Source organism: Allobosea sp. CS1GBMeth4 (assembly GCF_900185715.1).
Classification (GTDB): Bacteria; Pseudomonadota; Alphaproteobacteria; order Rhizobiales; family Beijerinckiaceae; genus Allobosea.
Map to the genome: position 1 here is coordinate 1 of NZ_FYAS01000003.1, position 56827 is coordinate 56827.

49 protein-coding genes (1 of these 49 cut by a window edge) are annotated in these 56827 nt (G+C 70.6%); 29 read left to right on the top strand and 20 right to left on the bottom strand.

The window, feature by feature from the left end:
* The 14 genes from CS1GBM4_RS01375 to CS1GBM4_RS01440 all read left to right on the top strand — a co-directional run.
* The coding region (locus CS1GBM4_RS01375; RefSeq protein ID WP_186416890.1) for a CopD family protein at positions 1 to 987 on the top strand (987 nt) is incomplete at its 5' end.
* Between the two features lie 35 nt (positions 988 to 1022).
* Positions 1023 to 1502, top strand: coding sequence for a copper chaperone PCu(A)C (locus CS1GBM4_RS01380; protein WP_186416891.1), 480 nt, complete (start codon positions 1023 to 1025; stop codon positions 1500 to 1502).
* A 197-nt stretch (positions 1503 to 1699) separates the two neighbouring features.
* Positions 1700 to 2614: a dihydrodipicolinate synthase family protein gene (locus CS1GBM4_RS01385; RefSeq protein ID WP_186417034.1), complete on the top strand. Its 915-nt coding sequence runs from the start codon at positions 1700 to 1702 to the stop codon at positions 2612 to 2614.
* Positions 2614 to 3783 (top strand): mandelate racemase/muconate lactonizing enzyme family protein, encoded by a 1170-nt coding sequence (locus CS1GBM4_RS01390; protein ID WP_186416892.1) that lies wholly within the window; start codon positions 2614 to 2616, stop codon positions 3781 to 3783. Before CS1GBM4_RS01385 ends, CS1GBM4_RS01390 begins: the two co-directional genes overlap by 1 nt.
* Before the next feature lie 27 nt (positions 3784 to 3810).
* Complete coding sequence (locus CS1GBM4_RS01395) at positions 3811 to 5082, top strand: sugar ABC transporter substrate-binding protein (protein ID WP_186416893.1); 1272 nt, start codon at positions 3811 to 3813, stop codon at positions 5080 to 5082.
* Positions 5083 to 5267: 185 nt separating this feature from the next.
* Positions 5268 to 6173, top strand: a complete 906-nt coding sequence (locus tag CS1GBM4_RS01400; protein WP_186416894.1) for a sugar ABC transporter permease — start codon at positions 5268 to 5270, stop codon at positions 6171 to 6173.
* Positions 6174 to 6183: 10 nt separating this feature from the next.
* Positions 6184 to 7014 (top strand): carbohydrate ABC transporter permease, encoded by an 831-nt coding sequence (locus CS1GBM4_RS01405; RefSeq protein ID WP_186416895.1) that lies wholly within the window; start codon positions 6184 to 6186, stop codon positions 7012 to 7014.
* A gap of 9 nt (positions 7015 to 7023) precedes the next feature.
* Complete coding sequence (gene ugpC / locus CS1GBM4_RS01410) at positions 7024 to 8145, top strand: sn-glycerol-3-phosphate ABC transporter ATP-binding protein UgpC (RefSeq protein WP_186416896.1); 1122 nt, start codon at positions 7024 to 7026, stop codon at positions 8143 to 8145.
* Positions 8142 to 9125 (top strand): NAD(P)-dependent oxidoreductase, encoded by a 984-nt coding sequence (locus CS1GBM4_RS01415; RefSeq protein ID WP_186416897.1) that lies wholly within the window; start codon positions 8142 to 8144, stop codon positions 9123 to 9125. Before ugpC ends, CS1GBM4_RS01415 begins: the two co-directional genes overlap by 4 nt.
* Positions 9065 to 10813: an SMP-30/gluconolactonase/LRE family protein gene (locus CS1GBM4_RS01420; RefSeq protein ID WP_186416898.1), complete on the top strand. Its 1749-nt coding sequence runs from the start codon at positions 9065 to 9067 to the stop codon at positions 10811 to 10813. Before CS1GBM4_RS01415 ends, CS1GBM4_RS01420 begins: the two co-directional genes overlap by 61 nt.
* Entirely contained in the window at positions 10810 to 11574 is a 765-nt protein-coding gene (locus CS1GBM4_RS01425; protein ID WP_348522307.1) for an SDR family oxidoreductase, read from the top strand. Before CS1GBM4_RS01420 ends, CS1GBM4_RS01425 begins: the two co-directional genes overlap by 4 nt.
* Before the next feature lie 170 nt (positions 11575 to 11744).
* Entirely contained in the window at positions 11745 to 12785 is a 1041-nt protein-coding gene (exbB, locus tag CS1GBM4_RS01430) for a tonB-system energizer ExbB (protein ID WP_186416899.1), read from the top strand.
* Between the two features lie 3 nt (positions 12786 to 12788).
* Complete coding sequence (exbD, locus tag CS1GBM4_RS01435; RefSeq protein WP_186416900.1) at positions 12789 to 13241, top strand: TonB system transport protein ExbD; 453 nt, start codon at positions 12789 to 12791, stop codon at positions 13239 to 13241.
* A complete protein-coding gene (locus CS1GBM4_RS01440; protein ID WP_186416901.1) occupies positions 13238 to 14092 on the top strand; it encodes a TonB family protein in 855 nt (284 codons plus the stop codon). Before exbD ends, CS1GBM4_RS01440 begins: the two co-directional genes overlap by 4 nt.
* Before the next feature lie 9 nt (positions 14093 to 14101).
* Here CS1GBM4_RS01440 and CS1GBM4_RS01445 read toward each other — a convergent pair whose 3' ends face one another.
* The 3 genes from CS1GBM4_RS01445 to CS1GBM4_RS01455 form a co-directional block, all read right to left on the bottom strand.
* The gene (locus tag CS1GBM4_RS01445; protein WP_244606998.1) at positions 14102 to 15400 is read right to left on the bottom strand and encodes an alpha/beta hydrolase; all 1299 of its coding nucleotides are present in this window, start codon (positions 15398 to 15400) and stop codon (positions 14102 to 14104) included.
* A gap of 82 nt (positions 15401 to 15482) precedes the next feature.
* Positions 15483 to 16250 (bottom strand): SDR family oxidoreductase, encoded by a 768-nt coding sequence (locus tag CS1GBM4_RS01450; RefSeq protein ID WP_186416902.1) that lies wholly within the window; start codon positions 16248 to 16250, stop codon positions 15483 to 15485.
* Between the two features lie 104 nt (positions 16251 to 16354).
* Entirely contained in the window at positions 16355 to 16645 is a 291-nt protein-coding gene (locus tag CS1GBM4_RS01455) for a metal-sensing transcriptional repressor (protein ID WP_186416903.1), read from the bottom strand.
* A gap of 202 nt (positions 16646 to 16847) precedes the next feature.
* Here CS1GBM4_RS01455 and CS1GBM4_RS01460 point away from each other — a divergent pair, with 202 nt between their 5' ends.
* Positions 16848 to 17765: a nickel/cobalt efflux transporter gene (locus CS1GBM4_RS01460; protein ID WP_186416904.1), complete on the top strand. Its 918-nt coding sequence runs from the start codon at positions 16848 to 16850 to the stop codon at positions 17763 to 17765.
* Here CS1GBM4_RS01460 and CS1GBM4_RS01465 read toward each other — a convergent pair.
* The 12 genes from CS1GBM4_RS01465 to CS1GBM4_RS01520 all read right to left on the bottom strand — a co-directional run bounded on the left by CS1GBM4_RS01465 (position 17746) and on the right by CS1GBM4_RS01520 (position 28976).
* Positions 17746 to 18594, bottom strand: coding sequence for a GNAT family N-acetyltransferase (locus CS1GBM4_RS01465; protein ID WP_186416905.1), 849 nt, complete (start codon positions 18592 to 18594; stop codon positions 17746 to 17748). The two genes, CS1GBM4_RS01460 and CS1GBM4_RS01465, sit on opposite strands and share 20 nt — an antisense overlap.
* Positions 18595 to 18604: 10 nt before the next feature.
* The gene (locus CS1GBM4_RS01470) at positions 18605 to 19126 is read right to left on the bottom strand and encodes a hypothetical protein (protein ID WP_186416906.1); all 522 of its coding nucleotides are present in this window, start codon (positions 19124 to 19126) and stop codon (positions 18605 to 18607) included.
* Between the two features lie 69 nt (positions 19127 to 19195).
* Positions 19196 to 20125: a nucleoside hydrolase gene (locus CS1GBM4_RS01475; protein ID WP_186416907.1), complete on the bottom strand. Its 930-nt coding sequence runs from the start codon at positions 20123 to 20125 to the stop codon at positions 19196 to 19198.
* Between the two features lies 1 nt (position 20126).
* Positions 20127 to 20888, bottom strand: coding sequence for an ATP-binding cassette domain-containing protein (locus tag CS1GBM4_RS01480; protein WP_186416908.1), 762 nt, complete (start codon positions 20886 to 20888; stop codon positions 20127 to 20129).
* Between the two features lie 139 nt (positions 20889 to 21027).
* Positions 21028 to 21969 (bottom strand): sugar ABC transporter substrate-binding protein, encoded by a 942-nt coding sequence (locus CS1GBM4_RS01485; RefSeq protein ID WP_186416909.1) that lies wholly within the window; start codon positions 21967 to 21969, stop codon positions 21028 to 21030.
* A gap of 33 nt (positions 21970 to 22002) precedes the next feature.
* Positions 22003 to 22944: an ABC transporter permease gene (locus CS1GBM4_RS01490; RefSeq protein WP_186416910.1), complete on the bottom strand. Its 942-nt coding sequence runs from the start codon at positions 22942 to 22944 to the stop codon at positions 22003 to 22005.
* Between the two features lie 2 nt (positions 22945 to 22946).
* Complete coding sequence (locus CS1GBM4_RS01495) at positions 22947 to 23726, bottom strand: SDR family NAD(P)-dependent oxidoreductase (protein ID WP_186416911.1); 780 nt, start codon at positions 23724 to 23726, stop codon at positions 22947 to 22949.
* Between the two features lie 121 nt (positions 23727 to 23847).
* A complete protein-coding gene (locus CS1GBM4_RS01500) occupies positions 23848 to 25392 on the bottom strand; it encodes an FGGY-family carbohydrate kinase (RefSeq protein WP_186416912.1) in 1545 nt (514 codons plus the stop codon).
* A gap of 31 nt (positions 25393 to 25423) precedes the next feature.
* Positions 25424 to 26725 carry an FAD-binding oxidoreductase gene (locus CS1GBM4_RS01505; protein ID WP_186416913.1) on the bottom strand — a complete coding sequence of 434 codons (1302 nt, stop codon included), beginning with the start codon at positions 26723 to 26725 and terminating at the stop codon, positions 25424 to 25426.
* Between the two features lie 11 nt (positions 26726 to 26736).
* Positions 26737 to 27468: an amino acid ABC transporter ATP-binding protein gene (locus CS1GBM4_RS01510; protein WP_186416914.1), complete on the bottom strand. Its 732-nt coding sequence runs from the start codon at positions 27466 to 27468 to the stop codon at positions 26737 to 26739.
* Complete coding sequence (locus tag CS1GBM4_RS01515) at positions 27465 to 28127, bottom strand: amino acid ABC transporter permease (protein ID WP_186416915.1); 663 nt, start codon at positions 28125 to 28127, stop codon at positions 27465 to 27467. The genes CS1GBM4_RS01510 and CS1GBM4_RS01515 overlap by 4 nt, the downstream gene beginning before the upstream one ends.
* Before the next feature lie 93 nt (positions 28128 to 28220).
* Positions 28221 to 28976, bottom strand: coding sequence for an ABC transporter substrate-binding protein (locus tag CS1GBM4_RS01520; protein WP_186416916.1), 756 nt, complete (start codon positions 28974 to 28976; stop codon positions 28221 to 28223).
* Between the two features lie 137 nt (positions 28977 to 29113).
* On the opposite strand from CS1GBM4_RS01520, the gene CS1GBM4_RS01525 reads away from it, so the two are divergent.
* The 4 genes from CS1GBM4_RS01525 (at position 29114) to CS1GBM4_RS01540 (ending at position 32111) form a co-directional block, all read left to right on the top strand.
* Positions 29114 to 29701, top strand: coding sequence for a cupin domain-containing protein (locus CS1GBM4_RS01525; protein WP_186416917.1), 588 nt, complete (start codon positions 29114 to 29116; stop codon positions 29699 to 29701).
* Positions 29702 to 30135: 434 nt separating this feature from the next.
* Positions 30136 to 31008 (top strand): alpha/beta fold hydrolase, encoded by an 873-nt coding sequence (locus CS1GBM4_RS01530; RefSeq protein WP_186416918.1) that lies wholly within the window; start codon positions 30136 to 30138, stop codon positions 31006 to 31008.
* An 84-nt stretch (positions 31009 to 31092) separates the two neighbouring features.
* Positions 31093 to 31482 (top strand): cytochrome c family protein, encoded by a 390-nt coding sequence (locus CS1GBM4_RS01535; RefSeq protein WP_186416919.1) that lies wholly within the window; start codon positions 31093 to 31095, stop codon positions 31480 to 31482.
* A 167-nt stretch (positions 31483 to 31649) separates the two neighbouring features.
* Positions 31650 to 32111 (top strand): NUDIX hydrolase, encoded by a 462-nt coding sequence (locus tag CS1GBM4_RS01540; protein WP_186416920.1) that lies wholly within the window; start codon positions 31650 to 31652, stop codon positions 32109 to 32111.
* Between the two features lie 10 nt (positions 32112 to 32121).
* On the opposite strand, the gene CS1GBM4_RS01545 is transcribed toward CS1GBM4_RS01540, so the two are convergent.
* The gene (locus tag CS1GBM4_RS01545; RefSeq protein ID WP_186416921.1) at positions 32122 to 32862 is read right to left on the bottom strand and encodes a 2OG-Fe(II) oxygenase; all 741 of its coding nucleotides are present in this window, start codon (positions 32860 to 32862) and stop codon (positions 32122 to 32124) included.
* 179 nt (positions 32863 to 33041) lie between these two features.
* Between CS1GBM4_RS01545 and CS1GBM4_RS01550 the strand changes: the two genes are divergently transcribed.
* Positions 33042 to 35570, top strand: coding sequence for a heavy metal translocating P-type ATPase (locus CS1GBM4_RS01550; protein WP_210201511.1), 2529 nt, complete (start codon positions 33042 to 33044; stop codon positions 35568 to 35570).
* Between the two features lie 11 nt (positions 35571 to 35581).
* Positions 35582 to 35974 carry a Cu(I)-responsive transcriptional regulator gene (cueR, locus tag CS1GBM4_RS01555; RefSeq protein ID WP_186416922.1) on the top strand — a complete coding sequence of 131 codons (393 nt, stop codon included), beginning with the start codon at positions 35582 to 35584 and terminating at the stop codon, positions 35972 to 35974.
* 100 nt (positions 35975 to 36074) lie between these two features.
* Here cueR and CS1GBM4_RS01560 read toward each other — a convergent pair whose 3' ends face one another.
* Positions 36075 to 36356, bottom strand: coding sequence for a hypothetical protein (locus tag CS1GBM4_RS01560; RefSeq protein WP_186416923.1), 282 nt, complete (start codon positions 36354 to 36356; stop codon positions 36075 to 36077).
* 204 nt (positions 36357 to 36560) lie between these two features.
* Between CS1GBM4_RS01560 and CS1GBM4_RS01565 the strand changes: the two genes are divergently transcribed.
* The 3 genes from CS1GBM4_RS01565 to CS1GBM4_RS01575 all read left to right on the top strand — a co-directional run bounded on the left by CS1GBM4_RS01565 (position 36561) and on the right by CS1GBM4_RS01575 (position 40704).
* Entirely contained in the window at positions 36561 to 37976 is a 1416-nt protein-coding gene (locus tag CS1GBM4_RS01565) for a cytochrome P450 (protein WP_186416924.1), read from the top strand.
* A 366-nt stretch (positions 37977 to 38342) separates the two neighbouring features.
* Complete coding sequence (locus tag CS1GBM4_RS01570) at positions 38343 to 38798, top strand: glycine zipper domain-containing protein (protein ID WP_210201512.1); 456 nt, start codon at positions 38343 to 38345, stop codon at positions 38796 to 38798.
* Positions 38799 to 38961: 163 nt separating this feature from the next.
* Positions 38962 to 40704: a hypothetical protein gene (locus CS1GBM4_RS01575; RefSeq protein ID WP_186416925.1), complete on the top strand. Its 1743-nt coding sequence runs from the start codon at positions 38962 to 38964 to the stop codon at positions 40702 to 40704.
* Between the two features lie 17 nt (positions 40705 to 40721).
* On the opposite strand, the gene CS1GBM4_RS01580 is transcribed toward CS1GBM4_RS01575, so the two are convergent.
* Complete coding sequence (locus CS1GBM4_RS01580; RefSeq protein ID WP_186416926.1) at positions 40722 to 41369, bottom strand: hypothetical protein; 648 nt, start codon at positions 41367 to 41369, stop codon at positions 40722 to 40724.
* Between the two features lie 116 nt (positions 41370 to 41485).
* Between CS1GBM4_RS01580 and CS1GBM4_RS01585 the strand changes: the two genes are divergently transcribed.
* From CS1GBM4_RS01585 to CS1GBM4_RS01605, 5 genes are all read left to right on the top strand, one after another.
* On the top strand, positions 41486 to 43855 hold the full coding sequence (locus tag CS1GBM4_RS01585) for a hypothetical protein (RefSeq protein WP_186416927.1): 2370 nt from the start codon (positions 41486 to 41488) through the stop codon (positions 43853 to 43855).
* On the top strand, positions 43852 to 47391 hold the full coding sequence (locus CS1GBM4_RS01590) for a hypothetical protein (protein ID WP_186416928.1): 3540 nt from the start codon (positions 43852 to 43854) through the stop codon (positions 47389 to 47391). Before CS1GBM4_RS01585 ends, CS1GBM4_RS01590 begins: the two co-directional genes overlap by 4 nt.
* Before the next feature lie 122 nt (positions 47392 to 47513).
* Positions 47514 to 49004, top strand: a complete 1491-nt coding sequence (locus CS1GBM4_RS01595) for a hypothetical protein (protein ID WP_186416929.1) — start codon at positions 47514 to 47516, stop codon at positions 49002 to 49004.
* Positions 49001 to 51658, top strand: a complete 2658-nt coding sequence (locus CS1GBM4_RS01600) for a penicillin-binding transpeptidase domain-containing protein (protein WP_186416930.1) — start codon at positions 49001 to 49003, stop codon at positions 51656 to 51658. The genes CS1GBM4_RS01595 and CS1GBM4_RS01600 overlap by 4 nt, the downstream gene beginning before the upstream one ends.
* Positions 51655 to 54690: a hypothetical protein gene (locus tag CS1GBM4_RS01605; protein ID WP_186416931.1), complete on the top strand. Its 3036-nt coding sequence runs from the start codon at positions 51655 to 51657 to the stop codon at positions 54688 to 54690. The genes CS1GBM4_RS01600 and CS1GBM4_RS01605 overlap by 4 nt, the downstream gene beginning before the upstream one ends.
* A gap of 168 nt (positions 54691 to 54858) precedes the next feature.
* Here CS1GBM4_RS01605 and CS1GBM4_RS01610 read toward each other — a convergent pair whose 3' ends face one another.
* Together CS1GBM4_RS01610 and CS1GBM4_RS01615 are read right to left on the bottom strand one after the other, a co-directional pair.
* Entirely contained in the window at positions 54859 to 56313 is a 1455-nt protein-coding gene (locus CS1GBM4_RS01610) for a hypothetical protein (protein ID WP_186416932.1), read from the bottom strand.
* A gap of 68 nt (positions 56314 to 56381) precedes the next feature.
* Positions 56382 to 56827, bottom strand: the 3' portion of a protein-coding gene (locus tag CS1GBM4_RS01615; RefSeq protein ID WP_186416933.1) for a hypothetical protein. It continues 112 nt past the right edge of the window; only the last 446 of its 558 coding nucleotides appear in the window; its start codon lies off the right edge, out of view — the gene reads right to left on this strand; the stop codon is at positions 56382 to 56384.

Sequence of the window (56827 nt, forward strand, 5' to 3'; positions counted from 1 at the left end):
CCGCTCTCCGGCGCGACCCAGGCCGCGGCCTGGCAAGCGGCGGCCGCGAGCAGCTTCGGCCGCACGGCCCTGATCGCCGCGCTCGCCCTGCTGGCGGCCTCGCTGGCGCTGGCCCTGCCGCGCCGGATCGGCCGCCTGCTCGCAATCCTCGCCTGGCTCGGGTCGGGCGCCGCGCTGGCGGCGAGCGGCCATGCCAGCACAGCCGCGCCTCAGGTGCTGGCCCGCCCGGCCCTGTTCCTCCATGCGATCGCCATAGCCGGCTGGGCCGGCGCCTTGCTGCCCCTCGGCTTCGCCCTGCGCCAACCCGACGGGGCGCAGGCGCTGCAGCGCTTCTCGAGCCGGATCCCGACGCTGCTGGTGGTCGTCCTGCTCAGCGGCGCCGCCCTCGCCGTCATCCAGGTCGAGCGTCCGCAGGCCCTGCTCACGACCCCCTACGGCCTCGTGCTCGCCGGCAAGCTCGCGCTGGTCGCAGTGCTGATCGGGGTCGGCGCCTTCAACCGCTACCGGCTGACGCCCGCCATCCTCTCCGGAACGGCGGGGGTCCGGGGGCTGCTCGCCCGGACCGTCGCGGCCGAGGTCGCGATCGTCGTCGCCATCCTCGCCACCGTCTCGCTCTGGCGTTTCACGCCGCCGCCACGCGCCCTCGCTGCGGCAGCGGCGCAGCCGGCCAGCGTGCATATCCACACCGACAAGGCGATGGCCGAGCTCAGCGTGACGCCGGGCCGCGCCGGCCCTGTGACGATCACCGTCGCGCTGCTCGACGGCGCATTCGGCCCGCTCGTGCCGAAAGAGATGCGGCTTGGCCTGTCGAAGCCGGACGCCGGGATCGAGCCGATCGAACGGCAGGCCACGAGGCAGGCCGGCGGCGACTGGCAGGTCCGCGGACTGACGCTTCCGGTCGCCGGCCGCTGGACCGTCGAGCTCGAGATCCTGATTTCGGATTTCGAGATGATCCGGCTCGAGGACACGCTCGACATACGCCCGTGAACACGATCCAACTTTCGCAACCGAAGGAGCCTACGATGATCTCCCGCCTCGCTTTCACGGCCATCGCCGCCCTGGCGCTCGCCGGCACGGTCCGCGCGCATGACTATACCGCCGGCACGCTCAAGATCGACCATCCCTGGACGCGCGCGACTCCGGCCGGCGCCAAGGTCGCCGGCGGTTATCTCGCTGTGACCAATACCGGCGCCAGCGCCGACCGCCTGCTCGGCGGCAGCAGCGAGATCGCCGGCAAGGTCGAGATCCACGAGATGGCGATGAGCAACGGCGTGATGACGATGCGGGGCCTGCCCGACGGGCTGGAGCTCAAGCCCGGCGCGAAGACCGAGCTGAAGCCGGGCAGCTACCACATCATGTTCATGGACCTGAAGCGCCAGCTCAAGGAAGGCGAGACGATCAAGGGCACGCTGACCTTCGAGAAGGCGGGACAGGTTCCCGTCGAGTTCAACGTGGAGTCGGTCGGCGCCCGCGCCCCGGCCGGAGGGCATCACAAGCACTGACCGCGCGGGCCGTCACCCGCGCGACAGAGGCCCTCCTGAAAAGGAGGGTCGGGTTCCAGGAACCCGAAAGCCGCCGGGTCCTCCCGGCGGCTTTTTCGTGCGCGCTTGACGGTCCAGGACAACGGAAGTACGGTCCATATTAGAAAACAGATGATCCACTATATGGATCGACTGGGAGGAGCGCAGTGCTGCAGGGCATGCTGCCGGTGTTGCCGACGCCGTTCACGGAGACCGGGGCGATCGATCCCGAGGCGATGGTGCGGATCGTCGATTTCGCCCTCGCCTGCGGCGTGGACGGCGTGGTGTTCCCGGGCTTCGCCAGCGAGGTGGACGCGCTTTCGGCCGCGGAGCGGTCGGCCCTGCTGAAGGTGGTCGCGACGAGGATCGGCGGCCGGCGGACGATCGTCGCCGGCGCGAGCGCCTCGAGCGCGGCGGAAGCCGTCGCGCATTGCCGCGAGGCCATCGCCAACGGCATCGGACATGTGATGATCCAGGCGCCGAAGAGCGTCGGCACGACAACGGAGGCCGTCTCCGCCTTCTATGGCGAGATCGCCGCGGCCGTGCCCGGCCTCGAGATCGTGCTGCAGAACGCGCCGGCACCGCGCGGCTCCGACCTCAAGCCCGACGCCATTCTCGCGATCGTCCGTGACAACCCGGCGATCACCCATGTCAAGGAGGAAACGCTGCCGTCGGGCCTCGCCATCTCGGCGATCACGGCCGGCAAGCCGGCGCATCTGAAGGGCGTGCTCGGTGGCGGCGGCGCGCGCTATCTGATCGACGAATACAATCGCGGCGCCTGCGGCGCGATGCCGGCCGTCGAGTTCGCCGACATCCACGTCGCCCTGGATCGGGCTTATCGCGCCGGCGAGATCGAGCGTGCCCGCGAGCTCTATATGCGCACGCTGCCGCTGCTGGCGATCCAGCTGAATTTCCGCATGGCCTTCACCAAGCATGTGCTGACGCGGCGCGGCGTGCTGACCAATCAGGTCGTGCGGGCGACGGTGCCGGCGATGGATGCGCTCGACGTCGCCGAGATCGACGCGTGGCTCGACCTCTGCGCCGAGCTGATGACGGTCGACGCTCGCGAGCCGACGTCCGCCGGAGGCGCGTGATGGCCGAGCGCGTCGCCCGCGTCGAGGTGTTCTCGATCACCATCCCGCGCGAGACGCCCTATCTCGGCGCCCTGCGCGCGGGCGAGCGCGTCAACGACCACGGCTATATCGTGCGCAAGGGCAACCGGACCGTCTATCCGACGGTCGACCGCACCGTGGTGGTCCGGATCGAGACGGCGGGCGGCGCGGTCGGCTGGGGCGAGACCTACGGCATCGTCGCCCCCGGCGCGGCGATGGCGATCGTCGACGACCTGCTCGGCCCCTTCGTCGTCGGGCGCGACCCGCGCGACGTCAGCGTCATCCATGACGATCTCTACGATCTGATGCGGGTGCGCGGCTATACCGGCGGCTTCTATCTCGACGCGCTCGCCGCGATCGACATCGCGCTCTGGGACCTCTGCGGCAAGCTTTCGAGCCTGCCGCTGGTCAAGCTGCTCGGCGGGCAGAAGCATGAGCGACTGCCGGCGTATCTTTCCGGCCTGCCGAAGCCGACGCTGGCAGAGCGGGCCGCGTTCGCGGCGGAGTGGCAGGCGAAAGGCTTCGACAGCTTCAAGTTCGCGGCTCCCGTCGCCGATGACGGCAATGTCGCGGAGATCAGGACGCTGCGCGAGCGGCTCGGCCCCGGTGCGCGCATCGCCTGCGACATGCACTGGGTCCATACGGGCGAGGAGGCCGTCGCGGCGATCCGGGCGATGGAGCCGCATGGGCTCTGGTTCGCCGAGGCGCCGGTGAAGCCGGAGGATCTCGACGGACTCGCCCATGTAGCCGCGAAGGTCTCGACGCCGGTCGCGGCCGGCGAGGAATGGCGCACGGTCCATGATCTCGTGCCGCGGGTGGCCCGGCGGGCTTGCGCGATCGTGCAGCCGGAGATGGGCCATAAGGGCGTGACCGAGTTCATGCGCATCGGCCTGTATGCCCAGGCGCATCATCTTCGGGTGATCCCGCACGCCACGATCGGCATCGGCCTGTTCCTGGCGGCGAGCCTGCATGCGTCCTCGGCGCTCGCGGCGGTCGAGTGCCATGAATTCCAGCACTCGATCTTCGAGCCGAACCGGCGGCTGCTGCTCGGCGACATGGATTGCAGCGCCGGCTTCTACCGTCTGCCGAGCGGACCCGGCCTCGGGGTCGAGCCGTCAAAGGAAGCGCTCAGGCTGCTGAAACGGCTTTAGCGACAAGAACCAAGGGAGGAGGAGACCATGACGAGGACAAGGCTTGCATTCTCCGCGGCTGCGCTCGCGCTCGCCGCCGGCGCTCTCCCCGGCATCGCGCTGGCGCAGGGCAAGGTGCTGAAATTCGTCTCCTGGCAGAAGGACGAGCGCGGCGTCGGCGACTGGTGGGGCTCGGTGATCAAGGAATTCGAGGCGACCCATCCCGGCGTCAAGATCGAATGGACCAAGGTCGAGCGCGGCGCCTATGCCGACACGATGACGACGCTGTTCGCCGGCGGCAAGCCGCCGGATATCGTCCATCTCGCCTCCTTCGAATTCCAGAAGTTCGCCGATAATGGCTGGCTGGAGCCGCTCGATCCCTACATCAAGGACGCCAAGCTCGACCTCAAGGGCTGGGCCGGGCAGGACACCTGCAGCTGGAACAAGCAGACCGTCTGCACGATGATGCTCTATTTCGGCTACATCTTCGCCTACAACGACGAGCTCTTGAGGAAGGAAGGTCTTGCCGTCCCGAAGACCTATGCCGAGTTCCTCGCCGCGGCGCAGAAGCTGACCAAGGACGTCAATGGCGACGGCATCGTCGACCAGTTCGGCACCGGGCACGAGACCAAGGGCGGCGGCGGCCAGTACATGAGCGAGATGATGAACTACACGCTCGACGCCGGCGGGCGCTGGACCAACGATGCCGGCAAGGTGACGATCAATACGCCCGAGATGATCGAAGGCCTGTCGCGCTGGAAGACCATCGTCAAGACCAGCCTGACCCCGCGCGACCTGCCGGCCGGCGAGGTCCGCCAGATGTTCGCCGACGGCAAGATCGCGATGAAGATGGACGGGCCGTGGCTCTGGCCGATCATCCAGAAGGGCAAGGCCAAGGACCAGATCAAGCTCGGCATGGTGCCGTTCAGCCCGCCGGTCGGCGGCTCCTCCAACGTGCTCGGCATCGCAGCCGACGCGCCCAGGGAGAACAAGAAGCTGGTCTGGGATTTCATCGCGCTCGCGACATCCGACGAGTTCCAGTCGAGCTATGCGACGCTCGGCGCCTCGCCGCCGCCCAGCCCACGCGCCGACACCTCGGCCGCGACCAAGGACACGCCGCATTTCGACCTCCTGGTGCAGGCGACCAAGGCGGCGGCCGACGCCAAGGTCGACCGCATCCCGAAGGGGCTTGAGCTGCAGTTCAACGAGTTCGCCAAGATGGTCATGGAGGAGTCGCAGCGCATGATCATCCAGGACCTCGACCCGAAGGCGGTGGCGGCGACGATGCAAGCCAAGGCCGAGGCGCTGCAGAAGCAGTAGCGCCACGCGAATCCCTCTCCCGGATGGGAGAGGGCAGGGGTGAGGGACCGCCGGTTCAGAATGAAGCCGCAGCGGCGCCGTTCCACCTTCTCCGGGTAGGGCAGGCCCTCATCCCTGCCCTTCTCCCACACGGGAGAAGGGTTCCCCGCGCCCTTCCACGACGAGAAACGGGAGACGGACCCGCCATGCCCCGATCAGCCTTCCTCGACCTCGCCCGCCCGAGCCGGCGGCACTGGCTCGGCTATCTCCTGCTGGCGCCGGCGGTGCTGCTGATCGCGCTGATCATCGTCTATCCGCTCTTCGTCTCGGTCGACCTGTCCTTCCAGAACGTCAACATCGCCCGGCTCGACCAGCCGCGCCGTCCCTTCACCACAGCGAATTACGAGCGGCTCTTCGCCTCCGAGGAGTTCTGGAACGCCTGCTGGGTGACGTTCAAGCTCGTCACCATCGTCTCCTTCTTCTGCTTCCTGCTCGGCCTCGGCACGGCGCTGCTGGTCAACAACCGCTTCAAGGGCCAGACGCTGGCGCGGCTGCTGGTCGCCCTGCCCTGGGCGATCCCGGAAGTGATCGCGGTGGTGATCTTCGCCTGGCTGTTCGATTCCTCCTTCGGCCTGATGAACTGGCTCTTCATCAGGCTCGGCCTGGTCGACCAGACGACCAACTGGTTCTCCTCGCCCGAGGCCGCCTTCGCCGTCGTCTGCACGGTGATGGTCTGGAAGGGCTATCCCTTCGTCTCGATCATGATGCTGGCCGGGCTGCAGTCGATCCCGGAGGATTTCTACAACGCCGCCAAGGTCGACGGCGCCCGCGCCTGGCAGCGCCTTCTCCACATCACCATCCCCTCGCTGATGCCGGTGATCGGGGTGACGCTGGTGCTGGTGATGCTGTGGGTCTTCCGCGACTTCTCGATCATCTACGTGCTGACCGGCGGCGGACCGCTGAAGGCGACGCAGTCGCTCTCGATCATGACCTACGAGCAGGCCTTCGGCTTCTTCAAGATGGGCTACGCCTCGGCCATCGGCGTCATCACCCTGATCGTCTGCGTGATCGCGAGCCGGCTGATGATCGCCCGCGCGCCGGACAATATCTGAGGAGGCGGCGATGAAACGCAAAGCCACGCGGAACGCCCTGCTCTATGCCGGCGTGGTCCTGACCTGCGCCATCCTGGTCTTCCCGATCTACTGGCTCATAGTCACCGCGCTCTCCGAGCCGAGCCAGCTCAGGCAGTTGCCGCCGAGCTTCTGGCCAGCCGAGCCGCGCTGGGGCGTGTTCGGCCAGATCATCGCCGAGCGGCCGATCCTGCTCTGGCTCGGCAATTCGGCACTCGCCGCCATCGGCGCGGTTGCGATCTCCATGGTGGTCTCGGTGCTCGCCGGCTACAGCCTGTCGCGCTTCAAGCTGCGCGGCGGCCAATCGCTCGGACTGTTCATCCTGACGGCCAAGATGCTGCCGGCGACGCTCTTGGTGATCCCGCTCTTCGGCATCTTCCGCAGCCTCGAGCTGATCGGCAGCCTGTGGTCGATCATCCTCGCCCACGCCACGCTGATCATCCCGTTCACCACCTGGATGCTGAAGGGCTATTTCGACACGATCCCGCGCGAACTCGAGCAGGCGGCGATGGTCGACGGCTGCTCGCCGCTCGGCGCGATGGTCCGGGTGATCCTGCCGATCTCGGCGCCGGGGCTCGCGGCGACGGCGCTCTACGGCTTCGTGCTGTCCTGGTCGGACTACGCCTATGCCCGCACCTTCCTGACCAACGCCCAGGGCAACTGGACCGCCAATCTCGGCATCACCACGATGAAGGGCGAGTACATCTCGAACTGGAGCGACATCTCAGCCGCCTCCATCCTCGTCGCCCTGCCGATCCTCGCGATCTACCTTGTCCTCGAACGCTATCTCGTCGGCGGCCTGACGGCCGGAGCCGAGAAGTAGAGACGTCCCATGGCCGGAATCCGCATCGACAGCATCACCAAATCCTATGGCGGGCTCACCGTCCTGAAGGGCTTCTCGCTCGACATCGCCGATGGCGAGTTCGTCGTCCTGGTCGGCCCTTCGGGCTGCGGCAAGTCGACCATGCTGAAGATCCTCGCCGGGCTCGAGGAAGCCTCCTCCGGCACGATCAGCATCGGTGACCGCAATGTCACCGACCTCGCGCCGGGTGACCGCGACATCGCGATGGTCTTCCAGAACTACGCGCTCTACCCGCATCTCAGCGTGCGCAGGAACATGGGCTTCGGCCTGAAGATGCGCGGCACCGACGCCGGCGAGATCGACCGGCGCGTCGCCGACGCCGCGAAGATCCTCGGCATCGACCATCTGCTCGACCGGCGGCCGCGCGCCCTCTCCGGCGGCCAGCGCCAGCGCGTCGCGCTCGGCCGGGCGATCGTGCGCGAGCCGCAAGCCTTCCTGATGGACGAGCCGCTCTCCAACCTCGACGCCAAATTGCGCGTCCACACCCGCGCCGAGATCAGCGCCCTGCACAAGAGGCTGCGCGTCACCACGATCTACGTCACCCACGACCAGACCGAGGCGATGACAATGGCGGACCGCATCGTCATCATGAAGGACGGCGTGATCCAGCAGATCGCTTCGCCCGAGGTGATGTTCCGCAAGCCGGCCAATCTCTTCGTCGCCGGCTTCATCGGCTCGCCCGGCATGAATTTCTTGAAGGCGAAGGCGCAGGCCTCGGGCGGCGGCGCCACCGCGAAACTGTTCGGCCACGATGTGGTGTTGCCGGTGGCGAACGCCGACGCGCTCGCCGGCAAGGAGATCGTCGTCGGCCTCAGGCCCGAGCATATCGCCGCCGGTCCCGGGCAGATCTCCTTCACGGTGACCCCGAGGCTGATCGAGAGCCTCGGCAGCGAGCAATATGTCTATGTCGACCTGCCCGAGGAGCATCGGCGCGAGACCGTTTCGGCCGGCGAGGACGAGGCACGTCGCAGCGCGCTGATCGCCCGCCTGATCAATCCGGAGCCGGGCCCGCCGGGGGAGACGCTGACACTGTCCTTCGATCCGGCGCGGCTGCATGTCTTCGACGCCGCCAGCGGCGAGGCGATCCGATGAGGACGATCCTGGTCACCGGCAGCGCCGGGCGCGTCGGCTCGCGCGTCGTGCGCCGACTGCTCGAAGCGGGCCAGCGCGTCACCGGCCTTGACCTGCGCGCCAGCGGTATCGGTCATCCCGCTTATCGCGAGGTGCTCGGCGGCTTCGACGACCGCGCCGCCGCAAGCGAGGCGGTTCGGGGCGCTGACGCGATCCTGCATCTCGGCGCCTTCATGTCCTGGCTGCCGGCCGATCGCGACCGGCTGTTCACCGCCAATGTCGAGGGCACGCGCCTGCTGCTGCAGGAGGCCACGGCAGTGAAGCCGAAGCGCCTCGTCTTCGCTTCCTCGGGCGAGGTCTATCCGGAGACCATGCCGGAGTATCAGCCGATCGACGAGGAGCATCCGCTGAAGCCGCGCTCGCCCTATGGGTTGAGCAAGCTGCTGGGCGAGGAGATCGTGCGCTTCTTCGAGAGGACCAGCGGCATTCCGGCGACGATCCTGCGCTTCTCGCATACGCAGGATGCGAGCGAATTGCTCGATCCCGGCAGCTTCTTCTCCGGACCGCGCTTCTTCCTGCAGCCGAAGATCAGGCAGCAGGAAGCCTTCGGCAACGCTGCCGCCGTCGCGGCCCTGCGCACCATAGACGACGGGCGCGAGGCCTTGGTGCTGTCGCGCAACGAGGCCGGCCGGCCCTTCCGCATGCACATCACCGACACCCGCGACATGGTCGCCGGCATCCTGCTGGCGCTGTCGGATGAGCGCGCCGCCGGCCGCACCTATAATCTCGGCGCGACCGAGCCGGTCGACTTCGCCGTGGCCCTGCCGATGATGGCGGAGTTGACGGGGCTGCCGCTGAGGACCATCGACCTGCCGGGCGCCGGCGTCTGCTACGAGACGTCGAACGCCAGGATCCGGACCGAATTGGGGTTTGAGCCGCAATGGACCTTCGAGCGCATGATCGGCGAAGCGGCGCAGGCGCGGGCGAAGCGCGCGTCCTGACGCCGGACGAGCGCGACGTCCCGACCGGCGCGGCCGCCCTCGCCAAGGGGCTCTACCTGCTCGACGTGATCGGCGAGGCGCCGGCGCCGCCGCGCTTCCGCGACCTGCAGGCCGCCACCGGCCTGCCCAAGGGTACGCTGGCGCGCATGCTCAACACGCTGCTGACCTTCCGCCTGATCCGGCACGAGGAGAGCGACAACACCTATCGGCTCGGTCACCGCCTGTTCGAGCTCGCCCATCGCGTCTGGGAATCCTTCGACCTGCGCGGCGCCGGCGCGCCGGCGCTCGATCGGCTGGCCGAGGAGACGCGCGAGACCGCCGCGCTCTGCGCCATCGACAATGGCGAGGTGCTCTACATCGACCAGCGCAGCCGCGGCGGCCCCTATGGCTTCCGCATCGAGATCGGCCGGCGCGCCCCGCTGCACTGCACCGCCGGCGGCAAGGCCCTGCTCGCCTTCGTCCAGCCGCATGAGCAGCGCGCCCTGATCGACCGGCTGAAGCTCGAACGGTTCACCGAGACGACGATCACCGAGGAGGAGGCGCTCGCCGCCGACCTCGCTTTGACCCGGGCGCGCGGCTACGCCGTCTCGCAGGAGGAGCATGTCGCCGGCGTCGCCTCGGTCGCGGCGCCGATCTTCGACCATACCGGCCGGGCCGTCGCGGCGATCGGCGTGTTCGGCCCGTCCTCGCGGCTGACCCGCGAGCGACTGCACACCACCGGCCGCGACCTGATGGCGGCAGCGCGCCAGATCTCCGGAAACGTCGGCGCGACGCAGATGAACATTTCGCCGGCGCCGCGCTCGACGCGGCCGGTCAATCCGGATGTGCAATGCGTCCTGCCCTGGGGCGCCCATCTCGCCGAGGGGCCGTACTGGTCCGCCGGCGAGCAGCGGCTCTATTGGGTCGACATCCTCGCGCCGTCCGTGAACCGCTTCGACCCGGCGACCGGCGGCAACGAGGAGGTCGCGCTGCCGCGCCTGGTCAGCGCCGTGCTCGGCCGCCGCGGCGGCGGACTGGTGGCGCTGACCCAGGACGGGCTGGAGGCGTTCGACTTCGCGAGCGGCCGGCTGACGCCGCTCGTCGATCCCGAGGCGGACATTCCCGACAACCGCTTCAACGACGGGAAATGCGACCGGCAGGGCCGGCTCTGGGCCGGGACGATGCGGCTCGACGCCAGCCGCGCCTCCGGCTCGCTCTACGCGATCGCGCCCGACCTCTCCTGGCAGCGGCGCGAGAGCGGCCTCACCGTCGCCAATGGGCTGGACTGGAGTCCGGACGGGCGACGCTTCTATTTCGTCGATTCCGCCCCCGGCCGCATCTACGCCTACGATTTCGACGCCGAGGCCGGCACGCTCGCCAATCGCCGCGTCTTCGCCGAGATCGACAAGGCGGTCGGGCGTCCGGACGGGCTCGCGGTCGACAACGAGGGCTGCGTCTGGTGCGCGATCTGGGACGGCTGGTGCCTGCACCGCTACGCGCCGGACGGCAGGCTCGATCGCGAGGTCTGGCTGCCGGTGCCGCGCCCGACCAGCCTCGCCTTCGGCGGGCCGGACCTCAGGACGCTGTTCATCACCACGGCACGCATCCGCCTGCCCTCGCGCGTGCTGGCCGAGGCACCGTTCTCCGGCGGGCTCTTCACCTTGCCGGTCGACGTGCCAGGCCTGGCCGCGGCGGAGTTCGGCGGGTGAGGATCGAAGCGAGCTATCCCGATCTCGCCGGCAAGGCGGCCGTGATCACCGGCGGAGCCGACGGCATCGGCCGCGCCATCGTCGAGGCCCTGGCGCGCCAGGGCGCCAGGGTCGCCTTCCTCGACCGCGATGCCGAACGCGGCGACAAGCTCGCAGCCGAGCTCTCGGCCGCCGGCGGCGCCGTCTCGTTCCATCGCGTCGACCTGCGCGACATTCCGGCGACGCAGGCTGCGATCGCGGCGGCGCGCCTCCTGCACGGTCCGTTCGCGATCGGCGTCAACAATGCAGGACATGACGAGCGGCACGACTTCGATGCGGTCACCCAAGCCTATTGGGACGATCGCTTCGCCGTGAACCTCCGGCCGATGATGTTCGTGGCGCAGGCGCTGGCGCCGGACATGCGCGGCCTCGGCGGCGGCGCGCTCGTCAATCTGTCCTCGACCTCGTGGATGAAGGGCTCGCCGCACATGATCGCCTACACCACGGCGAAGTCGGCGGTGATCGGCTTCACGCGCTCGCTGGCGCGGGCGCTCGGCCCGGACGGGATCAGGGTCAACTGCGTCACGCCGGGCTGGGTGATGACCGAGCGCCAGCGCACGCATTGGTGGACGCCGGAGAAGGGCGCCGCCAACCAGGCGGCGCAGGCGCTCAAGGGCGAGATCCTGCCGGAGGACATCGCGCAGATGGTGCTGTTCCTCTGCTCCGACGTCTCCCGCATGTGCGCCGGCCAGAACTTCATCGTCGATGCCGGCACGGTCTGAGCCACGGCCGGCCGATTTACTTTAGAATACCTATAAATTATTGTATTTGCTAATCAATTCGCTCTGGTTTAACTGCTGGCGACGATCGCCGGGGGCGCTTCCGCGAAGCCGGCTCCGCTCCGAACGCGTTCCCGCGATGAGGAACGCCGCCAGATCATGGACCAGATTCGATGCAGCGCTTGATCGGCACAGTCCTGTTCGCGGCGGGGATCGCCGCAGCCCCGCTGGCGGGGTCGATCGGCCTGGCCCAGACCGCTCCGGCAGAGACCGCCCCCGCATCCCAGGCGAGCCCGTCCGGCGCGCATGGCGGAGCCGCACCTGCGCCCGGCGCCGCCGCACCGGCCGATCCGACTGTCATGGGTCAGCCCGCTCCCGCCGGTCCGGCAGCGGCGGCCGCCACCCCCTCGCCGCCGCCCGGCCGGACTCCGGTCGCGGTGGCTGCGCCGGCGAGCCTGCCGCACGATCTGTCGCCCTGGGGCATGTTCATGGCCGCCGACATCGTCGTGAAGGCGGTGATGCTCGGCCTCGCCTTCGCCTCGCTGGCGACCTGGACGATCTGGCTCGCCAAGGCGCTCGAGCTCGCCGCCGCCAAGACACGGGCACAGCGGGCCGTGCGCCGGCTGGAGGCCGCGGCAAGCCTCGACGAGGCGGCGCAGGCCATCGCCGGCCGCAGGGGACAGGCGCGCGGCGCCGTCGCCGAACTGGTCGGCGCCGCCCAGAGCGAGCGCGACCGCTCCGCCGATCTCGGCGAGGACGGCATCAAGGACCGCGCCGCGATCGCGCTGTCGCGGATCGAGGCCAGGGCCGGCCGCGGCATGGCGCGCGGCACCGGCCTCCTCGCCACCATCGGCTCGACGGCCCCGTTCGTCGGCCTGTTCGGCACGGTCTGGGGCATCATGAACTCATTCATCGGCATCAGCCAGGCGAAGACGACCAACCTCGCGGTGGTCGCGCCCGGCATCGCCGAGGCGCTGCTGGCGACGGCGATCGGCCTCGTCGCGGCGATCCCGGCGGTGATCATCTACAACGTGTTCGCGCGCGCCATCGCCGGCTATCGCGCCACGCTCTCCGATGCCTCCGGCGAGGTGCTGCGCCATCTCTCGCGCGATCTCGAACGGGCACGGCGCCAGGCGGCGCAACCGGCCCGCGGCAGCAGCCTGCACGCGCTGCCGGCACAGGCCGCCGCACTGCCGCGCGTCCCGGCGGAGTGAGCAATGGCGGTTTCACTCAAGGAGCCGCAGGACGGCGATCTCGGCGAGGTCAGCGAGATCAACGTCACGCCGTTCATCGACGTGATCCTGGTGCTGCTGATCATCTTCATGGTCGCGGCGCCGCTTTCGACCGTCGATGTCGCAGTCGACCTGCCGGTCTCGAACGCGCAGCCGCAGCCGCGGCCCGACAAGCCGATCTTCCTGACGGTGAAGCAGGATCTTTCCCTGGCGCTCGGCGACGACACCGTGCCGCGCGAGCGGCTCCAGGACGTGCTCGACCGCCAGAGCAACCACGACCGGGAGCAGCGCGTCTTCCTGCGCGCCGACGGCGCGGTGGCCTATCGCGAGCTGATGGAGGTCATGAACAGGCTGCGCGAGGCCGGCTATCTCAGGATCGCCCTGGTCGGGCTCGAGGATACCGGCCAGGGCGCCGCACAGGGAGCGGCCAAGCCATGATCGCCCCCGCCCCGGAGCGCCGCTGGCTCGCCGCGCTGCGCTGGGGCGCGGCGGCGCTCACCGTCGCCGCCGTCCATGGCGGGCTCGCCTGGGTCGGCGTGAACTGGCGCCCGATGGAAGCCGCCGCCGGCGCGCCCGAGCCGGCGGTGATGATCGAGCTTGCAGCGCTCTCCGTCGCGCCCGAGGCACCGCCGGAAGAGCTGCCGGTCGCGCCCGAGCGGGCCGAGCCGGAGAGGCCGCCCGAGCCGGTGAAGGAGACGCCGCCGCCGGAGCCGGAGCCCGAACCGGCTCCCGAGCCGACGCCGGTCGAGCCCCCGGAGATCCGGCTGCCGGACCTGCCGCAGGTGCCGAAGCTCGATGCCGTTCTGCTGCCTCCGCCCGAGCCGAAGCCGGCCGAAAAGAAGCCGCCGCCGAAGCCGAAGATCGTCGAGAGGAAGGACAAGCCTAAGCCCAGGATCGTCGAACGCAAGCCGGCCGAGCGGCGGGCGCGCGAGGCCGTCGCGCCGAAGCCGTCGGAGCAGCGCGCCTCGGCCCCGAGCAGCGCTGCGCAGGGCACGGCCAGCCAGCCGATGGTCTCGACCGCCTCCTGGCGCGGCTCGCTGATCGCCCATCTCAACCGCTACAAGCGCTTCCCGGCAGGGGCGAGCCCGGGCACGGTCCAGGTCGCCTTCGCGATCGACCGCAGCGGCAACGTGCTGTCGTCGCGTGTCGTCGGCTCCTCGGGCGATTCCGCGCTGGATGGCGAAGCGGCGGCGATGATCCGCCGCGCCAGCCCGGTCCCGGCGCCGCCCGCGGGCGTCGGCGGAGGCGGGACGGTTTCACTCTCCGTGCCGGTGCGCTTCAGCCGGTAAGGCAGCCGCTCAGGGCTGCTTTCCGGAACTCTGGAACGGCGCGGTCACGGTGTCGCCGACCGCGGAGCCGGTGTCCTGGATATTGTTGCCGAGATGCTCGACCCGGTCGCCGAGATGGCGACGGGCATGCGGATCGACCACTGCGATCGGGGCCGAGACGACGATTCCGGCGGCGGTCCCGACCGCGGCCGCGGCGTTGCCGGTGACCTCGATCAGCCGGTCGCCGAGGCCGACGCGCGAATCGGTGATCGGCTGGCCCTCGACGAGGCGCGTGCCGATCAGCTTCACCACCTCGGGGCTCTCGGCGAACTTCCCGTGGTTGAGCTTGTCGCCGGTGCGCAGCTTGGTCAGGTTCAGGACCGTGATCTTCAGCTGCTCGAACTCGCTCTTGTAGGGCTCGACATCGGGGTCGACGGCGCCGAGGCGGTCCTTGTTGCCCCAGACCCGGCGCGAGAGCGCGAGGGCGCGGTCGTCCTGGGAGACGAAGAGCGTGAATTTCGGGCGCCGTCCGGTCATCTCCGCGATCTGGGTGCGGAAGACGTCGGCGTCGACGTCGGGCGAGGCGAGCATGACGCTGGCGATCTTCGGCGGGATGCCGCGATTGCGCACCGCCATCTGCGTCAGCGCCTCGAGCGCGACCCAGTTGCCCATCGAGTGGGCGAGCAGCGAGACCTCGCCGACGGCAGGATCGCGCGCCAGCCCCTGCAGGAGCTCCTCGAGCGCGTTGCGCGAGTAGGTCGCGCTCTCCCGGTCGTAGCCATAGGCGAAGAGCGAGCCGCGCGAGGGCCAGGTGAACAGCACCGGCACGACGTCCGCGCCGGAATCGTGGACGATCTGGGCGAAGCGGTAGACCGCATCCTCGAAGCGGTTGTTGAAGCCATGGACGAAGACCATGACGCGGCGCTTCGGCACCCTGGAGACCCGCTCATGCAGGCGCGCGAGGCCGGTGCGGAGATCGAGCTTGTCGACCTTGAGCGTGACGAAGTCCGTCTCGGGATTGCCGGGCAGCCGGCTCGGCCACTGCACCTCGCCGATGGTGCGGCGTGCATCGGGGGGCAGCGAGATCGTCATCTCGGCGAAGGCCGGCCTGCCCCGTTCGCCATTGAACAGAATGCCGGCATCGGCGTCGGCGGCCCGCGTCGTCGCGACCAGCATGGTGACCCTGCTGGTCCCCGGCGCCGAGGCCGCGACCGGCGCCAGCACGCCCCTCACATCGCCGGCGCAGCCGGCGACCAGGATCGCCGCGGCGGCTGTCGCGAAGAGCCGCCGGGCGGCCGGCGGCATCGGGTCTTTGCGGCTGGTCGACATCACGGGCTACCCAGGCGACGGAGCGTCAGACCATGCTGGCGCGCGCCCTGCCCCGTCAAGAACAGCGAAGTCACACTGAACGTCAGACCATGTACTGGCCGCCGTTCACCTCGATGGTCTGGCCGGTGATGTAGCCGCTCATCGCAGGGCTGGCGAGGAAGAGGAAGACGCCGACATTGTCCTGAGGCGTGCCGACCCGCTCCATCGGCACGGTCCTGCGCATCGCCTCGATCTGCTCCGGCGTCGAATAGCGTTCGTGGAAGGGCGTCATGATCACGCCGGGCGAAACACCGTTGACGCGGATGCCGAAGGGCACGAACTCCTTGGCCATGCCGCGGGTCAGGTTGAGCACGAAGGCCTTCGAGCTGGCATAGAGCGAGGAGCCCGGCCCGCCGCCATTGCGCGCGGCGATCGAGCTCAGATTGATCACGCTCGCCCTGCTGCCGGCCTTCTTCAGATGGGGCAGCGCCGCCTTCGAGGCCATCACGACCGAGCGGACGTTGAGGTCGACGACGCTGTCGAAGAAGGCGTCGTCGACCTCGGCGATGGGCGTGCGCCTCACCAGCGCGCCGGCATTGTTGACGAGAATGTCGAGCCCGCCGAGCTTGTCGGCCGCCCTGTCGACAAGGTCCACCGCCTGCGCGCTTTCGGCGACATCGGCCTGGAGCACATGAGCCTCGCCGCCGGCAGCCGCGATCTCGGCGGCGACGGCCTTCGCCTCGGCCTCGCTCGACTTGTAGTGCACCACGACGCGCATGCCATGCGCCGCATAGGCCTTGGCGACCGCGGCACCGATGCCGGTGCTGGAGCCGGTGACGAGGGCGCGCATCCCCTTGAGATCGTCGAGCATCATTCCTCCCGGATGGCAGTTTAAATCGTTTCAGGGCGATCTTGCGCGAGCCGGAGCGCAACCGCCAGCGCCGGTTCGGCAACCCGGCCATTCGCGGATGTCGGTCAAAGGAATCGGGTCATCGCCTTGAACTCCGCCAGCAGGCCGCGCGACTCGGCCGGGAGGCTGCCGGCCGCCTCTTCCAAGCAATGGCCGATATGCTCCTGGATCAGGATCTTGCGGGCGTTCGCGATCGCGCCTTCCACCGCCTGCAGCTGCTGGGCGATCTCGAGGCAGGAGCGGACATCGGCGACCATCTCGATGGTCGCGCGCAGATGTCCCTCGGCGCGCTTCAGCCGCGTGATGATCTCCGGATGCCGGTGATGGTGGATCCGGGCGTGAATGTCGTCCTGCATCTTGATCCTATCCTCCCCGGGAGGTTATAGACCGCCCCATCCGCTGCACAAGCGGACCCCGATCGGGCAAGCGCCGGCGCGAGACCGGGCGCATCCCCGCAGATCGGGCGGGCGAGGACGAGACGGGCGCCCCCGACCAGCGCCGGCAGGGCCGGACGGCACGGCAGCACCCGATCCGTTCCGGATCCGGAGCGCTGTTTTCGTGCCGACCTTCACCGATCTGCTGGCCCAGAGCGCCAGCCATGCCTGGCTGTTCATTCCGAGCGCGATCATGCTCGGCGCGCTGCACGGGCTCGAGCCCGGGCATTCCAAGACGATGATGGCGGCCTTCATCGTCGCCATCCGTGGCTCGGTGCTGCAGGCGATGCTGCTCGGGCTTGCCGCGACGCTCTCGCACACCCTCGTCGTCTGGGGCGTGGTCCTCGCCGGCCTCTACCTGACGCGGGACTTCAATGCCGAGGCGACCGAACCCTGGTTCCAGCTCGTTTCCGGCGCGATCATCATCGCGATCGCGCTCTGGATGCTGTGGCGGACCTGGCAGGAGCAGCGCGCGCTCGGGCGGGCCCTGCACAGCCACGGCCACGGCCATGGCCATGGGCATGGGCATGGGCACGCCCATTCGCACGGGCACTCGCACTCGCATTCGCATGGACACGGCCATCGCCCCGATCACGGCGAACGGGCTGGCGAGGACACGATGGACGCGCATCAGCGGGCCCACGCCGAGGACATCCGGCGGCGCTTCTCCGACCGGCCGGTGACGACCTGGCAGATCGTGCTGTTCGGGTTGACCGGCGGGCTGATCCCCTGCCCGGCGGCGATCACCGTGCTGCTGATCTGCATGCAGCTGCGCGAGATCGCGCTCGGCGCCGTGCTGGTGCTCTGCTTCTCGATCGGGCTGGCGTTCACGCTGGTCTCGGTCGGCGTCGCCGCCTCCCTCAGCCTGCGCGCGGCCGAGAAGCGCTCCGCCTGGCTGTCGACCATCGCGGTGCGAGCCCCCTATTTCTCCAGCGCGCTGATCATCCTGGTGGGCCTCTATACGGCCTGGCACGGCTGGAACGGACTGCAGGCGCAAGCATGGCGCGCCGCGGCCATGCTGGTCAGCCGATCGCCTGGCTGACCAGGGCGAAGCGATGCGCCGGCCCGGGCACGACGGGCGCGGCGCCGCGCGCCATCTCCACCGCGGAGGCGACCAGCGGCAGGCCGCGCTCGCCCAACCAGGCGCCGAGACCGGAGCGGGCCGGCACGTCGATGCGGACGAAATCGCCGCGGCGGCCGGCGAGCAGCGCCGCGATCAGATTGCAGGCCGCGGCATCGTCGACGGCCGCCACCGGGCCGATCAGCCAGCCACGGCCATGCCGGCGCAGGAAACCGAAGCCGCTGGGCGCGCCGTCTCGCTCGAGCAGGACCGCATGGCCGCGAGACAGCAGGCCCTCCAGGACGGGCGCGCGCGGCAGCCCCGTCGCCTCGCGATCGAGCCCGGCCAGGACCGGCAGGTCGGCGGCGGCAGCCGGCCGCATGCTCTCGTTCGGGCCGATGACCGGCGCCGGGAGCTCGGGCCAGTCGCCCTGGTGCTGGCGCACCTCGTCGATGGCGACGAAGCCGTATCTGGCATAGAGCGCCTCGCCCTGCGGCGTGGCGACGAGGCCGAGCGTCCTGCCGTCCGTCGCCGCGATCAACCGGTCCACCAGCAGCTTGCCGACGCCCCGGCCCTGCCAGCCCGGCGCGACGATGATGCTACCGAGGCTGGCGTGGGTCGCGCCGAAGCCCCACCAGAGCCCGACCCCGACCATCTCCGTGGCGCTGCCCACGACGAAGCCCCGGCCGAGCGAGAGCGCGAACTCCCAGTCCTCGCGCCGATGCGGCCAGCCGACCGCGGCCGAGAGCGTGCGGCAGGCGTCGGCATCCGAGAGGGCGGCCGGGCGGAGCGTCAGCTGCGACAGCGGCATCGCCCGGACCTCAGCGGCAGAACCCGGCGCAGCCGGACTGCCAGAACGGCGCCTCGACATCAAGGGGCGGCACCGAGGGGCGCGGCTTGGCGCCCGGAAGATCGGCCGGTACCGGCACGATCAGCTCCCACCAGCGATGGGCGCATTGCGAGCGGAACGCCATCTGGTCGCTGATCGAGGTGTTCTCGCGGGCGAGCACGGCATCGAGCGCATCGCAGGCCCGGCGCAGCGCGGCATCGCTCTCATCGCCGGGAGCGTTGGCGTAGTCGTGAAAGGCGGCAGTGAAGACTTCCATCTCACGGGCGATGTGCGGCCAGTCCTGCCGGCCGAGATTCCAGGCGTCCATCCACTCACGCACGACCGTCTCGACCGCCTCGGCCTTGGGCCGGCCGGCGACCTTGCGCGCCGTGGTCAGCATATGGCGCATCAGCTCGGCGCGGGCGTGAAGCTGGCGTGCGGCGAGCGCGGCCGTCTGCATGGCGAGAATCGCGCGCTCGGCCTCGGCCTGCAGCTCCTCGACGAAATGGGCCATCGCTTCCTCCGCGGTCTCGTTCGGGGATGCGGGAACCCTGCGAAAACCGGTTCCCGTCGTTCGCCCCGCTCAGGGCAATGTCGCGAGCCGGTCGAAGAGGCGCTGGAACAACGCGTCCGCCTCGACGCTCGCGACGACATGAGCATTGGCCGGCCGCCCGAGCCGGCCGTTCCAGTCGATGGTGGTGCGGCCCCGCAAGGAACTGTCGCCAGTCTCGACCTCGACGAAACAATCGCGCCCGGCGAACAGTTCCGGCCAGAGCAGGAAGGCGATCACGCAAGGATCGTGCATCGGGTGGCCGGCGGTGCCGAGCCCGCCGGGACGCGGGCGCGTGAGCATGCCATGAACCGCCTTGCCCGTCGCATTGCCGAAGGTGAGGAGGCGAGCGACCTCGGCGTGCGAGGCGACCGCCTGATGGGTGACGCCGAGGCCGAACATCACGATGGGCCGGCCACACCCGAAGACGATCGCGGCGGCGTGCGGATCGACATGGATGTTGAACTCGGCCGCAGGCGTGATGTTGCCGAGCGCGAGCGCCCCGCCCATCAGCACGATGCGGCTCACCTTCCCCAGCACGTCCGGAGCCAGCCGGAAGGCCAAAGCGAGATTGGTCAGCGGCCCGAGCGGGCAGAGGGTGACGCTCTCGTCCGGTGCGGCGCGCAGGATCGCGATCAGCGCCTCGACGGCGTGGCCGGGAGCGGCCTCGCCGCGTGCCGGCGGCAGATCGGCGCCGGCGAGTCCGTCCGGACCGCAGACGAATTCGGCGGTCGAGAGCGGGAAGATCAGCGGCCGGTCGGCCCCGGCATGGACCGGCACCTCCTCGCGGCCGGCGAGCTCGCGGATGCGCAGCGCGTTCGCGGTGGTCAGCGCCAGAGGGACATTGCCGGCGACGGTGGTGACCGCCTTGAGCTCGAGCTCCGGGCTGGCGAAGGCGAGCAGCAGGGCGACGGCATCGTCCTGGCCCGGATCGGTGTCGATGACGATCGTCTCGCGCGTCATGTCAGGCCGCCCTGGCGTTGCCGGCCATGATCATGTGGCTGAGATCGTCGGCGGTGAGGTCGCCGAGCGGGCGGTCGACATATTTGCGGCCGGCGCCCATGATCACGACGCGGTCGGCGAGCGCGACCACGTCGCGCATATTGTGGCTGATCAGCAGCACCGTCCGGCCATCCGCCTTGAGCCGGCGGATCAGATCGAGGACGAGCGCCGTCTCCTTGACGCCGAGCGCCGCCGTCGGCTCGTCCATGATGATGATCTCGGCCTTCCAGCGCAGCGCCCGCGAGATCGCGACCGCCTGGCGCTGACCGCCCGAGAGCCGCTCGACCGGCCGCTCCATGTCCTCGACCGTGACCGAGAGCTGCTTCAGGAAACCGCGCGCCTCCTGCGCCATCCTCTTCTTGTCGAGCACGCGCAGAAAGGGCAGCAGCACGGGCCTGGTCAGTTCCGAGCCCATGAAGACGTTCTGGGCGATCGAAAGGCGCGGAGCGAGCGCGAGATCCTGGTAGATCGTCGCGACGCCATGGCTCAGCGCATCGTGGGGCGAGGCGAAGACGACAGTCTTCCCACGCATGCTCAAAGTCCCGGACGTCGCCTCTTCGGCGCCCGAGATCACCTTGATCAGGCTCGACTTGCCGGCGCCGTTGTCGCCGCAGATGGCGACGACCTCGCCGGGAAAGATGTCGAGGTCGACATCGCGCACCGCCACGACCGGGCCGTAGCTCTTGCCGATGCCGCGGAGCGAGAGAAGCGGGGTGGCGGTCATCGCAGCTGGCTCCGGAAGCACTGCCCGTCATGCTCGCCCTTGTGGCGAGCATCCATGTCTTGAACACGGACTTCGACCAGCAAGGACGTGGATGGTCGGGACAAGCCCGACCATGACGGCAAGCTGCGGAGCCCGATCTTCACTTCAGGAACTGCTGGACGTTGGTCTTGTCGACCAGCACGGCATCGGTGAAGAGATAGGGGCCGGAGGTGATCGTCTCCTTCGGCTTCTTGTCGACGACGATCGCCTGGATGGCGTCGACCGCCTGCTTGCCCATCTCCTCGAACGGAATCGAGACGGTCGCGGTGAAGGTCGAGGCCGGGTCGGCGATGCGGGCATAGGTCTCCTTCCCGCCATCGACCGAGACCAGCGGAATCTGACCCTTCTTCACGCCCTGCGCCTGCAGGAGGTCGTCGATGATGTAGGCTTGGCCGTCGAAGGAGGCCCAGATGCCGTTGATCTTGCCCTGGTTCTGCAGCAGCAGCGCCTGCATGCCGGCGCGGACGTCGTCGCGCCAGCTCTGGGTGCGGGCCATCGAGAACTTGCCGAGTTCCTTCACCGCCTGGTTCTCGGAGAGCACCGCGTCGAGCAGCTTGCCGCGGATGCGCGAGGCGACGTTGAGGTCGAAGCGGGCGGTGACGATGTTGCCCTGGTAGCCGAGCTGGCCGAGCAGATAGAGCGCCGCCTCGGCGCCGACCTTGTATTCGTTGGTCTGGATGTCGAAGAGCGCGTGCGGGCTCGAACCCGACTGCACGGTGATCACCGGGATCCTGGCGTCCTTGGCCGCCTTGAACTGGGCGTCGGCCTCGACCGGCTTGCCCATGGCGACGATGATCGCGTCGACCTTCCTCGCGATCAGCGCGTCGAACTGCTCGGCGTGCTTGGGCAGTGCGCCTTCCGAGTTCAGCAGCGTGACGTTCCAGCCCTTGGCCTTCGCTGCGGCCGCCGCGGCATTGGCGACGCGGGCATGCGTCTCCGACGAGAACTGGAAGCCGATGACGCCGAGCTCGAAGGCGTGCGCCCCCGGAGCCAGACCGACGACAGCGGCGGCCGCCAGCACAATCTTCCTCAAACCGACCATGACGACCTCTCCCCTCGTTGTCGTTGTGAAGACTCAGACCTTGAACGCCGCCTTCTTCATGGCGCTGGCCGAAAAGGCGACCGAGCCAATGATGATGACGCCGAGAACGATGTCCTGAACGTAGTAGGGCGCGCCGAGCAGCACCAAGCCGTTGCCGAGAACCTTGAGCACCAGCGCGGCGAACACCGTGCCCGGCACGTTCGGCTTGCCCGGCTCGAACATGGTCATGCCGAGCAGCACGGCGGCGATGGCGTAGAGCAGGTAGTCGCCCGCCATGTTCGGCGCGGCCGAGGACAGGTTGGCGGCGAGCAGCATGGCGGTGATCGCGGCGAGCAGGCCGGAGAGCAGCAGGCCGATGCGCTTCATCCTGGCGGTGGCGATGCCGGAGAGCCGCGCCGCCTCGTCGGCCTCGCCGGTCGCGACCATATGGGCGCCGGTGCGGGTCCACTTGACGAGGCCCCAGGCGAAGAGGGTGACGCCGGCGAGCCAGAGCACGAGATTGGGGATGCCGAAGCTGTACCCGCGCGCCAGCCCGGTGAAGCCGACCGGCCAGCGCCCGACGAAGGCGACGCCCTGGGTGATCATGAAGGCGAAGCCCTTGGCGATCGCAGCCGTCCCCAGCGTCATGATCAGCGAGGGAATGCGCAGCACGGTGACGCCGTAGCCGTTGAGCGACCCGAGCAGCGCGCCGACCGAGAGGGCCGCCAGGACCGCGACCAGCGGCGGGTACTGAAGCTGCACCAGCCAGCCGCAGACCACGGCGGCGAGGCTCGCCATCTCGGCGATCGAGAGATCGAGTTCGGCCACGGTGAAGGCAAGCGCGAAGCCGAGCGCCAGGATGGCGAGGAAGCTCGTATCCTTCAGCACGTTGACGATGTTCATCGTCGTCGCGAAGTTCGGCGCAAAGGCGACGAAGAAGACGATCAGGACGAGCCCGGCGAACGCGGTGCCGTAACGGCCGATGAGCTCGCGCATCGTCAGGCGTTCCCCCTGGCGATCGCCGAGATCGGCGAGAGGATCTCGATGCCGCCGGTGACCGGGATCAGCGCGCCGGTGACGAAGGCGGCGGCCGGCGAGAGCAGGAAGGCGATGACGCCGGCGACGTCCTCCGGCCGGCCGAGGCGGCCGAGCGGCGTGCGCTGCGAGGCGCCCTCGACCAGCGCATCGAACTCTTTGGCGAAGCCGCCGCGCACCATCGGAGTGTCGATGATGCCCGGCGCGACCGCGTTGACGCGGATGGCGTGGCGGCCGAGCTGCTGGGCCATGCCGTAGGTCAGCGTCGCGACGCCGCCCTTGGCCGAGCCATAGGCGAGGTTGGCGCCGCCATTGCTGTGCGCGATCGAGGAGATGTGGACGATGGCGCCGCCTTCGCCCTGGGCGATCATCCGCCGGGCGGCAGCCTTCGAGACGCGGAAGACCGCCGACAGGTTGATGTCGACGAGCCGGTCCCACTCCTCGTCCGCCATCTCGACCAGCGGCACCGGCCGCGAGGCGCCGGCTCCGGTGACGAGATTGTCGAGCCGGCCGAAGCGCTCGAGCGCGAGCTCGACCAGGGCTCCGGCAAGATCGCGATCGCGGACATCGCCGGTCATGGCGGCGACTTCGGCCCCCTCCGCCTGCAGACGGTCGGCGAGCTCGACCAGGGCACCGGCCTCCAGCCCGGAGAGGACGAGCCGGTGCGCGGGCGCCAGCGTCGTCGCGAGCGCGCCGCCGATGCCGCCGGATGCTCCGGTGATCAGGGTGACCGGCCGGCCCATCAGCCGGCCTTGCCGACTCTGGCGGGGACGAAAAGCGCGGCGACGCGGCAGGAAGGCGGCATGGACCTCTCTCTGGAGATTGGTTCCATCTGGGTAAGGTCAGAGCGCCTCGGCCGCAACGTCAATCGGCGTGCAGGTCCGCGGCCGCAGACGCATGGCGCGCGAGGGCGGCAAGAGCCTGCCCCTCCCGCGCAGCGGCGACGAGATCGCGCGAGACCGGGGCCAAGGCCGCTTCCGCCCGGCGGAACAGGGCGAACAGCGCGTCATAGGCGGGTTTGCGCGCCGGATCGGGCTCGAACCGGCGCGCGACCGTGACGAGCGCCTCCTGCGCTCCAGCGAGCGAGGCGAAGCGGCCGAGCCCGGTGAAGGCGACGATCGCCGCCCCGGTCAGGCCCGGCTCCTTCGATGTCGCGACCACGACGGGCCGGCCGCAGAGATCCGCCTTGATCCGGCTCCACACCGGGTTGGTGGCCGCGCCGCCGCCGAAGCGAATCTCGGTCGCTTCCCCGCCGAGCGCCGCTTCGGCCCGCTCCAGCACGGTCCGGTTGAGGCAGGCGACGCCTTCCAGCACGGCGAATGCCAGATCGGTCTGGCCATGCCGCCGGTTCAGCCCGACGAGCGCGCCGCGCAGGGACGGATCCCAATAGGGCACGCGCTCGCCCTGGAGATAGGGCAGGAAGAGCAAGGGCTGCGGCTGGCGCCGGCCGCGAAGCAGCGCAGCGATCTCCTGGCCGACCGAAGCGGTATCGCGCCCGAGCAGCGCCAGCAGCCAGGAGACGGTGTCGGCGCCGGTCTGGCTGGGACCACCGAGCTGGAACAGGCCGCGCCAGTCGACGGTCAGCAGCCCTTCCGCCCGCGCCGGCTCGCGGCCGACGAGGCCGAGCACCTCGGTGGTGCCGGAGATGTTGTAGGCGAAGCCCTCGCGCATGGCGCCGAGGCCGACGACCGCCGCCCAGGTGTCGTTCGAGGCGCAGAAGACCGGCCTGCCGGCAAGGCGGTCGAGCGGGACGGGCAAACCACGCTTGACCGGGCCGACCTGTTCCCAAGGCTCCAGCATCTCGGGCAGAATCGCCCCGGAGACGCCGACAGCCGCCAGCTGGTCCCTGCCTTCATGCGGGGCCGCCGCAGCCAGCAGCCGCGCCATCGAGACCGGATCGCTCGCGAGCCGGCCGGTCAGGCGGAAATTCAGATAGTCCTTCGGCTCGAGCAGGCAGGCCAGTGCCGCGAAGGCCTCCGGCTCCCGCTCGCGCAGCCAGGCCAGGCGCGCGAGCGGATGGAAGGCGTTGATCGCGGCGCTCTCGGGATGGACCGGGTCGAGCGCCGCGCGCAGACGCTCCGCGCATGCATCGGCGCGCGTGTCCTTCCAGGTCATCGCCGGGCGCAGGGAACGCCCGTCCCTGTCGAGAAAGATCTGCGTGCGGGTGACGCCGCAGATCGCGACAGCCTCGACCGCATCGAACAGCGCCGGCGCCTCCGCCGCCAGCCCGGCGCAGGCCTCGACCAGCAAGGACCACCAGGCCTCCGGCTCGATCTCCGAAGCGCCCGAGCGATCGTCGCGGCTCGGCGGCCCGGCAATGGCGCATTGGACGCGGATGGCGCCGGTGTCATCGACGAGGGCGGCGCGGAAGGAGCTGCCGCCGAGATCGCAGGCGAGGACGATGCTCATCGTCCCGCCCTGCGTCAGGAACGGGCGAGCGTCAAGCGGCGCGGTCCTTCATCCCGCCGTCGGTCAGGCGGTACCAGGCGATGATCGCCGAAACATAGAGCTCGTTGAGGGCGTGCAGCGGCAGCGGCGCGATCGACGTCACCGGGAAGGGCAGGCGCGCCTTGTCGCCGGTCGCGAGGTACTGCGCCATCGCCCGGCCCATCGCCGTCTGCAGGCCGACGCCGCGGCCCATGCAGCCGATGTCGACGAGCAGCCCCGGCTCCGGCTCGTGCAGATGCGGCAGGAAATCGCGGGTCAGCGCGACGCGGCCGCACCAGCGATGATCGAAGCGCAGGCCCCTGGCCTGCGGGTACATTTTGGCGACGACGCGCTCGAGATGAGCCCAGTCGGCGGCGTCGCGCGGCTCGCGGAAGGGGCCGCGGCCGCCCATCAGCAGGCGATTGGTGTGATCCTTGCGGAAGTAGAGCAGGAGCTGGCGGGTATCGGAGGTGACCTGCCCCTCGGGCAGGATCGTGCCGGCGAGGTTGTCGGAGAGCGGCTCGGTCGCGACGATGAAGGAGTTCGGCCGGATCACCGTCTGGCGCAGCTTCGGGATCAGCTCGCCGGTATAGCCATTGGTCGCGATGACCACGCGCGGGGCGGTGACGCTCGCCCCCTGCCCGGTCCACACCACCCAGTTGCGGCCGTCGCGGCGCAGGCTGGTCGCCGGGCTCCTGCCGTGGATCGTCGCGCCGGCCTTCTGCGCCGCGCGGGCGAGGCCGCGCGCATAGGCGAGCGGCTGGACGCCGCCGCCGCGCGGGTCGAGCCAGCCGCCGAGATAGCGATCCGTTCCGAGCAGGCGGCCCGCCGCATCGGCATCGAGGAAGCGGGCGGCGACGCCGCGCATGCCCCATTCGTCGGCCCGGCGCTTCACCGTCTCGAGCATGGCCGGCGTATGCGCGCCCTGGATCCAGCCGGCGCGGCGACGCGGCACGTCCATGCCGTGCCTGTCGATCAGCTCGAAGACGAGATCGGCGGTGGAACCGACGAAGGAGACCAGCGCCTCGCCCGCCTCGGGCCCGAATTTCGCGACGATCTCGGACGGATCGAACTTGATCCCGGGAATCACCTGGCCGCCATTGCGGCCGGAGGCGCCCCAGCCCGGTTCGTGCGCCTCGAGCACGACGACGGAGACGCCGGCCTCGGCGAGATGCAGCGCCGTCGAGAGGCCAGCATAGCCGGCGCCGACGATGCAGACATCGGCCCGGACGTCGCCGGCGAGCGGGGGCGTGTCCGGCGCCGCCGGGGCGGTCGCATGCCAAAGCGAAGGCTGCAGCGGGAACGGCTCTGCCATGTCGACCTCCTTCAGATCGGCTTGAGCACGCGACGCAGGAAATCCTGCGTGCGCGGATTGCGCGGCGCGCTCAAGACCTCGCGGGCGGCGCCCTCCTCGACGATGACGCCACCGTCGAGGAAGAGCACGCGGTCGGCGACCTCGCGGGCGAAGCCCATCTCATGGGTGACGACCAGCATCGTCATGCCCTCCTCGGCCAGGCTCTTCATGACGCCGAGCACCTCGCCGACCAGCTCCGGATCGAGCGCCGAGGTCGGCTCGTCGAACAGGATCGCCTTGGGCTGCATGGCGAGCGCGCGGGCGATGGCGACCCGCTGCATCTGGCCGCCGGAGAGCTGCGCCGGATAGGCTCCGAACTTGTCGGCGAGACCGACCCGGGCGAGCAGATCTCGCCCGCGCGCCAGCGCCTGCGCCGCCGGCTCCTTCTTCACATGGATCGGCCCCTCGACGACGTTTTCCAGCGCTGTCCGGTGCGGGAACAGATTGAAGCGCTGGAACACCATGGCCATGGCGGTACGGATGCCGACGATCGAGCGGTCGGCGCGGTCGACCCTGACGCCGTCGATCGTGATCGCGCCGCCATCATAGGATTCCAGTCCGTTGATGCAGCGCAGGATGGTCGACTTGCCGGAGCCGGAGGGGCCGATCAGGCAGACGACCTCGCCGCGCTGGACGCTCGCCGTGATCCCCTTCAGCACCTGGTGGGCGCCGAAGCTCTTGGTGACGCCGGAGAGGTCGATCATCGCCTGGCTCCCTTGCCGAAGCGGCGTTCGAGCCAGCCGACGAAGGCGATCAGCGGCAGGCTCATCGAGAGATAGAGCAGCGCGACCAGGGTGTAGACGGTCATGTTCTTGAAGGTCGAGGAGGCGAGCAGCGAGCCCTGCAGCGTCAGCTCGGCCACGGTGATGGTCGAGGCCTGCGAGGAATCCTTCAGCATCATGATCATGATGTTGCCGTAAGGCGGCAGGACGACCTTGACCGCCTGGGGCAGGATCACCCGGCGCATCATCAGGAACCAGCCCATGCCGATCGATTGGGCCGCCTCGACCTGGCCATGGTCGATCGCCTCGATGCCGGCGCGGAAATTCTCGGCCTGATAGGCGGAATAGGCGATGCCGAGGCCGAGGATCGCGGCCTGCAGCGCGCTCAGCGCGAGGCCGAACTCGGGGAAGACGAAATAGATGTAGAAGAGCTGCACCAGGATCGGAATGCCGCGCAGCGTGTTGACGACGAGCTTGGCGACCAGCATCAGCGACGCCACGCCCGAGACGCGCATCAAGGCCCAGACCAGGCCGAGCACGGTGGAGAGCGCCAGCGAGCCGAGCGTCACGAGAATAGTGAACTTCAGCCCCTGCAGCAGCAGCGGCAGGAACTGGGCGGCATCACGCAGGAAGGATTGCATCGGAGGTCAGCATGGGTCGGGGAATCGCGGAGACGCGCCGGCTTCGCCCCGCCGGTCGGGCGACGGGGCGGCGATCGGGCGTCGCGGTGACGCCTATTCCAGCCCCCATTTCGCCAGGATCTTGTCGAGCGTGCCGTCCGCCCTGACCTTGGCGAGGCCGGCATTGACCTTCTTCAGCAATTCGCCATCGCTCTTGCGCACGCCGATGCCGACCGAGCCGGTGATGGTCGGCTTGTAGGATTTGACCAGGCGCACGTTCGGGAACTGCCCCTGCTTGAGCGTATACGCCATGATCGGCGCATCGGCGAAAGCGGCCTGGATGCGCCCGGCATTGACGTCGGCGAGGATGTCCGGCGAGGTCTTGTAGAGCTTCACCTCCGAGAACAGCCCGGTCTTCTGCAGCGCGTCGACATAGGCGGTGCCGATCTGCGCACCGACGGCGTACCCCTTCATGTCGGCGAAGGAGACATAATCCTTCTTGTCGGAGGCCGGGACCAGAAGACCCTCGCCATAGGTGTAGATCGGGTCGGAGAAATCGATCACCTCCTTGCGGGCGGGGGTGATGTACATCGCCGCAGAGATGAGATCGATCTTGTTGCTGGTCAGCGAGGCGACCAGCGTGGAGAACTGCATGCCCTCGACCTCGACCTTGAAGTCAGAGGCTGCGGCGATCGCCTTGATCAGGTCGACCATCACGCCTTCGATCGTGTTGGTCTTGGTGTCGAGGAAGGTGAACGGCATGCCGGTCGGGGTCGAGCCGACCTTGAGGACGGACTGGGCGGCGGCCGGCGATATGGCCGCAGCAGCGGCGCCTCCGGCCAGCAAGGTCAGAAAGGTCCGGCGTTCCATGGCAATGTCCCCTCATTTTTCCGTGCGCCCGGTGAGGGCGTCGGCCCATATTTTCATGAGTATGAAGATACGAGCATAGGACGATCTTGCCGGCAAGTGATTTTCATGCACATGAAATTAGGAGAAAAGGAATTGCGATGAGCCTGCCTGCCGCCGACCTGCCGCATCTGCATGTCGACCGCGAGATCGGGGCGCGGCTGCGCCAACTCCGGCGCGCGCGCCGGCTGTCGCTGGAGGAGCTGGCGAGCCGCACCGGCCTCTCGATCGGCTTCCTCAGCCAGATCGAGCGCGGCCTGTCCTCGCCGACGCTGCGGGTGCTCGCGGCCATTGCGGATGCGCTCGCCGTCGCAATCTCCGAGCTCTTCCCGGCCGACGCCCGGCGCAGCGACCCGACCGCGACCATCGTCCGGCAGGCCGATCGCGGCGAGCTGCAGCTCTGGCGCTCCGGCATCCGCAAGCAGTTGCTGACGCCGCAGGCCGAAGGCGCCAAGCTCAATCTGTTCCTGGTCGAAATGGAGCCCGGCGCCAGCACGGGCGACGAGCACTACAGCCATAGCGGCGAGGAGGCGGGCCTCGTGCTCAGCGGCACCATGCTGCTCAATGTCGAGGCCGAGAGCTGGGTGATGCGCGAGGGCGACAGTTTCCGCTTCCTGTCCTCACGCCCCCATCGCTTCGCCAATGGCGGCGAGGGCATCACCCGCGTGCTCTGGGTCAACTGCCTTTAGAGCGGGATCCGATCAGATCGACTCAATCTGATCGGTGAATCCGTCTCTCACTTTTAGCTTGGAGACCGCTTTACCGATCAGCTTGCGGTGCAAGCTGATCGGCACGGGCTCTAACCGTCAGCGCCATGCAAACGGCGCATAGCTGAAGCCTCTTCCGCCCCTTCGATCTGCGCGCAACCCAATGCCGCCATGAGGAAAGGCGGCTGGACAATACCGCTGCCCCGGCACGATCGTTCATGCAGGGAAACGCAAGGGAGGTTCGGCATGGCAGGACGCGCCGCCAGCAGGACCGCCCCGTTTGGCCCCTCGCAGGGGCTGCGGCGGCATGGCGGCCGGCCGCTCCGGATCGGGGCGGCAACCCAATGCCGGCCGGACGATCCCATCCTCCCTTCCAGGCAGAGAGCAGGCCTTACCGCGCAAGAGGATACGCAGCCATGACACAGGCGCGACGGCAGCAGCACGGTGCTCCAGAGGGGAACGGCGCAGAGGCGGGCCCCCCGGCCGAGGCCGGTGGCGAGTTCAGGGCCAGGCTGCCCGACGGGGCCGTGCTGCGCGCCCTGTCCCAGGGCCAGGGCCGGCCGCTGCTGCTGGTGAGCGGGCTCGGGGGGAATGCCGCCTTCTGGGACGACAATGCCGCGACGCTCGCGCGCTCCTTCCGCGTGCTGCGCCTCGACCAGCGCGGCATCGGCGCCAGCAGCCGCGGCACGGCTCGCTGCACGATCGACCAGCTGGCCCAGGACTGCCTCGCCGTCCTCGACGCGGCCGGTATCGAGCGCGCCACCATCCTCGGCCATTCGACCGGCGGCTGCATCGGGCTTTCGCTGGCGCGCCAGGCGCCGGAACGGCTCGACGGGCTGATCCTGAGCGGCAGCTGGCTGAGGCAGAACCGCTACATGTCCGCGCTGTTCGAAACCCGTCTCGCCATCCTCGACCAGCACCCGCGCGCCTATGCCGCAACCGCGGCGCTGATGGCTTATCCACCCGTCTGGCTCGAGGCGCATTGGAACGTCTACGAGAGAGCGGTCGCCGGCGCGCCGGACACGCCCGAGGCGAAGCAGGTGGTGCGCGAGCGCATCGATGCGCTGCGGTCCTTCGACGGCTCGGGCTGGGCCGGAGAGATCGACCGGCCGGCGCTGATCCTCGGCGCGCGCGACGACATGATCGTGCCGGCCTTCCTGCAGGACGAGCTCGCGGCCGCGATGCCCGGCGCCCGCAAGACGCTGCTCGATTCCGGCGGCCATTTCTTTCCGATCTCGCGTCCGGACGCGTTCACCGCCAATGTGGCGGAGTGGATCGGCGGCCTGTGACGGCGGCCGCGACGAACTGCCCCGTGTCCAACGGAGCGGGCTGCGCTATCTCAGAACGCCTCCAAATCGAAGAAGGACGACCCGATGAGACCAATCGCCAGCGCCGCCCTGTTTGTCCTCGCCGTGACGGCGGCCCATCCCGCCGCGGCGCAGGACGTCGCCGCCGGGGAGCGTTCGTGGAACAAGTGCCGCGCCTGCCACCAGATCGGCGAAGGCGCCAAGAACCTGGTCGGCCCGCACCTCAACGGCCTGTTCGGCCGGCATACCGGCGAGGTCGAGGGCTACAGCTATTCGGCCGCGAACAAGGGCGCCAACCTGACCTGGGACGAGGCGACCTTCGCCGAGTACATCAAGGACCCGAAGGCCAAGATCCCCGGCACCAAGATGGTCTTCGCCGGCATCAAGAACGAGCAGGAGATCAAGGACCTCACCGCCTTCCTCAAGCAGTTCGGCAAGGACGGCAAGAAGATGTGAGCAGGGCCGAAGCGGCCCGCGGATCGACCGCCCCCGGCAGCTCGGCAACGCTCCCCCGATCGACGACACGCAGGCCGGGGCCGGCCTGCGGTGAAATCATATTGCCGGCTACAAAATTCCCTGGCGAGCCGCGGCCCGAATCACCGTATGCTGCCGCCGGAGGGAGCATGGGGAAATCGGCAAGGACCGCGAAGGCGGCCAGCAAGCGCGCGGCGGAGCCCAAGGTCCAGATCGGTGCCATACCGTACCGTCACCGACCCGACGGCACCGCCGAGATCATGCTGGTGACGACGCGCGAGACGCAGCGCTGGATCGTGCCGAAGGGCTGGCCGATCCGCGGGCTGAAGGGCCATGAGGCGGCCGCCCGCGAAGCGATGGAGGAAGCCGGCCTCCTCGGCGAGGTCGGCAAGAAGCCGATCGGACGCTACACCTACTGGAAAAGGCGCACGCGCGATTTCGTGCTGTGCAAGGTCAGGCTCTACCTTCTGGCGGTGAAGGAACAGCTGCCGACCTGGCCGGAGAAGGAGCAGCGTCGCTGCCAATGGTTCGCCCAGGCCGACGCCGCCGACCTCGTCGACGAACCGGCGCTCGGTGCGATCCTGCGCAGCCTGAAGCTCGACCAGCCCTGACACCGCTTTCTCAACGCGCGTCGTGGAAGATCAGCCCGGTGGTATAGCGCTCGCCCGAGCGCACGCGGCTGACGCCATGGCGCAGATTGACGCGATAGGTGCCACGCGCGCCGCGCACGGGCCGGTGCTGCACGGCGAAGATCGCCGCTTCGCCCAGCCGCAGCGGCACGACCTCCGGCCGGGACTGCATGCGCGGCCGCTGCTCGACCAGGGTGAACTCGCCGCCGGTGAAATCGCGGCCAGGCTCGGAGAGCAGGATCACCATCTGGAACGGGAAGAACAGGTCGCCGTAAAGGTCCTGGTGCAGGCAGTTGTAGTCCCCCGGGCCGTATTTCAGCAGCAGCGGCGTCGGCCGCTCCTGCCCCTGCGCGCGACATGAAGCCAGGAAGTCCTCGAGCCGGTCCGGATAGCGCGTGGCGATGCCGAGCGCCGTATTCCAGCGATTGGCGATCGGGGCCAGCCGGGCATAGATCAGCGGGCGCAGCGCCGCGATGGCTTCTGGCAGGGGATAGGCGAAATACTGGTATTCGCCGCGCCCGAAGCCATGGTGCGCCATGACGATGCGGCTGCGGAAATGCCGGGGCTCGCCATAGAGCGCCCGCAGCGCCGCGCAGCTGCCGGCGTCGAGCAGCGGCCCGGTGAGGCCGACGCCGTATTCGTCCAGCTCCGCCGAGATCCGCCCCCAGTCGAGCGCAGGCACGCGCTCGCCGATCGTCCGCGCCTCCGCCGCAAGCGATGCCGCCGTCGCCATGGCCTTGTCCTCCGCCGTTCCTGCCGGCGGGATGAAGCGCGGCGACACCGGCTCGCGACACCCGGTTTCTGCCTCGTCCGGGGCCGGCGCAAGCGGCGCGCCGAGGCGAAAACGACCGCTTGACCTTCCTATCATGGGAAGGTGTAGCCATCTTCCGACATGAGAAGGAAGGTACGCGCATGACGATGCATGCGAAGCACGACGCGCTTGCAGCCGGAATCGGGGTGATCGACATCCCGGTCGGCGGGATGAGCTGCGCCTCCTGCGTCGGACGGGTCGAGAAGGCCATCGCCGCGGTCACGGGCGTGCGCAGAGCCGAAGTCAACCTCGCGACCGGCAAGGCGCGCGTGACGCTGGCCGGGGCGCGGAGCGAAGCGATCGCCGAAGCGATCCGCACCGCCGGCTACGAGCCCGCCGCGACGGAGATCACGCTGGCGATCTCCGACATGACCTGCGCCTCCTGCGTCGGCCGCGTCGAGAAGGCGCTGCGCGCCGTTCCCGGCGTCGTGGACGCCCAGGTCAATCTCGCGACCGAGCGGGCGAGCGTCCGGGCCTTCGGCGGTGACATCACGCCGGCGCTCATCGCGGCCGTCGCCGTCGCGGGCTACAAGGCCAGCCCTTTCAGCCAGCGCCAGGGCGGCGGAGACGATGCCGCGGCGACGCGCCGCCGGGCGGAGCAGAGCGCGCTCGGTCGCGCCGTGGTGGTGGCGGCGCTGGCGACCCTCCCGCTGATGGCGCTCGAAATGGGGCCGCATCTCAGCGAGGCCTTCCACCACTGGCTGCACGGCCGCGCCGACGCCTTCACGCTGAAGCTCGCGGCCTTCGCGCTCGCGACCATCGTGCTGTTCGGGCCCGGCCTGCGCTTCTTCGCGAAGGGCTGGCCGGCGCTGCTGCGCGGCGCACCGGACATGAACGCGCTGGTCATGCTCGGGGCCGGCGCCGCCTATGCCTATTCGGTGGTCGCGACCTTCGCGCCCGACCTGCTGCCGGAGGGCACCCTCTATACCTATTTCGAGACGGGCGCCGTGATCGTCACGCTGATCCTGCTCGGGCGCTGGTTCGAAGCCCGCGCCAGGGGCAGGACCAGCGAGGCGATCAGACGGCTGGTCCAGCTTCAGGCGCGCTTCGCCCGCGTGCTGCGCGACGGCGTCGAGCACGAGATCGCGATCGAGCACGTCCGCGTCGGCGATCTCGTGCTGGTCCGGCCGGGCGAGAAGATCCCGGTCGACGGCGCGGTCGTCGAGGGCTCCTCCTATGTCGACGAGGCGATGGTGACGGGCGAGCCGGCCCCGGCCCACAAGGGCGTGGGCTCGGCCGTGATCGGCGGCACGATCAACCGCAACGGCGCGCTGCGCTTCCGGGCCGAGAAGGTCGGCGCCGATACCTTGCTCGCCCAGATCCTGCGCATGGTCGAGCAGGCCCAGGGCGCCAAGCTACCGATCCAGGCCCTGGTCGACCGCGTCACCAACCGGTTCGTGCCGGCGGTGATCGCCGCGGCGGCGCTGACCTTCGCCGCCTGGCTCGCCATTGGCCCCTCGCCCGCACTGACCTATGCGCTGGTCAATGCCGTCGCGGTGCTGATCGTCGCCTGCCCCTGCGCCATGGGGCTGGCGACGCCCACCTCGATCATGGTCGGCACCGGGCGCGCCGCCGAGCTCGGCATCCTCTTCCGGCAGGGCGCTGCGCTGCAGGGGCTGAGCGAGATCACGACCGTCGCCTTCGACAAGACCGGCACGCTGACCAGGGGCCGGCCCGAGGTGACGCACCTCGTCGCGGCGGACGGCATCGCGGAAGAGGAGGCCCTGCGCCTCGCCGCCTCGGCCGAGAGCGCCTCAGAGCACCCTTCCGCCGAAGCGATCGTGGCGGAAGCCAGGCGGCGCGGCCTCGCTTTGGCGCCCGCCGCCGACTTCACCGCCGAGCCGGGGCTCGGCATCACGGCGCGCGTCGACGGGCACATCGTTGCGGTCGGCTCGGGCCGCCTGATGGCGGAGCGGGCGGTTCCGGTCGGCACCCTGGCCGAGACGGCCGCCGCCTTCGCCCGCGCCGGCGGCAGCCCGCTCTATATAGCGGTCGACGGCAGGCTGGCCGGCCTCGTCGTCGTGGCCGACCAGATCAAGTCGGGCACGCCGGCGGCGCTCGACGCGCTCAGGGCGCTCGGCCTGCGCATCGTCATGGTGACGGGCGACAACCGCGCCACGGCCGAGGCGATCGCCGCCCGCCTCGGCATCGAAGCGGTCGAGGCCGAGGTGCTGCCGACCGACAAGGCCGCGATCGTGAAGCGCCTGCAGCAGGGTGGCGGCGGCGTCGCCTTCGTCGGCGACGGCATCAACGACGCGCCTGCCCTGGCCCAGGCCGATATCGGCATCGCCATGGGCGCCGGCACCGACATAGCGATCGAGAGCGCCGACATCGTCCTGATCTCGGGCGATCTGCGCCATGTGCCGGAGGCGATCGGCCTGTCCAGGGCGACGATGGCGAACATCCGCCAGAATCTCGGCTGGGCCTTCGGCTACAACGTGCTGCTGATCCCGGTCGCGGCCGGGCTCGCCTATCCGCTCTGGGGCGTGCTGATGTCGCCGGTCTTCGCCAGCTTCGCCATGGCCTTCTCCAGCGTCAGCGTGCTCGCGAACGCGCTCCGGCTGCGTCGCTTCGCGGCGGAGCGCGGCGCGGCGCCGCCCGCGCCGGACGCAGCCCCGGCAACCGCCTGAAGGAGGACGGAATGAACATCGGACAAGCCGCCGAGGCCTCGGGCGTCAGCGCCAAGATGATCCGCTATTACGAGCAGATCGGGCTGATCGAGCCGCCGGCCCGCTCGCAATCGGGCTACCGCGTCTATGCCGAGCAGAACGTGCATACGCTGCGCTTCGTGCGCCGGGCCCGCAGCCTCGGTTTCTCGGTCGAGGAGACGGGGGCGCTGCTGGCGCTATGGCGGGACCGCAGCCGCGCGAGCGCCGATGTCAAGGCGCTCGCGCTGAAGCATGTGGCGGAGCTGGAGGAGAAGGCCGCGGCGCTGCAGGCGATGGCGACGACGCTGCGCCATCTCGCCAGCCATTGCCATGGCGACAGGCGGCCGGACTGCCCGATCCTCGATGAGATCGGCGCGGGGAGCTGAGCGCTTCCGCTCCGGCGCCTCCGTGCCGTGCGCGAAGCAAAGCGCCGGCAGCCCCTGCGGGCTCCCGGCGCTCCAGCGAATCAGGACGTGGCAGCGCCGGTCAGCGCCGCATCGCCTCCGCAAGGCGGGGCGAGAAGGTCCGGCTCGGCCGGCGGACCACGACGACGGACCGGTTCGGCGTCGTCACGGTGGTGCGGTGCGCCGCCTTGCGGATCAGCGGCACGACCTCGGCGACCGGCACGCCCATCAGCTGGGCGGCGAGCTCCGCCTGATGCTCGGGCGAATCGCTCATGCACTGCGCCGCGGTCACCGCCTCTTCCAGGGTCGGCAGCTCGACGCGGGGGCGCAGGATGCGCGGGGGAGGATTCTTGTAGTCGGGCATCTCGATGGCTCCTTGGGATGCCTAAGGTAGCATCTATTGTGCACTGCACAAGATTGCATTGGATTGTTTTCTGCAATGCAACAATCGCAGGACGACATGGCACGCGGCTTGCGCCTTCGGAATGCCCAAAACCAGCGGGAGATTGTCGCCGTCAGAGGCGGTTCCGACCGGGCGGTCCGGCCGCCTGCGCGAGGGAGGGCCCGCATGATCGCAGCGGATGGAGCCGTGTCGGCCGCGCAGGCCCGCCGGCTGCGCCCACCGGCCCCCGTGCCGGAGGAGCGCGAATTCGGCCGTCTCGAGCTGCTCCTGCGGCTGCGTCGCAACCCGCTGACGATCTGGCGGACACGCCATTTCCGCGAGCCGATCGTCGCCGGCGAGGGGCTGTTCGGCTACGGCGTCGTCATCTCGGACCCCGACGCGGTCCGGCACGTCCTGGTCGACAACGCCGCGAATTATCGCAAGGACGACCTGCAGCGCACCATCCTGGCGCCCGGCCTGGGCGAGGGCCTGCTGACGGCGGAGGGCGAGGCCTGGAAACGGGCGCGGCGGACGCTGGCGCCGCTGTTCACGCCGCGCGCCGTCGCGGCGCTGGCCGAGCGCATGACCGGGCCGGCGGAGCGGACCGTCGAGCGCATGTCGCGACGGCGCGACGGCCGCATCGTCGACATCGCCGCCGACATGACGCGGGTGACCTACGACATCCTGGCCGAGACGATGTTCTCGAACGCGATCGCCGGCGGCGCCGAGGCGTTCGGCAAGGCGCTGACGCGCTATTTCGAGACGCAGGGCCGGATCGATCCGCTCGACGTGCTCGGCGCGCCGTCCTGGCTGCCGCGCATCGGCCGCTGGATGGCGCGCCCGGCGATCTCGTTCTTCGAGGCGCAGGTCAAGACGATCATCGCGGAGCGGCTGGCGCTGCATGCCGGTGGACACCGGCCCGGGCCCAAGCCGGATCTGCTCGATTCCCTGCTCGCGGCTCGCGATCCCGAGACCGGAGCCGGGCTGAGCGAGGCCGAGATCGGCGCCAACATCGTCACCTTCATCGGTGCGGGCCACGAGACGACGGCGAACGCCCTGACTTGGGCGCTGTACCTGATCGCGCTCACGCCCGATGTGCGCGAGCGGCTGGAGGCCGAGATCGATGCCACCGGCGACGACCTCGCCGCCGCGGCCCTGTCCGGCGAGCGCCTGGCCTTCACCCGCGCCGTGATCGAGGAAGCGATGCGCCTCTACCCGCCGGTCCCGTCCCTGTCGCGCACCGCATTGGCCGACGACCTGGCGGCCGGCCGCTGCCTCATCCCGAAGGGCGCGCTGGTGGTCGTCTCGCCCTACCTCCTGCACCGGCACGAGACCCTGTGGCGAGCCCCCGACCGCTTCCGGCCCGAGCGCTTCCTGCCCGGCGCGCGCGAGGGCATACCGCGCTATGCCTATCTGCCGTTCGGTGCCGGTCCGCGGGTCTGCATCGGCCAGCAGTTCGCGATGGTCGAAGCGGTGATCGTGCTCGCCGCGCTGCTCCGGCGGCTGCGCTTCGATCATGCCGGCGCGGAGGCGCCGATGCCGGTGCAGCGCATCACCCTGCGCCCCGATGGCGGGATGCCGATGCGCGTCAGGGCACGGTGACGACGGGAGCCGGACCGCGGCGAATTAACCACAGCCGCCGGAAAAGCGGCGAGGCCGGCCGCCATAGCGCCGAAAGCCGTCGCTCCCGGGCTGCCGGCGCCGCGGACCGACGGCCGCCCAGCCCTCCGGCCGGCCTTGCCGCCGCTGCGTTTTCGGGAGGTCGGGCGCGGGGAACAATTTAAAAATTGTCGGAATCGTGACAAAGTGGGCGGCCCTTGCCCAGAAAAGGCCAATATGGAACAGATGCCGGGGTGTGGTGCCGTTTGGCTCTGCCGACTTTGCGGAACTGGCTCTGCCGACCGCAAGGGCTGCCTGGGATTGCAGGCGCCATAGATTTTGGAAACAACTTTTCACTGGGGTGACGTGATGCATGCCAAGACCATGAAGGCCGGAACCATTCTCGTCGCGGGCGCTCTCGCGCTCGGCGGCTGCACCGCTTCGCAGGAACGCGTCGCCGCGGGCGGCGCGCTCGGTGCCGGCGCCGGCGCCCTGATCGGCGGCGCGGCCGGCGGCTGGCGCGGCGCGGCGATCGGCGCCCTGGTCGGCGGCGTCGCCGGCCTGGTGATCGCCGATGCGATCGAGAAGGAGCGCGCTCGCGAGGCGGCCTACATCGCCGCCCGCTCGGGCGGCAGCAACGTCCAGCGCTTCCGCAATTCGAGTGGCCAGGACGTGACCGTCCGCGCCCGCACCGTGCGGACCTACAACAACAACCAGGGCCAGCGTGTCCGCGTCGTGGAGCGCACCGTGACCCGCAACGGCCAGGCGGCCGGCACCGACCAGGTCGAGGTCAATCTGGCGACCAACGAAGCTTCCGGCATCTGAGCCGCGGCGAAACGAGAACCGGTCCTCCCTCGCCCGCGAGGGAGGACTCCATGAGCAACACACCGAGATGACTGCGCGAGCACTGCCGAAACGGATCCTCTGCCTCACGATTGCCTGCCTCACGGCGACATCGCCGGTCGGGGCCACGGCTCAGACGCAGATGATGCCGGGTTTCGAACCCCATAATCCGTTCGGTTCGGCGGCCCAGCTTCTCTGGCAGCGCATTCAGCAGCAATGCCGCCCGCTCAAGCTGCCGGTCGTCATCGGCATCGCCTCGCGGCCGGTGACGCGCACGGCCTTCACGACCGACCAGGGCAACAACATCATGCAGCAGATCCGGGCTGCATTCTCGAACATTCCCGGCGTGACGATGGCGCCCTGGCTCGACATCGACCCGATCAAGGGCATCGTCGACACCGGCGTGCTCGACAACCCGATGGCGGGCGACAACAAGGAACAGCTCAGCAAGATCCAGATCGAAATCCGGGCCTCGGGCCAGAAGGTCGGCGCGGCGGCGCGCTTCAACCTGTCGGCACATGGCTGGAACGGCTACGAGAACTGCTCGCCGAGCCTCGACCCCTTCACCGTCTCGCAGGATTTCATCGGCGAGGAGTACACCTCGACCGACGAGCTGTTCAACAAGGTCGCCGCCGGCGTCTGGCAGGCCTCGGTCGACACCTCGAATCCGCTCACGCTCACGGTCAGGATGCTGAGCGGGCTGCCCGTCAGCGCCGGCTGGCAGGAATTCTTCTCCGACAAGATGCGGCGCGCCCTGAGCCGGCAGAACGCCGAGGAGAAGGAAACCAAGATCCGGGCCGAGCGCCATGTCTCGCTCGTCATCGCGCATGATCCGGCCGGGGACGAGGACAAGCGCTGGGACGGCATGGTCACGATCGACCCGCGCCCGCTGGGCTACCGGATCTCGGTCAGCGTCAACCGCCGCAACACGACGCCGGTCTCCGAGGACGGGCTCGTGACCCTGGACGAACTGCCGACGATGCAGCAATGGGCCGCGCTCGGACCGGCGAGCCGGCGCACGAGCCCGACGCCGCGGCTCGACGCATCGCCCCTGCGGATCAATGCGCGGCTCGACGGCGGGCGCTCGCTGCAGCAATACCCGTTCTCCGTCGGGCAGGAATCCTATGTCGAGGTCGACATCCCGACCGCGAGCATCCGCGGGCCGCAGCTGGCCTTGCCTGTCGACGTGCTCGGCCCGAACAACGCGCCGCTGAAGACGATCCACATCCCCAATCCGAGCCGGCCCAACCTGCGGCGCTACAAGCTGGCGGCCGGCGACTACACGATCCGGGTGGCGGGTACGGGCCCGGCCGCCCAGGACTTCCAGCTGCGGGCCCGCGCGGTCGCCACCAACGAGATGCTGCTGCCCGAGGCCCCGGGCCGGCTGCTCCGGCGCTTCCAGGACTGGTACGCCAGCGTCGCGGAGGATCCGCGCACCGGCCAGCGCACCTGCTTTGCCTATACCGCCGCGCAGGAGGCCGGGCCGCGCTATTGGCGCGAGCAGGCTCCGTTCATCCTGCTGCAGGCGAGCAGCGCCGGCAATGGCGAACTCCAGCACCTGATCGAGGACAAGCGCTACTACAAGCCCGGCGCCCGCTTCGAGGCGATGATCAACGAGGGCGGCACGGCGCGCCGGCTCAACGCCAGTCCGACCGAGGCCGGCAATTTCATCCGGCCGATGAAGCAGGGCTCGAACGGCCAGCCCATCCTCGATATGGACGCCGTCGCCGGCTACAACAAAGGCACGACGCTCGAGATCAGCGGCACCACGCCCGACGGACGCCCCGCCCATGTGATCTATTCGCTGCAGGGCTACCGCGCCGCCGTCAATGCCATGTCGCTCGAATGCGGCCGGCGCGACCTCGCCAACGCCCTGGTCTGGAAATAGCCGGTCCGCTGATGCGCTCAGGCCAATGCCAGCGCCACCTGCGCCGGCTTCCCGTCCGCCATATCGAAACGGATCAGACCGCGGCGGATCTCGGGGGCCGTATCGAGCACGGCCGGGAGCGAGCGGGCGGTCCGTTCGAGCACGCCCAGCAGGGCCGGGGCGAGGCGAGGATCGCTCCACACCTGCCGTGCGCGACGGCCGAACGGCGCGAGGAAGGGCTCGACCCCGCTCCACGCCAGGGTGATGTCGCGAGGACCGCCGGCGGCTTCGACCCCGCGCAGGATCCGCTCGATGATCGGCGCCCAGACGCCGTCGTCGTAGCGGCCGGTCGGAAGCAGCACGATCAGCCGCTTCATGCCGATGAGAGCCGCCTGCGCCGGCGACACCGCCGGCTCGCGGAACAGGCGCGGCAGCAGGCGCGGCGCCAGGAAGCCCGCCTCGATCTCGCGGGGCGGCTGCTCGGGGGAATCGGACAGCGTCACGCGACGGAGCGCGACATCCTCGCCCGCCGACGCCTCGGCGAGCGCAGCGGGCAGGGCGCCGGGCAAAGCGGCAAAGCAAACCGTTTCCGCTGTCATCGCATCCCGCTCCGCCTCGATGTCCGCGCCCTCCCGTCCGCAAGGCCGGGCGGGCAGGTTTCGAAAGTCGCGGCGGTCCAGCCGCAAGTCCAGGCTGCGACGATCGAAGTCGAGCCCAGCGCATCTCTTGCAAGACGCCGGACCATCGCGCAAGGTCCGCTTACGTCGCCCCGCCTCGTTCGTCTTTCCCGGAGCCTGTTTCCGTGACCGCTTCCCTGGCGCCTGTCGCCATCATCTGGGACGGATCGCGCCATGTCGCCGCGATCTGGCGACAGAGCGCACCGGCCCGGTTCCTGGCCGCCGAAGACGCCGCAGGTCGCGCCTGCCTGATCGCAGCCGCCGATGCCGGAAGCGCCGCCCTCCATGGCAGGCTGCCGGCGGGGAGCCGCTCGCTTCGGATCGTGACGCTCGCCGCCGACGGCCGCCTGGCCACGACTCCCGTGCAGCTGGACGAGAGGCTGTCGCTCGCAGAGGCCGATCGCGGCGCCACAGGCCTGACGCTGGTGCGGGTGCATCTCGACGCGGCCGGTGCGTTCCACCTGCAGAGCGATCCGGCCGCCGCGGCGCCCGGACCGGAAGCGGCGGCGCTCGTCGCGTCCGGCCTCAACCGCGCGAGCGGCTCCGATGCGGAAGGCTTCCGGCTCCTCGCCGGCCCGTTCCTCCATCCGGATGACGAGCGGGCGACCACGACCACGCTGAGCGCGCGGCGCTGCGACACGGGCGGGCTGACGCTGTCCTTCGGCGGCGGTGGCGGCGCGGCGGCGATGTCAGGTCTGCTGGTCGCACATCTGCCGGCGGCAATGCGAGAGGCCCGACAGGCGCTGGCGCGGATCGATCAGGAGCTGCGGCTGGCGATCGAGGCCGAGCTCGACAGGCTTGCGACGGCTCCCGCCGACGAGCGCGACGTCGATGCGACGGGGCTCGGGCGCGTGGCCGCACTGCGCCGCGGCTTCCGGCTGCTCCAGCCGCATGCCGAGGCCGATGGCGGCATCCTCGCATTGCCCGACTGGGTCGAGGAGGACGAGATCATCGTCTTCGCCGAACCGCGTCGGCAGTTGCTCTGGGCCGGCGAGGGAGCGGGCGCGAGCGGGGCGCCGATGGCGCTGCGCTGGCAGGACGGGGCCTTCGCCGTGGTCTCGCATCGCGAGCGCTATGCGGCCTCGGCCGCGACCGGATTGACGCTCGGCCATGGCGGGAACGCCCTCGTCGTCGCGGCCCCGGGCGCCGCCGCGCCGCTGCACGACGATCTCGCCCTCGCCGCCGAGCGTCTGGCCAGGGGGCTCTGGCAGGCGACGAGCGCGCTGCGGCCGGCGCGCCTCGCGACGGTCCTGGACGACATCGCCCGGCGCACCCCCGCTGCGCCGGCGGGGCCTCTCGCCCGGCTCGACGCGCACGCCAGGACGGCTCCGTCGCCGATGAGCCTGCTCGAGGCGCTGGCGGAGACGGCAGGCCTCGATCCCGCCCGGATCGACGAGCTCGGCGAGCGCGGACTCGACGAGCAGATCGCCATGCTGCTGCGCGCGGTCGCGCAACCGCAACTGGCGCGGCGGGCCTGCGCCGTCCGTCTCGTCCTGCCTCTGCCGGAACCGGCGCAGGGTGAGGACGGGCTGGAGCGATTGCTCGCCTGGTACGAGGATCCGGGCCTGCCGCAGGCACTGGCCCGCGAGGCGATGGCGCTGGCAGGCCACGACCGGCGGGCGATGCGCCTGCTCAACGACGTCGCCGCCAGCGCCCATCAGAGCTGGATCGAAGCCGGCCTCGCCGCGGAAGCCGAGCAGGCGATGGCCGAGGCCGCGACGCTCCGCGGCCAGCGCCGGCTCTCGCCGCTCGATACGATGCTGCTGGCGCTGCGGCGACAGCCGCAGCGCCAGCCGGCGCCCGGCCTGGACCTGATCGCCCGCATGCGCAGCGAGCTCGCGGACGCGGCGCGGGAGGCAGGCCAGCCGGCGATCGTCACGGAGGAATTGACGCGCCGGCTCGGCGAGCTCACCCCGGGTGAGATCGTCCTGCTGCACGGTCATTTCGCGGCCTTGCGGCGGGAGGCCGAGCAGGCCCTGGCCGCGGCCGAGCTCATCCGCAGCTGGGAGGCGGCGGCCGGGCTGCCGGGTCTCGCTGCGCGGGCCCATCGCGGCGGCGATCCCGTCAAGGGAGCCGAGCGGCTCAGTGCGACGAGCGGCCGGTTCGCCGCCTCGCTGTCGCGCATCGAGAGCCTCGCCCCGGCGCTCGCCGGTCTCGCCGCCGAGATCGATGCGCTGCTCGGACCCGCCGCCGAGGCGACGGAGCGCGGCAAGGCGCTGCGCGCCACGCTCGACGGCTATGGCCGGCTCCTGCTGGCGCAGCTCGCGCTGCGGGAAGCGGATGCCGCCTTCGCCACGGTGCCCTTTGCCGGGAAGGCGCTCGCCGATCCGCACGATACCGGCTTCGGCGCCGCCTACCGCCGGCTCAGGGCCGGCGCCGGCGACACGCTGCCGCGCTACCTCGCCGCCGCCGCCGCGCTGACCGGGCTCGATCATCACTGGGGCGCCGCCCTGGCCGGCGCCGCCACGGCCATCGCTTCGAGGCAGGACGCATGACCAACCTGCCCTGCTACAATCTCGAGACCCGGCTCGGGAGCTTCGCCGCGACGGTCGCGCTCGACCGCAGCGGCGAGCTGATCGACCTCCTCGCCTTCGAGGCGCCCGAGGACATGGTCAAGGCGGTGACGGTCTCGCTGGTCTCGCATGCCCCCAGCCTGGCGAGCGGCGCCGATATCGGCTGGCTGCAGGGCGACGCCCTGCTCGACAAGGCCGCGATCCGGGCCGGCGAACGGCTGGTGCTGGGCCTGCGGCGCGAGGCGGTGATGCGCGCGGTGGCGAACCACCGGGCGCAGGCCGATGTCGACGGCGACGCCAGCCTCGAGATCGCCTTCTCCACCATCGTCGAGACCGCGAGCGGCACCCGCGCCTCGCCGCGGCGCATCCTCAAGGTCGCGGCACTCGCCGGGGCCTCGCAGCCGGAATGGCGGATCGACCCGGTCGAGATCGATCTCGATTCGCTGCAGGCCGGCAAGCTGCTCGCGATCGGCCAGATCGCGATCGACATCCCGCGCGACATCGTGCTCGAGGGCCGCCGCGGGCTGATGGTCGAGGCCAGCTGCTTCGGCATCGGCGCGCAGCATCTGTCGCTCAGCGTCGCCGCGCCGATGGACCATTCGGTCTCGCTGAGGCGCTTCCCGGACGCCGGCAGCGCGACCAGCCGGCATCTGATCTGGCTCGCCGACGCACCGGCGCTGGCCGGCCAGGAGGTGCGGCTCGACGTGACGCTCGGCCGCGACGCCGTGCTCGATTTCGTCGACGAGACGATCCAGGCCAATCCGAGGGCGGCGCTGCAGGCGAGGCTCACCGCCAGGCTCGGCGGGTGGATCGGGCAGGACGGCGCCGGACACGATCCGGACGGACCGGCCAAGCCCTGGTCAAGCGCGCTCGAAGCCCGCTCGGTGCCGATCCGCAGCCAGAATCGCGGCGAGGTCACGCTGTCCATCGCCGGGCAGCATTTCGCCTGCCCGCTCGGCGGAGCCGCGCAGTTCGAGATCGCGAGCGGACTCAACGCCGAGGTCGACCCGGACGACGAGACCTCGATCGTGCGCTGCGACGGGCTGGTGATCGACCTGCGCCGCTGGCCGCTGACGCGAACCGCTCCGCTGACGGTCGAGGTCAGCAGCCGGATGGGCGAGAGCGAGATCGCCGAGCCGCCGACGCCGTTCCCGCTCGAGATCGTGCGCGAGGGCGATTTCGGCCGGCGCGGCCGCGCCGTCGTGCCGATGCAGAACCTGACGGCGACCCTGTCGCGTGCCGTGCGCACCGGCGGCGCCAACGTGCTGCGCGGGCCGATCACCGTGTCGCTGGCGATCAGGGCCGGCGACGAGGGCGGGCGGGCCTTCGCGCAAGCCAGCCTGCCGCTGCGCTACAGCCGCCGCGTCCACCGCCTGCCGATCTGCATCGACCTCGGCGCCTCCGCGACCTCGATCTGGTCGGGCGCGCCGCGCGCCGCCGGGCGGGCGACGGAGATCAAGCCGCTGGCGCTCGGCACCTGGCTCGCCGCCCATGTCGATCCGCGCCATGGCGAGGCGGCCCTGCAGGATGCCGGCGCCGCACCGCTGATCCCGAGCCATGTCGGACTCGATTCCGGCAACAATCTGCGCGCGGACCATGCGCCGCACAGCCTGCCCGATCTGTCGCTGATCGGCTCCGACCGGGCGACCGTGGCGCGCAGGCTCAAGACATTCGCGCGGCGCTACGACGTCTCCGCACCGGCGCCGCCGCCGCAGCCCGGCCTGCCGGAAGGCGGCCGGCGGATCGATTCGCTCAAGCATGCATTGATGTCAGGCGCGGTCTCGCTGACCCTGAACGATCCGGTGCACCGCTACGACGCCGCCGCCGACCGGGTCGTCGCCACCAATACGGTCGAGATCGCGCCGCTGGTCGCCGACGTGCTCGACGAGCTCGTCGACCTCTACGTGCTGCGCCTCGGCGAGGATCGCCTGCGGATCGAGGACCACGCGCCGCCACCGGTGGTGCCGCGCATCCTGGTCTCCTGTCCGAGCGGCATCGGCGACGAGATCGCCTCGCGCTATCGCGCGGCACTCGAATTGTTCGCGCAACGCCTGGAACGGCTCTTCCCCGGCGCGACCAGCTTTCCCGACGCCGCCGTCACCGTGCCCGAGGCGGTCGCGGCGGCGCGCTATGTCGCCAGCCTGCCGGAAGTGCGGGCCGCCGTGCCGGACCAAAGCGAGGCGCTGCTCGTCACCCTCGACATCGGCGGAGGCACCAGCGACGTCGCGCTCGCCCTGCTGCGCCGCGACGGCGACCGGCTGAGCAACACGACGCTCGCCACCTTCGGCCTGCCCGTCGGGGGTGACCTGATCGACGAGGCCCTCACCGAGATCACCGCCCTCCTGATCGACCGGGCGATGGCAGGGCAGGAGGCGCATTGGCAGCCCGCCTTCGCCGAAGCCTCGCTCGGCCGTGCCATCCAGCGCGAGGATTCGAGCGCGATCGCCGGGCGCAGCTGGCTGCGCAGGGCCGTGCAGCAGGCCAAGGCGCGCCTCGCCACCCGCCTGGGCGAAAGGGCCCGGACCTCCCGGACACGCTATGGCTGGAACGCGGATGCGGCCGACGAAGCCTTCGAGCTGACCCTCGCCGAGGTGAGATCCGACGGCGAGCCGGCCGGCCTCTATGTCGCCCAGGGCGAGCCGAAGCTGGCGGAGACGACGCCGCGCCCGGGCCTCGCGCTCGCGATCGACGGGCCCGATTCGTCCGGAACGCGCCGCCTCGTCCTGAGACTGTCCCGCGCCGCGCTGGAGACAGGCGCCGGCGAGGCCTCGCAGCGTCTCGCCGAGATCGGCGCCGTGCTCGGCGGCATGCTGCCGCGCCTCGCCCGCGCCGCCGGTCCGAACCCGACGCGGCGGCCGGCCGTGATCATGGTGCCGACGGGGCGCGCCGCGCTCTGGCCGCCGGTCTTCGAGGCGATCGCGGCGGAAGCCGACGCCAGCCGCGCCGCCTTCCCGTTCGAGCAGCCATTCTCGCCGGCGGCGATGAAGAAGGCGGTGATCGCGGGCGCCGCCATCCTCGGCATCGAGGGCGACATGGCCGGCAGTGCCGTGCAGCACAGGAACCCGCTCGGCATCGCCGCGATGGCGGTGCAGATGCGCGATCTCGGCGCAACCGGCCTGCGTACCGAATTCGCCGCCGAGCGCATCCACTATCTCGGCTACGACATCGGCTCGGGCGCGCGCCTCCATGCCGAGCATGACGAGGCGGCGCCGAGCCTGGGCGGACGCGCCAATCTCGGCCGGCGCTTCCAGTTCGTGCGCACGATCCCGGGCCTCGATCCGCAGGGCAAGACGCTGGCGCGGCTGCGGCCGCTGCTCGGCGGCCAGGATCCGATGGTGCTGCTCGAGGGCGATTCGATCGTGGAGGCGCACCGCGAAGGGCTCGACGGCTTCGGCGTCTGCGAGATCCTCAGCGAAGTGCTGTCGCCGACGAGCCGCAAGGTCACCATCGTCGCCGCCAACGAGGGCTGGGAAGCCTGCTGGCGGATCGAGCACGACCGCGTCTCGCGCATCTACTAAGGGATTGCAGGATCGTCATGGCCCGCACGCGAAAACGGCTCTGGCGTTCCCAAGGGCGGGCTCGGCCCGCCTCGTCGCGACCGTATTCCCGTCCCGCTTTCACTGCCCGAGCGAGCTGACCCATGGCCCTGCCCGATCTGATGGACTTGGTGATGCACGATCCGCGGCGGCTGACCTGCCTGCGCGCCGTCGCGGGCGAGCCGGGCGAGGCCATGCCCGGCATCGAGAGCCTCTGGCGCAAGCCGGTGTTCAGCCTCACCGCGGGCGGGCAGCCGACCAAGGACGGCAAGGCCTCGCTGGAGGACCTGATCGACCGCCATCGCGGCATCGCGCTGATCGACGGCGGCAGCGGGCCGCAGCCGATCGACGTGCCGTTCACCTCGCTCGTGGTTCTGACCGCCGAGGCGCTGCCCGGCGCGCAGGAGCTCGGCCGCTTCCTCGCCGACCGGATCGAGCAGCGCTTCCGCGACGTGATCGATCCCGATATCGGCGTCACCGTCCATGTCGAGCAGAGCCTGCACGCGACAGCGCCCGTCGCCGTCTATCTCGGCCATGGCGTCCACGCCCCGCCGGCGGACAACCGGCTGCCGCATGGCGAGGTCGTCGTCAGGCAGGATGCGGAGACGGCGATCGGCCAGCCCATCATCGGCGTCAACACGCCGGGGGGGCTGTATTCCGGCCAGGCTCGCTACGCCTTCTCGCGCAGCGAGATGCTGACGCCGGCGGTGCATCCCGACCTGCCGGGCGGCACGATCTTCTTCCTCGGGCGCTATCCGGTCGATGCCTCCGCCCGCGACGCCGGCGGGCTGCCGCTGCTCACCCCCCTGCCGCAGACGCCCGAGGCCCGGGCCCAGGCGATCCAGGTCGAGACGCTGGCGCTGCCGGCCGGGCTCAACATCGATGCCCGCTTCGAGATATTGGGCGTGCGCCCGCAGCTCGGCCGGGTCTCGCTCGGCCTGGTCGACGTCACGCTCGACCGGCGGCCCTGCCGGCTGCAGGCGCAGCCGCCGAAGGGTCCGCATCTCGCCGTGGTCGGCCTCGCCATTCCCGAGAATTTCGGCGGAAGGCGGATGGCGCGCTATTGGGTCGAGCGCAGCCATGGCGGGCGGCTGATGTCCTCCGCCATGCTGGCGCAGCGCGACAGCATCGTCGTGCAGGGCCGCGATGCCCGCCGCTACGACCGGCGCGAATTGCGCTACAGCCGCGCCGGCGGCGAGTTCCGCGCCGAGAGCCTGAGCTTCGACGGCCGGCGCCGCTCGCTGCTGATGCTGGAGGATGGCGAGTTCGGCTATATCGGCCTGCCGCGCGAGCAGACGCCGATCGCCTTCGGCCCGGACCAGTCCTCGCGCGGCTACGGCACGTTCGACTGGCTCGGCGAGGCGGTGCGCGTCCAGTTCGGTTCCGGCGTGGTCGAGCGGCTCGACGATCTCTACGATCACAATCCGGCGGGCTTCATCGCCGCCGCCTCAGGCGGCGTCGCCGTGCAGTCGGCCGGCGACATCTGGCTCCTCGGCGGGCGCAAGCCGCAGGCGGCCGGGACGTGCATCATCCCGCCGAACGGGCCCTTCGTGCTCGGCCCGCTGGTGGTGGAGCTTCGGGAGGCGACGCCGTGAGCCATCCGCTCTTCCGCGGCCTCAAGCGCAGCCTGACCGCCGTCGCGGTCGGTACCGCCACCATCGTCGGCTTCCTCTGGCTCTCGGGCGGGCTGATCGGCGAGCTCGCCGCCAGCCGCGCCTGGATCAAGCAGCCCGACTTCACCGAGACCAGCCGCTCGAACGAAGATCTCTTCACCCAGGCGGTCTCGACCGGGCTGATCTGGCTCGACCCGGCCGGCCCGGTCATCCGCTCGCAGCCCTGCGAGGCGCTCTACGATGCGTCGCTCACCGTGCCGACGCCGCAAGGCACGAAGGAGTTCCCGCGGACGCTGCTCGACCGGCTCTGCAACCTGCCGGCCGGCGCGCAGATCCGCTCCGAGATGCTGGCCTGGAACAATTCCTTCCTGATCGCCGCCGCGCGCGACGACCGCGCCCCGGATCGGCGCTGCGCCGACGGCACGCCGCTGACGCTGCCGGTGGTTCCGGCCGGCTGCCGCCCTTCGAGCTGGACGGCGCGCGTCGCGCAGACCACCGATCTCGCCGCGCCGCTCAACCTGATGCCGAACGCGGTGCCGCCGCCGCGCGACTTCGCCGATTTCGCCAAGCGGCGGGCCAACCAGCTCTCCGACTGGGCCCTGTTCGGCCCCCTGCGCGCGCCCGACGACAGGCTCGTGCTCTCGACGCGCCTGCCTGCGGGCAATCGCCGCGTCACCGTCGACATGATCCTCGAACCGGCCCGCATCGTCGTCGGCAACGAGCGGGTCAACCTCGACCCTAAGCGTGACGCGCAGACCGTGCGAATCGCCGGGCTCGCCATCGCGGCCGAGCGCATCTGCTCCGACAGCGACGAGTTCGCCTCCTGCGCCGAGGAAGCGCAGCAGGGCCTGCCGCATGGCTGGCGCTTCTCGATCAGCGGCGCGCGCCGGCGCGAGGTCGAGATCGGCTTCGAGGGCCAACCGGTCCGGGCCGTGCCGCCGCGCGCCCGCGAGATCCTCGGCGGCCCCGGCATCCAGAGCGAGGACGGCAAGGTCAAGCTCTGGCGCTCCTCGCATATCGAGGCCGATTGCGAGCGGGCCAGGACCAAGCTCGTCTGCGAGCTCGGCTGGCGCGGCGCGGTCACGCAGCGGCGCACCGGCGCCGCCCGCGCGCTGTTCTTCGCCGACGGCACGCCGGCGCTCGACAATAACGGGGTGCCGCTGCCGATCGTCGACGAGCTCGGCCTGACCGCGCTGATCGGCTACGGCGCCGGCGATGTCGGCTCGCTCTCGGCGGCGCTCGGCCGGGCCCGCACCCGCGAGAACCTGACGCTCACCATCGAGCCGCGCCTGCAGAAGATGGTGCAGGAGGCGGTCTACGAGCATATGGGCGAGCGGCTCGGCCGCGGGAAGCGCCCGCGCCGGCCCGGTCCGCTGCCGGTCAACCTCGCGCCCGAGCAGGAGCCGCCGGACCAGGGCGACGGCCGCGCCGTCGTGCTGCTGATGGATGCGGGCGACCAGCCGGGCTCGCTTCTCGCCATGGCGAGCTGGCCCGATTTCGTGCCGGGCATGCACAGCTGGGACATCCAGGCGTTGTCGACCGGGCGCGACAGCGATTCGCCGCTCGCCGGCCATGGCTGGCGCGCCGGCGACGTCCACACCATGCCGGGCTCGACCTTCAAGCTGGTCACCGGCCTCGCCAGCATCCTGGCGGTGCGTGAGCAGCCGCGCTTCGCCGACATGATCCTGGGCCGCACGCCGCCGGCGCAGCAGGCCCAGATCTTCGGCATCGGCGGAGGCGGCGGGCTCAATGTCGATGGCGTGCCGATCACCAATTACGGCGGGGCGGGCTTCAATTACGGTATCCTGCCGGCGGCGCAGAGCGGCTGCCCCGATGCCGGCCGCGGCGCGCAGATCGGCTTCTGTGAAGCGCTGATCAAGTCCTCGAACCTGTGGTTCGCGGGCATGGCGCTGACCATGGATGGGCGCAAGGTCGGCGGCCGGCCGACGACGCAGCCCGGCCGCACCGGCACGATCCTCGCCGAGATGACCGAGCACCTCTATCCGATCACCCAGCCGGGCAGCCTCGCCCAGCCCGGCGTCGACCTGACCCGCGGCATCGTGCCGGGCGCGCAGCGGCTGACGGGCGAGGCGCTCGACCTCGCGGTCGAGGACAGGCGCAATGCCCGCCGCATCGACCTCGCCACCAACTCCTACGGCCAGGGCGTACGCGCGACGCCGATCGCGATGGCCTCGATCTACGGCTCGCTCGGCGCGCGCAAGGTCATCCGCCCGCGCATCCTGAAGCCGGTCTCGGACGTCGCCGAGACGCCGCAGCCGAACGAGGGCCAGCCGATCATCCCCGGCATGGATCCGCGCCAGGCCGAGCCCTTCCTCGACGACGCCCAGCGCGGCCTCTACGGCGTCGTCAACTCGCCCGGCGGCACCGCCGCCGGCGTGATGGCCTCGCTGCCCCCGGACATCCGCCGGCGCATCGTCGGCAAGACCGGCACGGCCGATACCGTCGAGGGCATGAACTCGGCCTGGTTCGCCGGCTGGATGGACAATGTCGCGGGGCGCAAGCGGGTCGCCTTCACCTGCCTGGTCTCGCATACGCGGGAAACCGGCGGACGCGCCTGCGGCCGCCTGATGGCCGGCCTGCTCGGCAAGGTCGCCGCGCTCGGAGACAAGAAGTGAGCGAGACCACCGCGCTGCGCCAGTTGATGGGCCGCTGGCTGACCTTGCGGCCCTTCCGCCTGCCGCGCATCCGCATCGGCGGGGCGGGCGGGGCCGTCACCGGTCTCGTGCTGCTCGCGCTCTGCCTCGCCGTGCTCGGCTTCTGGTGGCACAACGCCACGCATCTGATCGAAACCGCCCGGCCGGTGGTCAGCCTCGAGCGGCTCGACCTCGCCCTGGCCCGCGGCGAGACGGTGACCATCGGGCGGCGCGAGCTGCTGCAGCCGCAGCGCTTCGACGCCGCCGAGGCGCGCCATGTCGCCTTCGCCCGCCAGCCGGACGGGCGCGTCACCATCCGCAACGTCGCCAGTACGCGCCGGCTCTGGCTCGACTACCTCAACGGCGCCGGCAGCTTCTCGGCGCGCTGGCGCTTCCAGGCCGGCGACCGCATCGCCGCCGGCGCGCTGGCGATCGTGGTCGACGAGGCGCGGCCGGGGCGGCTCGCGCTGACGCTGACCGAGGCGGGACGTCCCGGCGCCCGCAAGCTCGCCGTCGAGAGCACCGGCCCGCTCTCGACGCTCAGGCTCGACGGCAACGCCCTGCCCATCTGCCAGCCGCGCAGCGGCGCCGACCGCATCCGCGAGATCGTCACCGGCCTGATCGCGACCGACGAGCGCGGCGAGGACCGCATCGTCTCGCTCGGCGGGCGGCTGACCTGCTCCGTTCGCGAGGAGGCGCATGTCGCGGCGAGCGCCCTGCCCTTCAAGGCGCTGACCATCGTCGCGCGCGGCGGCGGCTATTTCCTGGCGCCGGGCGACGCCGTCGACGCGCCCCGCCCGCCGGTGGTGTTCGCGCGCGGCAACCAGCGAATCACCGATTTCAGCGACATCGCCTGGGAGCTCGACCCGGACGGGCCGGCGCGGCTCAGCCACATGATCATCGGCCGCACCCGCTATGCCGTCGACATCGGCCAGGAATCGAATGGCCGCCTGCCGCTGCGGCTGACGCCCCTGAGCAAGACCCACCGGTTCGGGCCCGACGATGCGGAGATCCTGCGGGCGGCGGCGACGACCGACAGCGTCCGGCCGGTGGTGACGCCGCCGCGCCAGCCGATGTCGGCGGCCGAGCTCGGCAACCCGCTGTCGTCGCTCAACGGCGTCGAGCGCGTGGTGCGGCTGCTGCTGACGCTCGGTGTCGCCGCGTTCGGCGTGCTCTCGGCCACGCACCACGCCACCCTGTTCCGCCGGAGCGCCATCCTGGTCCGGCTCGTCGGCGCGCTGGGCGCGACCGCCTTCATCGGCGCGACGACGATGCTGGTGCTGGCCCCGGAACTGTCGCGGCTCGGCGGCGCCTCGACCTCCTACGAATCGGCGCTGCACGCCACCATCCTCGCCTATGCAATCGCCTGCGTCGCGATCATGGTCGGGCCGCGCTTCACCACCCCGCTGCGCCTGACCTGGCTCGGCCTCGTGATGCTCTGCTGCCTCGGCAGCCTGACCCTGCTCGCGCTCGGCATCGACGCGGAGAAGACCGACTTCACCATCCATGCCGAGAAGAACAAGCTCCTGTTCTTCGACCTGATCCCGGTGGTCGCAGTGGTGATCGCCTTCCAGCCGCAGCGGGCAATCGCGGCGCTGCCGCGCTCCTTCTTCATGGGCGTCGGCTTCAAGGACCAATTGCTGCGCGCGGTGCCGGCGATCCTGATCCTCGCCGCCTTCGTCGCCTGGGGCGTGCTCGGCACCGAGACCGGCGTCGCCGGCTTCCAGCCGGTCGAGCTCGGCAAGATCGCGCTCGTCCTCGTGCTGGCGCACATCTTCCTCGGCTTCTCGCGGATCGACTTCTTCTACAATCAGCGCCACTACATCTCCTGGCTGACGGTCAGCCTCGCGACCGTGCTGGTCTTCATCCTGTTCCTGACCGCAGTGCCGTTCCTGAAGAGCGACTATTCGCCGGCGCTGATCATCATCATCACCACGGTCGTGCTCGCCTTCGCCTTCCTCCTGCCGAGCACGCTGAAGCGCCTCGTCGAGATCATGCGCGTCTTCCTGCGCCGCGCCGACGCGCCGCAGCGCAAGATGCGCCGGCTCGGCTGGCCGCGCGGCGGCGTGCTGGCGCTGGTGCTGATGATCCTGCTCGGCATCAATGCGGCGCTGATCTACGCCTTTCCCGGACTCGTCACCTACGCGATCTCCGGCCAGTGGAGCCTGCCCAAGGAGCGGCTCGCCGCGATCGACGTGCTCGAGAAGGCGCGCGGCGGCCTGTTCCGCGTCCCGGCCGAGCGCCTGCTGACCTGGTACGATCTCGACCACGCCACCAAGCGCACCGAAACGACGGCGCAGGACCGCGGCCCGGATGTGATCCACCGTGATCTCGGCTTCCAGCTGCTGCAGTCCAAGGTCGCGCTCGCGGAGATGCCGTGCGCGCTGGCGCGGCTCGATCTCGGCCTCGACAGGACGCCGACCGAGCTCCGCCGCGCGCTCGACGAACTCCCGCCCTCGCCGGTCTCGCTCTGCGCCATGCTGCCGGGTGCCCGCGCGACGCCGATCGCCGAGCGCAAGGGCGAGGAGCAGGACGAGACCGTCAGCCGTTTCACCGTCAGCGACCTCGTCCGCCTGCCGGTGGTGCAGAACGACTTCATCGCCACCTTCCTGATGGTGCGTTTCGGCCTGCCGGCGGGGCTCGCCCTGCTGGCGGCGCAGGTCATCACCGTCTTCGGCCTGCTCAGCCTGGCGGTGAGCCTGATGCGCGAGCGGGCCATGGGCTCGGCGCAGGAGGGCGCCAACAAGGGCATGGCGATCGTGCTCGTCGGCATCGCCACGGTGTTCGCACTGCACTGGAGCATCTCCTGGGGCAACGCGCTTGGCCTGTTGCCGGTGATGGGCCAGCCGATGACCTTCATCGCCGCCGCGACCTCGCATCACATGCTGATGGCGCTGCCTTCCGTCGCGATCGCCCTGATCGCCGGCCGGCTGGCGGCGATCCGCCAGCTCTCGCCGACCAGCGACCCGCCGCCCTGGGGACTGTGGCGCGGCCTGACGCGCGGGGGGCTGTAGCGGGCCTCCTTTGCGGAGCGGCCGAAGGCTGAACCCGGCCGCATGAACATGAGCGCGCCGGCATGCCTTCGCCGTCGCCGGGCGAGCGCGACGGAAGGCGCGACGCCGCATCGCACGAGCTCGCGGGGACCGGGCCGGCGCCGACGCCGCCCGGGAAGAAGGAATGGCTCAGCGCCGCTGGATCTGGATGGAGAGCGCCTTGGGCTCTTCGACCTGGATCGCCGGGAAGCTGGCGATGCCGCCGCGGATCGCATTGGGATTGAAGACGAGGCGGTTCGCCGTCGATTTCGAGGCGACCACGGCCGGGCCGGTGCCCGACTGGAACCTCACCTTGGCCGGCGCGACCGGATCGAGCGCCAACCCGCAAAGCTCCTGCGTGTCGATCGCGATGCTCGCCGCCTCGCCGACCTCGACCGAGGCCTCGCTGTAGCGCGGGCGCAGCTCGTAGAGCTGGGCCTCGCAATTGCTCCCGGCCGGCGCCGACAGCAGCACGAGCCTGGCGAGCGCCGAGCCGGCGGCGAGCGCAGGCCCGCCCTGAGCAGCGGCGGTCCCTTGCGAAGACGCCGCGTTCTGCGGCGTGCCGGCTGGCTGCGCCAGCAGCGGCGGCGCCTGATGCGGACCTTCCGGCGACGCGCCGCGCAGGAAATACCACCCCGCCCCGGCGGCGCCGGCGAAGAGGACCAGGGCCGAGGCCGCGATCAGCGGCAGGCTCAGAGAGGAGGAGGACGCCGCGGGCTTGTCGCCGAGCACCGAACGTCGCGAACGCGGCGCCTGCGGCCCCTTCAGCACGTCGGCGATGGCGGGCTCGTCGCCATGCGGGCGCGGCTGCACCACGGTCTCGCCCGGCTGCGGCGCTGCCGCTTGCGGCGGCTGGCGCGGCGGCTCCGGCGCGGGCTCGAACGGTTTCAGTGCCATCGAGGGCGAAATCGAACCGGCCGGGGCGGCCGGCGCGGCCGCTGCGGCCTGCGCGTCGAAGGAGCCGGTGCGCAGGAACAGGTCGATCGGCGCCGCGATGTCGGCGAGCGTCGCGACGATCGCGACATGATGCGGCTGCCCGCCGAGGAGCTTGCCGAGGATCGCCGCCGCGCGCTCGGCTTCCTCGCCATGCGGCACCAGCGCCAGCACCGGCGTGGCGCCATGCTCGGCATCGGCGAAGAGGTGGCGGCAGCGGTCGAGCTTGGTGGTGAGATGGTATTCCTGCTGGGTGACGCGCGCCTCGCTCGCCGTGTCGGCGACGGAGAGGTCGATCGCGCCCGTTCCCCAGATCACGAGCCTGGCCTCGGCGGCCTTGTGCGTCACCGCCTCGCCATGGGCGAGCGCGCAATGGGCGGCGACGGTCGGCACCATCCAGCTCTTGCCCTGGTCGATGGCACCGGAGGCCGCGAGGCGGTAGCTGCCGCCATCGGGCAGGCCGAGGATCTGCCGCAGGGGCTCGCCGGGGCGCAGCAGATTGCTGTACTGCGTGCTCCAGGGCTCGCAGACCTCGGAGCTCTCGGTCGCGAGGACGACGCGAGAGACCGGCACGCGCGCCGACCAGGCGAGCTTCTTCAGGATGATCGGCTGGTCGGTCGTCGGCACGATGACGAAGACGCCGGAGCGCCTGACGTTCTGATCCCCTGCCATCGCCCTCTCTCGCAGGCCTGCCGTGTTGCTACGCCGGGTGACGCACCGCCTCGAGGCGGCGCCACGCGCTACAGCAGATAAACACCCGCGAGCGGGTTGGCGAGCATCAATCGCAGCAGGTCGCGCTCGGCATCCTGGCGCGGCAGGTCGATGACGATGTGCCTGTCGACCGGGGCCGGCAGCGGCAGGCGCACCACGCCCTCGATCGAGACGACCTCGATCATGGTCGGCGCCGGATCGGTCTCCGACAGGCACTGGATGACCAAGGCCGGCGGAGCGTCGTCCTCCTCGATCACGTCGAGCTCGAACGAGCCGATGCGGCGGTGCGTCGCGCTGCTGTCATAGGCCGCGGCGGCGAGTTCGCTACGCGCCACGGCCTGGAAGGAGAGCAAGCGGCGATAGAGCCGCGCAATCTCCGGATCGGTGCGGATGGCACGCTCGGCGGCGAAGTTCACCGGCTCGCCCCTGACCCGGCGCACATGGGCCCACAGCTCGGCGCGGCTGATGCTCGCGG

Excerpts from the sequence above, each read along its gene's own strand:
- CS1GBM4_RS01380 (WP_186416891.1), top strand. The coding sequence starts at position 1,023 with ATGATCTCCCGCCTCGCTTTCACGGCCATCGCCGCCCTGGCGCTCGCC.
- CS1GBM4_RS01385 (WP_186417034.1), top strand. The coding sequence starts at position 1,700 with ATGCTGCCGGTGTTGCCGACGCCGTTCACGGAGACCGGGGCGATCGAT.
- CS1GBM4_RS01390 (WP_186416892.1), top strand. The coding sequence starts at position 2,614 with ATGGCCGAGCGCGTCGCCCGCGTCGAGGTGTTCTCGATCACCATCCCG.
- CS1GBM4_RS01395 (WP_186416893.1), top strand. The coding sequence starts at position 3,811 with ATGACGAGGACAAGGCTTGCATTCTCCGCGGCTGCGCTCGCGCTCGCC.
- CS1GBM4_RS01400 (WP_186416894.1), top strand. The coding sequence starts at position 5,268 with ATGCCCCGATCAGCCTTCCTCGACCTCGCCCGCCCGAGCCGGCGGCAC.
- CS1GBM4_RS01405 (WP_186416895.1), top strand. The coding sequence starts at position 6,184 with ATGAAACGCAAAGCCACGCGGAACGCCCTGCTCTATGCCGGCGTGGTC.
- ugpC (WP_186416896.1), top strand. The coding sequence starts at position 7,024 with ATGGCCGGAATCCGCATCGACAGCATCACCAAATCCTATGGCGGGCTC.
- CS1GBM4_RS01415 (WP_186416897.1), top strand. The coding sequence starts at position 8,142 with ATGAGGACGATCCTGGTCACCGGCAGCGCCGGGCGCGTCGGCTCGCGC.
- CS1GBM4_RS01420 (WP_186416898.1), top strand. The coding sequence starts at position 9,065 with ATGGACCTTCGAGCGCATGATCGGCGAAGCGGCGCAGGCGCGGGCGAA.
- exbB (WP_186416899.1), top strand. The coding sequence starts at position 11,745 with ATGCAGCGCTTGATCGGCACAGTCCTGTTCGCGGCGGGGATCGCCGCA.
- exbD (WP_186416900.1), top strand. The coding sequence starts at position 12,789 with ATGGCGGTTTCACTCAAGGAGCCGCAGGACGGCGATCTCGGCGAGGTC.
- CS1GBM4_RS01440 (WP_186416901.1), top strand. The coding sequence starts at position 13,238 with ATGATCGCCCCCGCCCCGGAGCGCCGCTGGCTCGCCGCGCTGCGCTGG.
- CS1GBM4_RS01445 (WP_244606998.1), bottom strand. The coding sequence starts at position 15,400 with ATGTCGACCAGCCGCAAAGACCCGATGCCGCCGGCCGCCCGGCGGCTC.
- CS1GBM4_RS01450 (WP_186416902.1), bottom strand. The coding sequence starts at position 16,250 with ATGCTCGACGATCTCAAGGGGATGCGCGCCCTCGTCACCGGCTCCAGC.
- CS1GBM4_RS01455 (WP_186416903.1), bottom strand. The coding sequence starts at position 16,645 with ATGCAGGACGACATTCACGCCCGGATCCACCATCACCGGCATCCGGAG.
- CS1GBM4_RS01465 (WP_186416905.1), bottom strand. The coding sequence starts at position 18,594 with ATGCCGCTGTCGCAGCTGACGCTCCGCCCGGCCGCCCTCTCGGATGCC.
- CS1GBM4_RS01470 (WP_186416906.1), bottom strand. The coding sequence starts at position 19,126 with ATGGCCCATTTCGTCGAGGAGCTGCAGGCCGAGGCCGAGCGCGCGATT.
- CS1GBM4_RS01475 (WP_186416907.1), bottom strand. The coding sequence starts at position 20,125 with ATGACGCGCGAGACGATCGTCATCGACACCGATCCGGGCCAGGACGAT.
- CS1GBM4_RS01480 (WP_186416908.1), bottom strand. The coding sequence starts at position 20,888 with ATGACCGCCACCCCGCTTCTCTCGCTCCGCGGCATCGGCAAGAGCTAC.
- CS1GBM4_RS01485 (WP_186416909.1), bottom strand. The coding sequence starts at position 21,969 with ATGGTCGGTTTGAGGAAGATTGTGCTGGCGGCCGCCGCTGTCGTCGGT.
- CS1GBM4_RS01490 (WP_186416910.1), bottom strand. The coding sequence starts at position 22,944 with ATGCGCGAGCTCATCGGCCGTTACGGCACCGCGTTCGCCGGGCTCGTC.
- CS1GBM4_RS01495 (WP_186416911.1), bottom strand. The coding sequence starts at position 23,726 with ATGGGCCGGCCGGTCACCCTGATCACCGGAGCATCCGGCGGCATCGGC.
- CS1GBM4_RS01500 (WP_186416912.1), bottom strand. The coding sequence starts at position 25,392 with ATGAGCATCGTCCTCGCCTGCGATCTCGGCGGCAGCTCCTTCCGCGCC.
- CS1GBM4_RS01505 (WP_186416913.1), bottom strand. The coding sequence starts at position 26,725 with ATGGCAGAGCCGTTCCCGCTGCAGCCTTCGCTTTGGCATGCGACCGCC.
- CS1GBM4_RS01510 (WP_186416914.1), bottom strand. The coding sequence starts at position 27,468 with ATGATCGACCTCTCCGGCGTCACCAAGAGCTTCGGCGCCCACCAGGTG.
- CS1GBM4_RS01515 (WP_186416915.1), bottom strand. The coding sequence starts at position 28,127 with ATGCAATCCTTCCTGCGTGATGCCGCCCAGTTCCTGCCGCTGCTGCTG.
- CS1GBM4_RS01520 (WP_186416916.1), bottom strand. The coding sequence starts at position 28,976 with ATGGAACGCCGGACCTTTCTGACCTTGCTGGCCGGAGGCGCCGCTGCT.
- CS1GBM4_RS01525 (WP_186416917.1), top strand. The coding sequence starts at position 29,114 with ATGAGCCTGCCTGCCGCCGACCTGCCGCATCTGCATGTCGACCGCGAG.
- CS1GBM4_RS01530 (WP_186416918.1), top strand. The coding sequence starts at position 30,136 with ATGACACAGGCGCGACGGCAGCAGCACGGTGCTCCAGAGGGGAACGGC.
- CS1GBM4_RS01535 (WP_186416919.1), top strand. The coding sequence starts at position 31,093 with ATGAGACCAATCGCCAGCGCCGCCCTGTTTGTCCTCGCCGTGACGGCG.
- CS1GBM4_RS01540 (WP_186416920.1), top strand. The coding sequence starts at position 31,650 with ATGGGGAAATCGGCAAGGACCGCGAAGGCGGCCAGCAAGCGCGCGGCG.
- CS1GBM4_RS01545 (WP_186416921.1), bottom strand. The coding sequence starts at position 32,862 with ATGGCGACGGCGGCATCGCTTGCGGCGGAGGCGCGGACGATCGGCGAG.
- CS1GBM4_RS01550 (WP_210201511.1), top strand. The coding sequence starts at position 33,042 with ATGACGATGCATGCGAAGCACGACGCGCTTGCAGCCGGAATCGGGGTG.
- cueR (WP_186416922.1), top strand. The coding sequence starts at position 35,582 with ATGAACATCGGACAAGCCGCCGAGGCCTCGGGCGTCAGCGCCAAGATG.
- CS1GBM4_RS01560 (WP_186416923.1), bottom strand. The coding sequence starts at position 36,356 with ATGCCCGACTACAAGAATCCTCCCCCGCGCATCCTGCGCCCCCGCGTC.
- CS1GBM4_RS01565 (WP_186416924.1), top strand. The coding sequence starts at position 36,561 with ATGATCGCAGCGGATGGAGCCGTGTCGGCCGCGCAGGCCCGCCGGCTG.
- CS1GBM4_RS01570 (WP_210201512.1), top strand. The coding sequence starts at position 38,343 with ATGCATGCCAAGACCATGAAGGCCGGAACCATTCTCGTCGCGGGCGCT.
- CS1GBM4_RS01575 (WP_186416925.1), top strand. The coding sequence starts at position 38,962 with ATGCCGGGTTTCGAACCCCATAATCCGTTCGGTTCGGCGGCCCAGCTT.
- CS1GBM4_RS01590 (WP_186416928.1), top strand. The coding sequence starts at position 43,852 with ATGACCAACCTGCCCTGCTACAATCTCGAGACCCGGCTCGGGAGCTTC.
- CS1GBM4_RS01595 (WP_186416929.1), top strand. The coding sequence starts at position 47,514 with ATGGCCCTGCCCGATCTGATGGACTTGGTGATGCACGATCCGCGGCGG.
- CS1GBM4_RS01610 (WP_186416932.1), bottom strand. The coding sequence starts at position 56,313 with ATGGCAGGGGATCAGAACGTCAGGCGCTCCGGCGTCTTCGTCATCGTG.